This window comes from Kitasatospora sp. NPDC008050 (genome assembly GCF_042957465.1).
In the GTDB taxonomy this organism is placed as follows: Bacteria; Actinomycetota; Actinomycetes; order Streptomycetales; family Streptomycetaceae; genus Kitasatospora.
In genome coordinates, this window is the sequence record NZ_JBIBIJ010000003.1 from 516,250 (window position 1) to 572,678 (window position 56,429).

Consider the following 56,429-nt stretch of genomic DNA (forward strand, 5'->3'; position numbering starts at 1 on the left):
CCGCCGATGGCGCGGATGCCCAGCGCCGAGAGCAGGTAACTGACCGCGTCGGCCAGCACGGTGGTCACCGGGCCGAAGAGCGCGATCGCGGCGCCGCCCAGCGGTGGCCCGATCACGGTCGCGCTCCAGGTGGTGGACTCGAAGCGGCCGTTGGCGACGAGCAGGTCCTGCGGCGGCACGAGCGTCTTCAGGTAGGCGCCGCTGGCCGCCTTGAAGCCGATGTCGGCCGCGGCGGTGGCGACGGAGACGAGGAGCAGCTGGGCGAAGCTGAGCAGGCCGAGCGCGAAGGCGGCGGGGATGCTGAGCAGCGCCGCGCACCGGACCAGGTCCATCGTCACCATGACCGGCCGCTTGCGACGGAACTCCACCCACGGGCCGAGCGGCACCGCGACCACGGCCCCCACGGCCCGTCCCGTGGCGGCCAGCGCCGCCACCTGGGCCGGCCCGCAGTGCAGCACCAGGACCGCGATCAAGGGGAAGGCGCCGAACCCGAACCCGGTGCCGTACGCGCTGACCACGTACGCCGTCCACAACCACCGGAACTGCCGCCCGAGCCCCCGTCGCCCCGCCATACCCACCACACCTCTCCCGTGCCCTGAACAACCAGCTGTTGACCACCGGTATCCAAGCGGGTGGCAGATGGCGAGATCAAACAACCGACACGCCACAAAGGCACAACCATACGTTGTAGCGCTAGCATGACCGGCGTGGATCTCGACGCTGTGCGCACCTTCGTGGCCGCCGCGGACGCGGGGCGCTTCCAGGAGGCCGCCGCCGTATTGTCGGTCACCCAGCAGGCCGTCTCCAAACGCATCGCCACGCTGGAGAAGCTCCTCGGCGTGCGGCTGTTCACCCGCACCGCGCGCGGGGCGAAGCTCACCATCGACGGACAGGCGTTCCTGCCCCACGCCCGCGACCTGCTGCGGGCCGAGGAGCGGGCGCTCGCCTCGGTCCGTCCCGGCCACCGCGCGCTGCGGGTCGACGTGATCGGCCGCCGGCTCGCCCCAGCCACCCTGCTGCGCGACTTCCGTCGCGCGCACCCCGAGGTCGAGCTGGACGTCGTGACCCTCTTCGACGCCGACGCCGCCGTCGAGGCCATCCAGTCCGGCACGATCGACGCGTCCTTCCGCGCCGTCACCAGGCCCGGCCGGCAGCTCCCCGACGACCTCGGCGCCGCCCGCGTCTACGACGAGCCCATCGAGCTCCTCACCGGGCCGACCCACGCGTTGGCCGGCGCCCGCGCGGTCACGCCCGCCGAGCTGGCCGGGCACCGGATCTGGATGCCCGGCATCGTCGCGGGAACCGAGTGGGCCGCCTACTACGCCGACCTCGCCACCGCGTTCGGGCTCACCATCGAGGTCACCGGCCCCGACTTCGGCACCGAGCCCCTGCTGGACACCATCGCCGACTCCCGCTCCCTGGCGACCTTCGTCGGCGAACGGACCCACCTGGTCTGGCCCGCCGACCACGGCCTGCGGCGCATCGCCCTGCGCGATCCCACACCCGTCTACCCGCACTCACTGGTCTGGCACCGCGACAACCCGCACCCGGCCCTCGCCACCCTCCGCGCCCACCTGCGCTCCGGGCCGCGCTCCCCTGGCGGCGCGGACCACAGCGACGGCGTGGCAGCCATGGCGACCTGGACCCCGGCCTGGGCCTAGCCACCAGGACGACGTCACGGGCTGCTGTCGGCGATCGCGATCACCGCGGCGGTGCTGGGCTGGGGGTCCTCGGTGGACCGGATCAGCAGCATCGCCTCGCCGTTCTCCGTCCAGGCGACCGCGCCGGGGTCGGTGAACTGACCCGCTGAGCACAGTCCGACGGTGGCGACCGGCATGGCGGTGCCGCCGCCCCCGCCGAACGCGCCGAGCGTGAGCGTGCGGTCGTCCGCGCCGACGAGCACCTGCCCGGTGCAACCGGTGAGGGTGACGGGCGGGGAGAAGATCGAAGGCGGCGCACTGAGCAGGTGCGCGAACGCGTAGGAGAGCAGAAGGACGACGGCGGACAGGGTGGCGGCCAGGGCCGAGCGGCTGCTTATCTTCGCCATGGCGATGGGACGTTGCCGACCACGACCCGGTTCCAGCGCCCCGGACACCTGGGAACATCACCATGACGAGCCGCTGCTCAGCCGCGCTCAGCCGCGCTTGAAGAACTCCACCTCGGCCAGGGCGATCTGGCGGCCCGGTCCGGTGCCCGCCACGCCGCGGACGACCAAGGTCACGCGCACCACGTCGCTGATCCCGGTCGTGACGGTCTGCGGACCCGGCTTGTCGTTGAGGGTCACCTGCTGCTCATGGGTCTTGCCGTCCGACGTGGTGACCTGGAGGTCGAGGGTGGTGGGACGGGCCTGCTGCTGGTACTGCTGCGGGTCGGCGGAGTCGCCGGTGTGGATGATCAGGTCCACCAGCCGGAAGGGGCTGCGGAAGCCGAAGGTGATCGAGGCGCCGACGTCCGGCGCTCCCCAGTAGGTGTTCGTCAGGCCATCGTCGGCCGCGGCCGCGGGATGGTCCGCGAGCGCGGCGCTCGCCGAGACCGAGGTGGGGGTGATCGCGCCGGCATCACGGACCTTGTCCAGCGTGTCCTGGTAGACGTTGCGGCCCGCCGGATACAGCAGGATCCCCGCGACCACCAGCGCCGCCAGCACCAGCAGCGCGATGATCCGGCGCAGCGCGAGTCCGGAGCCGCCGATCCGCACCCGGCGCCGGAACGGCCACCGGGTGCGCCACCAGGGCAGCGGCCGTGGCGGCGCGGTGACGGTCAGCGGGGACGCGCAGCGCCGGCAGAACCGCCGGTCGGGCCGGTTGGGGGTGCCGCACCGGGGGCAGGGCGGGCCGTCCTGGACGTCCTCGGTCGCGGACGTCCGGACCACCGGGCGGGGCGCGACGGGCCTGGCGGGCTGCACCGCCACCGGGTCGGCCTCGGGCCTCGGGGTCTCGCCGGTGGCGGGCGCGGGGGTGGCGCGCCCGGGAGGCCGGACGGTCCCGGGCCGCAGCGGTGCGGCGGGCGGGGTCGGAGTCGGAGTCGAGGCCGGGGCCGGGGGTGCCGGATCGGGAGCGGGCGGAGCCGGCACCTGGGCAGCGGGAGCAGGGCCGTCAGGCGCAGGGGTGGCGGGCCCGGGGGTGGCGGGCCCGGGGGTGGCGGGCGCGGGGACGTCAGGGGCGGGGACGCCAGGCGCGGTAGCGGCGCCCGCCTGCGACCAGCCCAGGTAGGCACCGCAGTTGCCGCAGAAGTCGTCCCCATCGCCGTTGGCCGTGCCGCAGTCGGGGCAGGTGCGCATCGGTCAGCTCTCCGCTCTCCCTGGTTGATCGGCTGGACCGGACGGACCGGCTGGACCGGCTGGACCTGGCGGACCGGGCAGGATCTGCACCCGGCAGGTCAGGTGGACCGGGCAGCCCGCCCGCACCACGGCCAGCACCTGCTCCTCGGCCACCGCCGCGGCGCGCTCGGGCCAGACCCGGACCAGCAGCTCCCCCGAGGGCGCGGGCGGCAGCGCGGGGTCCGGGGTGGTGGACCAGGCCACGCCGCCGCCGTCCACGATCTGCGCCCCGACACCGAGGATCAGCCGCAGCCGCTCTTCCAGGCCGCGCCGGGTGCCGCGCCGGCGGTGCAGCTCCACCGCGCGCCGGACCACGGTGCGGCGTACCTCCTGCGGCCAGACCGGGTCGGTCTCGATGGCGACCCAGGAGGCCAGCCAGCCGAGGAAGTCGTCCGGGGCCAGGCGTGGTTGGAAGTAGGCGGACAGGTTGTCCAGGGTGGCGAACACCGGGGCGAGGACGGTGTCCAGGCCCGCGGTGAACCGCTGGGCGAAGTCGTCGTCGGCGTAGAGCGCGGGCAGCAGCTCACCGATGGGGTGCGGGCTCGGCAGCCCGGGGACGGCGGCCCGGCTCATGAGGCACCCTCCGCGGGAGCCGGGACGATGGCGACCTGGTGCTGGTGGGAGAAGACCAGGGCGTCGGGTGCGACGTCGACCCGCTCGGCGGGTGCGCCCCGGCGTCCGGTGATCGGGTCCGCCGGGAACAGGCGCAGCTCCTCGACGGCCGCCACGCCGGGCACCTGCTGGAGCACGGCGAACATCTCCCCGTACTGCACCGCCCGGCCGAACGGCCAGCCCGCCCCGTCGGCGCCGCCGACCAGCGGGTTGAGGTAGCGGAAGAGCGCCGCGAGCGCCGCCTCCCGCACCCGGTCGGCGTCCGGGGAGCGGGTGGTGAGCCGGGCGACCACCGTCACGCCCTGGTAGTCGGGGGGCTGCACGACGAGCCGGGTGCCGAGCAGCCGGCGCTCGTCCAGCGCGGCCGCGATGGCGGCCACCATCTGCTCGGCGGGGATCAACTGCTCGAAGCGCAGCCGGTCGCCCTCGTCCGCCACCGCGCCGGGCACCACGAGCACCCGCACCGCGCCCGCCTCCCCGGCGACGGCCGGCACGCAGCGGACCCGGGCCGCGGCGGGCGCGGCCTGCCGGGCGATCAGCTCGAAGTCCTCGGCGGTGACGGCCCGTTCCTGCAGGCGCAGCAGGTGCGGGGCGCGCAGTTTGGCGTTCTCCGGTGTCTCGCCGTCCACACCGCCGTGGGCCGCCTCGCGGTTGTCGACGCCGGCCACGTACGGCACCGAGCTGCGCAGCACCGAGATGGTGCCGCGGGCGACGTTGCCCGCGCTGCCACCGCCCGTGCGGTAGTGCGGGACCCGCAGCTGTGCCCCCTTCGCCGGCACCGCGCCGAAGGAGCGCACACTGCCGTCGGGTTCCCGGACGGCGGGCGGGAAGGTGAACTCGCCGGTGGTCGCGTCGATCACCACGTGCCGGTCGGTCGGTGACGAGTCGCCGAAGTGCTCGACGGCGGTCCACCGCTCCCAGCCCTCGCCGGCCGACACCTCGACCGCCGGCGGTTCGCCGTCGAGCAGGATGGGCACCCGGGCCAGGCGGAAACGCTGGCCCGCGACCCCTTCCGAGGTGCCGAGCGGCGCGTCGGCCACGGTCTGGGCGTGCACGACGGTCGCGATGGCGCCGACGGTGAACACCTCCGCCCGGCGGATCGTGGGGGACTCGGCGTAGAACGGCTGTCCCGGCTCCGGCTCGGTCACCCGGCAGCGCAGCCAGGCCGCCCGCCGCCCGGCCACCACCGAGACGGCCTGTCCGGCGGGCACGAAGACCACCACCTCGCCGGGCCGGTTGAGGCCGCCGGTGGTGTCGGTGCCGGTCTCGCAGGCGATCCACCGGGCGCCGTCCCACACCTCCCAGCGCAGCGGCGGCTGCCGCGGGTCGACGCCGACGCCCTCCACCCGGCTGTCCAGGCGGACCACGAGGATGCACCGCGGCACCACGGCCGGCAGCGCGAACAGCATGGCGTCGCCGACCTCGGGACGCGGCTGGAAGCAGGGCAGGTCCGCGCCCTCGGCGAGCTGGTCGGTGCGGTCGCGCTGCTCCCCCGAGGCGGCGATCGTGACCAGCCGGTCGAGCGCGCTGGGCACCACCGGGAGGTCCTCGGCGGTGGCGAACACCACCGCCTCCTCCGTCTCGGTGCGCAGCGTGGAGACCTCGGTGCCCGCCCGCAGCAGCACGGTCTCCGGCTGTGGGGCGGACAGCCAGAAGTCGACCTCCGCCCGCGCGGCGGCCGGCGGGAAGAGCTGGATGCCGAGCAGGTCGAGGAAGGCCGTGTAGTTCTTCTCCGGCACCCGGTTGAGCCGGTAGAGCAGTTGGTCCACCAGGTAGGCGAAGGTCTCGATCAGGGTGACCCCGGGGTCCGACACGTTGTGGTCGGTCCACTCCGGCGCGCGCTGCTGGACGTAGCGCTTGGCCTCGTCGACCAGTTGCTGGAAGCGGCGGTCGTCCAGGTTCGGGGAGGGCAGTGCCATCAGTGCGCTCCCCCGTCGAATGCGTCCGGACCATCGGCCGGTTCGGGGATGGTGTAGAAGGGGAAGACGAGGTTGCGGCGGTCGTTGGTGGACCGCACGGTGTAGTGGACGTCGATGTAGAGCGTGCCCTCGTCGACGCTGTCGAAGGCGATCCGCACGTCGTCGACCTCGATCCGCGGCTCCCAGCGCTCCAGCGCGGTGCGCACCTCGCGCGCGATCCGGCCGGCGGTGGTGCCGTCGCCCGGCGCGAACACGTACTCGTGGATGCCGCAGCCGAACTCCGGGCGCATCGGGCGTTCGCCGGGCGCGGTGCCGAGGATGAGCCGGATCGCCTCCGCGATCTCCCGGTCGCGGTCGACCATGCCGATGCCGCCGGTGGCGTTCACCCGGAGCGGGAACGCCCAGCCGCGGCCGATGAAGCCGCCACTCACGCGGCGCCTCCGATCAGCACGTTGAAGGCACCGATGGTGATGGTGGCTCCGCAGGCCGTTTTGTCGCCCATCCGGGCCGCGGGCAGCCCGCCGATCAGCACCACTCCCCCGGCGGCCGCGGCGAGGCCCGGCATGATGACGTTGGCGGGCCCGAGTTCCACGTGGGGGACACAGGTGTGCAGGCTGCCGGTGACCGCGGCAGGGCGGCCGCCGATCAGCACGGTCGCCACCGCGATGGCGCCTGGCGGCGGGGTGGCGATCACGCCGCCGTGGTCGGTGGCATCGCCCGTCCGGGCTGCGGGGGGCATGTGCGCGCTCCAATCGTTCGGTACTGGTTTGGTTCGAGGTCAGTTGATCCTGACGAGGGCAGCCTTGAGCACCGCCATCGCACCGCCGTCCACGGTGGCCGCCGTCCGGCCGGTGACGGTCACCTCGGCGCCGTCCACGGTGACCGCCGTCCGGCCGCTGACGCTCACCGAGCCACCGGTCAGCCTCACTTCCCCGGTGCCGGCGTCGAGGGTGATGCCGGAGGAGGAGAGACGCACCGAACTCGCCGCCGCACCGGCCGCATCGAAGACGGTCAGCACGATCTGGCCGTTCTGCTCGTCCAGCCTGACCTCCAACTTCTTGTCGCCGCTGGCCAGTCGAACCCCGGAGGGGCCGCCCGGCACGTCCAGCAACTCCAACCGGTTACCCGAACGGGACACCAGGGAACGGCGGTTGACCTGGCCGCTGCCCGGGCTGATCAGCGGCACGTCGTGCGGCGACGGCGCGTCGACGCCGTTGTAGAGGCCGCCCAGCACGTAGGGGCTGTCGAGGCTGCCCTGTTCGAAGCCGACCAGCACCTCGTCGTTGACCTCGGGGCTGAACACGCCGCCACCCCCCTGACCGCCCCACTGCACCGTGCGCACCCAGTCGGAGACGTAACTGTCGTCCAGCCACGGGAACTTCAGCCGCACCCCGCCGCGCTGCGCGTCCCCGGGCTCCCGGACGTCGGTGACCACGGCGATCGCCAGCCCCGGCATCCGCGGCCCGCGCGAGGCGGCGTTGCCCCCGGTGACCAGCCCTGCCAGCGAACGGTCCGGGGCCGCGCTGACCACCACCGTGGTGCGGTAACCGCGGTACGGCTCAAGGAGATGGCGCACCGCGGTGGCAGTGTAGCGGCCGGAGAACGCGGCACCCACGTTGCCCAGCGCGACGGGTGTGCCCGCCCGCAGCCGCGGGTTGCCCTCGGCGACCACCTCCAGCTCGCCGAATCCGGCGGCCACCGAGGCGGCGATCGACCCGGCCGCGGCGGCCGTCTCCGCCTGCGTGCGGTAGGGGGTGTCGGCGACCGTCAGCCGGGTGGGACCGGGGAAGGCGCCGGTCACCACCGACGGGCTCATCCCCGGCTGCACGGTCTGCGCGGTCACCGACGGCTCGGTGGCCACCAGTTCGCTCCTGGTGGCCACGTTCCAGCCGCGCACCTCGACCGTCTGCGCCCCGCCGGCGGCGGTCAGCACCCCGCGCAGCTCCAGCAGGTTGCGCCCGTACTCCAGCACCAGCGGGCTCAGCGGCGCCGGGGTGCTGGGGGCCGGGGCCGAGGAGGCGGGCTCGGGCTTGACGAACTCCAGCAGCCCGTCGTCGTCGACCCGCACCTGCGCACCACTCTCCTGCGCCAGGTACTGGAGGAACTCCCAGTCCGGGACATTGGCTTGGGAGAGCTGCTGGTGGACGACGGCGAACGCGTCGACCCGGCCGCAGCCGAGCCCCGCGCCCGCGGCCACCTCGCGGACCACGTCCGAGGTGGTCATGTTGCGGAACGCCTTCACCCGGCGCCCGCGCATCAGCCGGTGGGTGATGGCTGATGCCCGCACCACGGTGAACGAGCCCGTGGTGTCGACCTCCAGCTCCACGGCGGTCACCTCGCCGGTGAACAGCCGCACCTGCGCGTGCCCCTGCACGGTGACCACGGAGACCCGCAGCGGGGTGCCGATGGTGATCCCGGTCGCGGTGAGGAAGGTGTGGTTGGCGTCGCGGAAGGTCAGCGCGGCGGTGTCGGGCAGGCCGACGCTCTCCTCGATGTCGCAGCAGACCAGTTGCCGCGCCCAGACCGGCGGCAGCGGGCCCGGCGCCTCGACGACGGGGTCCGCGGCGAAGGAGCGGCCGCCGCGCGCCTCGATGGTGCTCATGGGCGCCCGCCCCGGGTCCGCTCGTCGATCCCAGGCACGATCAGCTCACTGCCCGGGACCAGCACCATGGGGTCGTCGATGCCGTTGGCCTCGGCGATGGTGCGCCAGGCCGCCGCGTCGCCGTACGCGCGCCAGGCGAGCAGCGGCAGGCTGTCGCCCGCGATCACCTGGTGGGTGCTGCGCGCCTCCGGCGAGCCCGAGGTCGGGTTCTGGCCCGCCGGATCGACACTCGCCTCCTCGATGGTGAGCGCGCAGGTGGCCCGCAACGGCTTGCCGTCCACGTCGAAGAGCGTGTAGGTGACCGACAGGTCGGTCAGCACCCCGTTGAACGAGGTCGTCTCCGTGGAGCCCCAGTCCAGCCGGAGCCACGGGCTCGCCGGGGTCTTGCTCGCCAGGCTGCTCGGGGTGGGGACACAGCCGATCATCAGCTGCTTCACCGCCCGCTCCACCGAGTTGTCATGGGTCGCCGTCGCGTCGAGGAACACCTCCAGCGAGAGCGAGCGCGGCCCGCTGCCGACGAACTCGGGCAGCGCCGACTGGCCCGCCATCCGGGACGGGGTGCGCCGCCACTCGGTGGACTTGCGCAGCACCAGGGTGGCCGGGTTGAACTGCAGTGGCAGCAGCGCGAGTTCTCCGCCGGGCTGGGCGCCGACCGTCGACGGGGGCTCCATGATGGTCAGTTGGGCGCGGGTGACACTCGCGGGGACCGCTGAGGACATCCCGGATCTCCTTCCGTGCGTCGGGCAACGGGTCCTGTGGTGCGGTCCGTCATGACGGGCGCAGGCCCGCGTGGGCGATTTCCAGGCTCTCCACCGCTGCTTCGGAGTTCGCCGGGTCGAACGACGGCCCCTGCCACCGCACGGGGACGATGCCGAGCACCTGCCAGGCGACGATACGGCTCAAGTCGGGTCGCAACGCCACGATTTCACCGTCCTTCGGCTCCACCCGCCGGACGATCTCGTCCAGCCAGCGCGCGATCTTGGTGGTGTCCGAGGTGACCGCGCGGGTCAGCGTGATGTTCGACCAGGTGATGCGGCCCGGCAACTGCCAGGAGAAGCCGTTGTTGCCGCCCTCCGCGTACTCCTCGATCTCGACCTCGGCGCCGAGTCCCGAGCAGGTCGTGAAGTCGCCGAGGTCGTTGCCGCCGATCGTGAGCCTGAAGAAGACGCTGGTCGCGAAGATGTTGTCGGTCATTCCTGCCTCCGTCGCCTGGCCGCCGCCGCTGCCTTGCCCTGCCCTGCCCTGTCTGCTGATGGCGCCGTGTTCTCAGCGGTGGCCGTCGTACGGCCGTCCGGCGCGCTCCCTTCCCCTGCGCAACTCGGCGCGCAGCAGCCGGCCGACGGGCTCGATCAGGCGCCGGGCCAGTTCGTCGAGGTCGGCGGCGGCCGCGGGCAGCGGGGCGGCGCCCGGCTGACGGTGCGAGGTGGTGGAGGCGGCGGTGGCGGGGGCCGAGGTGCGGGCCTGGATGGTGGCCGGGGTGCGAGAGGGCACGGCGGTCAACGGCACCCCGGACAGCCCCGCCTGCTCGGCCACCCGCCGGAGCACCGCCGCCGTGGCGGGCGTCGGCCGCGAACGGGCGGGCGGACTGCTCGCCCGGCCGGCACCGGGCACCACAGCGGCCGGCCAGGGCGCGGCGGCCGACACCGGTGCGGCGACCGGACGTGACGTGGGCTCCGGGCCCGCACCGGGCAGGGGCACCGGGGAACTCCGCGCCGGCCGAGCACCGAGCGGCAGCCGCTGAACCGCCACCACAGCCGGCAGGGCCACCGCACCGCTCGACGGCGCGAGGCGGACCACCGGCCCGCGCGGCGGGGCGCCGCGCTGCTCGTGGTGCGCGGGGTGGGCAGGGAGCGCGGGGTGGGCGGGGAGCGCGGGGTGGGCGGGGAGCGCGGGGTGGGCGGGGAGCGCGGGGTGGGCGGGGAGCGCGGGGTGGGCGGGGAGCGCGACAGGGGCGGAAGAGCCTGCGGGCACTGCCTCCGACCGTGTTGGCGCAGCGCCACCGGGGATGGCGGGCCGCGCGGGTGCCGCCAGCCGTGCGATGGGAGTTGTGGCACGCGCCGCGCCCGATCGCGACGGACGGTCGGTGGCGCCGGGCACCGCCGGGGCCGCCGGGGCCGCCGGGGCCGCCGGGCGCGAGGCATCGCGATGGCCGGCAGCCTCGCGCCCGGGCAACGACCGCCGCTGGACGGCGGCAACGGCGCCGGAGATCACCTGGCTCACGACTGACCGCCCCTCACCGGGCCGGGGAGGGGTCACCGGACGCGACACCTCGCGAGCACCAGCTACCTCACGCCCCCGCCGGCCGGCGACAGCCCCCGCCCGGTCCACCGCCGACCCGCGCTCACCGGGCGTGGGAGGGTCCACCGGACGCGACACCTCGCGAGCACCAGCCATCTCACGCCCCCGCCGGCCGGCGGCGCCCGCCGTCCGACCCATCGCCGCCCCGCCCTCGGCCGGGGCGGGAGTCTCCTGGCGCCAGGCGGCCCTGACGACGGGTGGGGTTGGCTGCCCGGCCGACCCGGTACCCGCCGTGCCTGCCGCCGTGCTCGCCGCCGCGGCGGCCGCGAGCGCGAAGCCCATCGGCCGCTCGCCGAGCAGTCCGCGGGTGCGGTGGACCGGCCCGGCCGCTCGCGCTGGGCCGTGTGGCGCGACCACCGGAACCGCCCGCGCGTGCTGACCCTCCGCCACCGCACGCTGAACGGGCCGGCCGTCGATCGGCGAGCGGTTGGTCGACGGGGGCTGGTGGGCCTGGCCCGGAGCCTCGGGATCACCCTGCCGCGGCTCAGCGGCGGGCAGCGGCGGCGCGATGGGACGTCCGGCCCGGGGCAGCGCGGCGTCGACCGGCTGCGGTCCCTCTCCTTCTGCCCGCCGAGCCGTCGGCGTCCTGCCTTCCGGCCGCGCACTCCCGCTCGCGTCCGCACCCCGACGACCGGCAGCCGGGCCAGGACTGGCAGCGGACCGACCGTCATCGGCCTTGCGCTGGACGGCGATTGGGTCCGGCGCGGGGGTGCGCCGCCCAGGAGCCGCTGCGTCATGGGGAGTGCCTCCCCCGGCCCCCGCCGCCGACCGCGGTGGCGCGGGGACGGTGGGGACGGGAGGAGCGCTGTGCCCCCGCTCGGCGCCGAGGCCGAGGTCGAGGCCGGGGCCTGGGCCGGGGCCGGGGCCGGGGCCGGGGCCGCCGTCCGCGCCGCCCCTCCCCGCCGCTCTCGTGCTCCGCCGAACGGGTCCGCGCTCGACGGGCCGAGCCGGACGGCCGCCCGACGGAGCCGCGGTCGGCGGCAGCCCGCTGAGGGGTGCCCCCAGTCCGCCGCGCTGGCGAGCGGGGGCGGCGGCGGAGCCGCCCGCCGAGTCGGCTGAACGCTGCACGTAGGTGCCACCGGTCGGTCGGGCGGGCCCGGGCACGATCGGCAGTGGTGCGGCCGACGGACCCGAAGCACCATCGGCACCGCCGGGGCGCCGGGCAGCGGGCCGGGGCGAGGCGCTCGCGGGCAGCGCGGTCAGCGGCGCGCCGAGGACCGGTCGGGCCGGCGCGGCACCGGTCACGGCGGTGCGCTGGACCACGCCACCGGCGGGCCGGGCGGCCCCGGGTTCGCCGACGGCAGCCGGGTGCGGCTCGGGACCGGTCGGCTGCGCCGCGGACGGCGTGGACGCCGCAGGGCCCTGCGACGGAGGAGCATCGGCCGGCCCGCCCGGCTCCCCGGCTGCGGGCCGGAGTACGGCGACCGTGCGCACGGGCAACGACTCGGGGCGCCGCGCCACGGTCAGCGGCCGACCGACCGGGCGCGGCACGACCGCGCGGGGCCGCTGCCGCGCACCGGACGCTGCCGCGGGCTCGACCGACGGCACGACCCCGCTCCCGGCCCCGGGAACCGCCGGACCGCCCGCCCGGGCGGGGACCCGCCGCCCCGGCCTCTCCCGCCGCACCGCCGCCGCGGGCACGTCCAGTTCGTCCGGCCGCCCCGCCTCCGGCGCAGCCGGCGTCACATAGGGCAGCGTGAACGCCCCACCGGCCTCCCCCACCGGCCCGGGCGGCCGTACCACCGCCCGCAGGATGCCCGCCGGTGCCGACGGGAGCACCGCGTGGCCGAGGCCACTGCCGCAGCGCGACGGGTTCTGCCAGGCGGCGAGCCGGGACCGGAACCGCAGCCCGTCGCTGACCCCGGTCACCGGCTGCGCGAGGGTCGGGGCCACCGGCGCGACCGCCCGCCAGCCCCCGTCCCACGCCCCCTCCCGCTCCCGCTCCCCGACCGACTCCCCACCGACCGGCGGTGCCGCGGCCGGCCCCGCAGCCGGCACGACGGGCGCCTCGGCAGACGCCGCCGCCCCGCCGCCGCGCGCCGTCCCGCTGCCCGCCGCCCGGCGGGTGAACCCGTCCCAGAAGCCCATACCGCTCACCCGCCCTCGTTGACGCGGGTGTTGATCCGCGCGATCTCCCGGACCCAGCGCCGTCGTTCATCGTGGGTCAGATCGAGGATGGCCTCCCGCTGCCAGTGGAAGTGGTAGGCGATGTACGCGACCTCCTCGTACAGCCGGGCGGCCGCGTACGTCACGATTCCCCCAGGCGCCCACCGGCGAGGTCGACCTCGAAGGCGCCGTCGCAGTGCGGGCAGGTCACCGCGGCGCGCGTGTGGCCTTCGCTGTTGATCCGCTGGTAGAAGTCCTGGAGGAACGCCACATCGGTGGCGTACATCCGCTCGACCACGCCCGCGTGCACGTCCGTGATGCTGCCGAGCCTGGTGATCACATGGCTCAGCAGCACCACGCTCAGATAGGCGGGGTTCTCCTTGACCCGCAGGTCGATCTGGGGCATCAGCTCGTCCCGCGCGGTGGCCAGCCGCATGCTGCCGTGCCGGTGCACGGTGCCCTCGTCGTCGACATACCCGCGCGGCAGCTCGAACTCGAACTCCGTGCGCAGCTCGTGCCCCCGCGGCCGCTGCCGCGGTGGCTCACCGCTCTGCCGAGCCCCAGCCGGTGCCTGCACCGGCGCCTGCTCCGGTGCCGCTGTCCCTGCCTGGGCCAGGAGTTCCTCGACCCCGATCCGTCGCCTCACTCGACCGAGATCTCCTCGAACACGATGGTCACCGTCTCGGTCGCGGCGCTGGACTCGCCCGCGGTGAGGGTGGGGCCCTCCCACCGGCTCGCCCAGGCGTTCATCAGCTGGATGCGCCGCAGGGTGGCCCCGGTGGTGTCCTTCACCTCGATGGTGAGGTTCTGCCGCGCGGTGTTGATCGCGCCGTTGTTGAGGGTCTCCTTGATCCAGTTCGAGAACGCCGAACTCTTGTCGAGACCACGGGTGATCGTCACTTCGCCCGGCAGCCGCGCGCCGGGCTGCTTGCGGACGACCAGCTTGCCCTGCTGGGTCACCTGCTTGTACTCGACGACGTCCTGATCGACGGTGAGATTGCTGATCTCCTTGACGGACTCGACGTTGTAGCCGCCGAGTTGGACGCCGAATATGTGTGTGGAGAGCGGATCGCCTTCAGCCATGACTTCCTGTCACCTCCCGGGGTTGCTGACGCTGCTGGTCGTTCCTCGCACCCGATGTCACTCGTTGACGAGGCTGGTGCTGTCGGAGAACTGGGACAGCCGGAACACCACGAACTCGGCGGGCTTCACCGGCGCGACCCCGATCTCGCAGATCACCTGTCCGAGGTCGATGGACTCCGGCGGGTTGTTCTCGCGGTCGCACTTGACGTAGAAGGCCTCCGCGGCGGTCTGGCCGAACAGCGCGCCGCGCCGCCACTCCTCGGTGAGGAACGCGGTGATGTTCCGGCGGATGCTGGACCACAGCCGGTCGTCGTTGGGCTCGAACACCACCCACTGGGTGCCGAGCAGGATGGACTCCTCCAGGTAGTTGAAGAGCCGCCGCACGTTGAGGTAGCGCCAGGCGGGGTCGGAGGCGAGGGTGCGCGCACCCCAGATCCGGATGCCGCGCCCGGGGAAGGCCCGCACGCAGTTGACGCCGATCGGGTTCAGCAGGTCCTGCTCGCCCTTGCTGAGCCGCAGTTCCAGGTCGACCGCGCCGCGGATGACCTCGTTGGCCGGGGCCTTGTGCACGCCGCGTTCGGCGTCGCTGCGCGCCCACACCCCGGCGGCGTGCCCGCTCGGCGGGACCAGCACGTTGCGGCCGCTCGCCGGGTCGAAGACCTTGATCCACGGGTAGTAGAGGGCCGCGTAGCGGGAGTCGTAGCCCGCCTCCTGGTTGCGCCAGGTGCGCACGTGCTGGGCGTTCAGACCCGGCGGGGTGTCCAGGACGGCGATCCGGTCGCCCATCTGCTCGCAGTGCGAGATCACCGCCAGCTGGACGGTGCGCACCCCCTCCGCGTCGAGGTCGCCGCGCTGGTAGGCGCTCATCAGGTCGGGCACCGCGACCATGGTGATCTCGTCGATCGCCTCCAGGCCCGCGAAGCCGGTCCGGGCCGAGGCGTCGCCCACGTACTCGGCGGGGTCCAGGCGGGTGGCGGGGGCGGCCGACGCCGGGGCGGGCGCGGGCGCCTCGGCCAGGGCGAGGGTCTGGCGGTCGGGCCGGCTCGGCGCGGTGCCGGGCTGCTCGGTGACGGTGACGAGCCTCGACTCGCGCAGCTGGGTGACGACATATCCCTTGGTGTTCCTGCGGGTCGACACCTCGTAGGTCTCGGCGACCTCGCTGCCCTTGCGGACCAGCAGCCTGAACCGGTCCTCCGGGATGTTCTCGCCCTCGGCGTCGGCGATCTCGACGCTCACGTCGGCGCCCGTGCCGGGCAGGGCCGCGATCAGGAAGCCCGCGACGGCGGTGGGCGCCGGGGCCTGGTGGGCGGGCTCCGGCGCGCCGCCGGCCGCGGCCCGGCCGGGCTCGCCGATCCGGACGATGTAGGCGGAGCCGCCACCGTTGGCGAAGAAGCCGTAGACCGCGTGGGGCAGGTAGCTGCCCTCGGTGAAGCCGCCGAACTGCTGGACGTACTGGTCCCAGTTGGTCACCAGGGTCGGCTCGTGCCAGGGGCCGGTCTCGGCGAAGCCGACCAGGGCGGCGACGGCCGTGCCGACCCCCTCGATCGGCCGTGCACCGGACTGGACCTCCTCCACGTACACACCCGGGGTGAGGTACGACGGCATGCTCGCTCCTTCGGCCGGTCCGATCATCCGTCACAGAGTCTGCGATGGGACCGCCTGCCATGACATGTCCCGAAGTCCCGGACCAGGGGCAAGAACACTGCCCCGGCGGGCACCGGTGGTGGGCCGTGCGGCCCACCACGGTCAGCGGCCCAGGTGTCGGGTGCTCAGTTGCCGGGCAGCCACGGTCCGAACTCGCTCTCCAGCACCAGGCGGCCGAGTTTGCGGTACTCCTGCGCCACCGCCGACACCAGCTGGGCCATCTCCAGCGGTCGGCCGGTACCGGCGGCCAGGTAGGCGGCGGTCACCGCGCAGGAGCGGATCGAGCCGCCGGCGAGCTCGAAGCGGCGCGCGCAGAACGCCAGGTCGAGGTCGTCCGCGCGGGGGATCCGCGAGCCCAGGCAGCGGTCCCACAGGGCGTGGCGCTGTGCCTCGTCGGGCACCGGGAACTCGGCGATGACGTCCAGGCGCCGGGTGAACGCCTCGTCGAGGTTGGCCCGCAGGTTGGTCGTCAGCACCGCGATCCCGTCGAAGGACTCCATCCGCTGCAGCAGGTAGGCCGACTCCACGTTGGCATGGCGGTCGTGGGCGTCCTTGACCTGCGAGCGCTTGCCGAAGATCGCGTCCGCCTCGTCGAACAGCAGGACCCCGTTGACCTGGGAGGCCTCGGTGAAGATCCGCTCCAGGTTCTTCTCCGTCTCGCCGATGTACTTGTCCACCACGCTGGACAGGTCCACGACGTACAGCTCCATGCCGAGTTCGGCGGCGACCACCTCGGCCGACATCGTCTTGCCGGTGCCGGACTCGCCGGCGAACAGCGCGATCACCCCGCGTCCGCGGCCACCGCCCGGCCGCATCCGCCACTGGCCGAGCACCTGGTCGCGGTGCCTGGCGCGCAGGGAGAGTTCGCGCAGTTGGCGCGAGGTGGCGTCGGGCAGCACCAGGTCCGCCCAGCCGACCGCGGGCTCGATCCGACGGGCGAGCCGGGCGAGTCCGGCCCCGTTCTGCGCGCGCACCGCGGCCCGCAGATCGTCGGCGTGCACCGGGCGCCGCTCGGCCGCCGCCGTCCGGGCCGCCACGGTGGCGGCCCGGGCCAGCTGGTCCTCGTCCAGCCGGTAGGGGGCGAGGGCCTCGGCCAGTTCCGCGCCAGGCGCCCCGCTCACCTCGCCGTCCAGCTCACCGCCCACCTCACCAGCCAGCTCACCGCCCGGTGCTCCGCTGACCGCGCGTGCCCATCGCTCGGCGCGCCGGCGCGGGTCCGGTGGCGGCAGCACGAGGACCACCGGGCTCTCCGCCGCCCAGTGTGGATCCCACGCCAGGCTGCCGTGCACGACCAGCGGCACCCCGGCGAGCCGGGCGCACAGCTCGCGCAACAGCTGTGCCCGCTCGGGGCGTTCGGGCGCCAGCTGGTCCAGCGGGCCGAGCACCACCCCGCCGCCGGTCAGCCGCGCCTCCCGGACCAGCGGGACGAGCGCGCGCACGGCCTCGTCCGCGGGGCGGGCGGCGAGCGCGGTGACGTCGACGACCAGCGGCCGCCGCCCGCTGCCCGCGAGGGCGGCGGCGCTCAGCGGTCCGGCGGTGCCGCCCTGGTCCAGCAGGTAGACCAGTCCGCTGCCGGTCGCCGCGGCGGCGCACAGGCGGCGGGCCGGCTCCGTCAGTGCCTCGGCGGCAGCGTCGGCGGCGGCGTCGGGGTCGGGGTCGGTGTCGGTGTCGGGGTCGGGGTCGACCCGGCCGGGTCGCACCAGCCCGCGCAACGCGCCGTCGACCTCGTCGTCACCGAGCAGCTGGGCCGTCACCCGGTCGGGGACCCGCAGGCCCCGGGAGAGCAGTGGGCGGTCCGGCTCGGTGATCTCCAGGAGTCCGCCGGCGATCAGCGGGGCCTGTGCGGTGAAGCGGAACCGGCCGGGGCCGGCTCCCGGCAGTCCGCACAGTTCGAGCGCCAGCCCGATGGTCGGCCGGCGCAGGGTCAGGTCGTCGTTGAGGTAGCCGTAGAGCCGTTCGAAGCGGATGTCGAGGTCGGGGGCGAGCGCCACCAGCAGGAGTTCGAGGTCGATCGGGAGCAGGCCGAAGGCCTCGGTGAGCCGCCGCGTCCGCGACCCGGGCGGCGGCGCCGGCAACTCGCCCAGGCCACTGCCCGCGTGGCCCGCCAGCGCGGAGGCCGCCAGGATCCGCTCCACCGCCTCCGGGGTGAGGTACTGGCCGCGGTACGGGTCCTCCGGATCCGGATCGCCGGCCCGGCGCTCGCGGACCGCGGCCCGGATCCGCTGTTCCAGGCGGCCCAGCCGCTCCCACAGATGATCGTGGCCGGCCGCGGGCGCGCTCCTGGCCGCTGCCAGGTCGAGGCTCATCGCGCCGGGCCGCCGCGCCGGCGGCGCGCGGGCGGCAGCGGACGGTCCCGGGGCGCCGCGAAGCCGTGCGAGCCGGGGTCCGTGCCGTCGCGGTAGCGCAGCCGGCGGCCGGGGCCCTGCGCCCGGCCCTCCTCCGCCCCCTCACCCGTTCCCTCGCCCACCGCGGTGCTGTCGGTGGCGTGCACCACGAGCCCCTCGGTCACCGGCGGCCCCGCGGGTCCGCGCTCGCCGGACAGCGGGGCGAGCACCCGCAGATCGATCGAGGGCTTCAACTCCCCGCCGAGGGCGGACCACACGTCGGAGACCGACGGCGGGCCCGCGTCGGCCCCGCCGGTGTCGAGCCCGACGGTGAGGCCGAGCTCGGCGAGCGTCCCGGTGAGCAGCCGGGCAGGCAGCGCGTCCACCGCCGTCAGGCAGTGCAGCGCCTCCGCCAGCAGCCGGTGCTCGTCCTGCGGCCGGCCGGCCCACGCCGTCACCAGGTAGGAGAGCTCGAACCAGCGGGGTGCGGCGCGCCAGGCCACCACCATGCCGTCGGCGTCGTGCTCGGCGGCGGCGCCGGTCTGCCGACGGGTCGCCTCCTCGCGGATGCCGTAGAGGAAGACGCTGACCGTCGGGGTGTTGCGGCGAGCGGCCCAGTCCCGGGTGGGCGAGTCGAAGACCACCTCCACCCCGCGCTCCGGCAGGCCGCTCTCGGCCAGCAGCAGCCGCAGCGCCTCGTCGACCTCGTGGATCACCGCCGCTCCACCTCCTCCGGCGGGCCGATGCTGCCGGCCACCACCAGGAAGGGGCAGTTCACCGGGGAGAACCCGGGGCCGCTGGCGGTGATGGTGCGCGGCCCGGTCTGGTCCTTGGGGAGGATGAGCAGCTGGCCCGCGAAGGTCCCGTCGGCGGCGGGGACGGTGGGTGCCGCGGCGGCGGTGATGCCGGGCTGCCAGACGAAGGTGACCGGCACGCCCGGCGGGAAGTCCTGGCCGCGTACGGAGGTCACGAAGCCGGGCTTGCCGATCGGCGGCACCGCGACGATACGCGGCTGCAGGATCCGCAGCGGGGTCCTCGCCACGTGGTCCCCCGGGTCGGCGTCCGTGCCGGTGGTGGTCAGGACCGCGGTGATGGTGGCCTGCAGGGCGGCGTTCGGCGAGAGCACCACCTGCACGACCTCGCTCCCGCCCGGGGACAGGTCGCCCAGCGCGCAGGACCCGTTCGCGCAGCCGGGCGGCAGCGGCTCGGTGGGCACCCCGGCGGGCAGGCCGAGCGACAGGCTCAGCCCGGTGGCGAGCGCCTGGCCGTCGTTGCGCACGGTGTAGCCGACCGTCACATGGCCGCCGACGTAGCCGGGGTTCGGCTGGGCCCCGACCGAGACGCCCGGTCCGGCCTTCGGCGCGGGCCCCGGCTGCTGCTTCGGCGTCGGGGCGGGAGGCGTCGGGGACGGCGGTGCCGGCCGTGAGGCGGGCGGGGAGGTGACCGGCGGGGGCGTGCTGGGCGGGGGCGTGCTGGGCGGGGGCGTGCTGGCCGGCGGGGACGAGGGCGGCGGCGCGGCCACCACCGGCACGACGGTCTGCGCCGCGTTGTCGCCGGGGTTGGGGTCGACCACCGAGCCGGCCACGCTCCAGCCGAACTGCTGCCCGCCCACCAGGGTGCCGACCACCGTGGCGGTCAGCTGGACGCGGGCGCCCGGGGCCAGGGTGCCGAGGTCGCACCGCAGCGCCGTGGCGTCGCACTGCCCGGCCGTGGCCGTCAGCCCGCCGAGCCGGGCGCCGCCGGGCACCGAGACGGTGAACACGGTGCCCGGCGAGGGTGCGGGCCCATGGTTGGTCACGGTGATCGCCACCTTGGTGCTGCCGCCGGGAACGATCGCGGGCGTGGTGGCCGGCGCGCTGAGCGACAGGTCGACCGACTGCTGGATGTTCGGCTCCTTCTGACGTCCCGGCAGGTTCCAGTCGAGGGGGGTGAGTTTGGCGGTCGCGAGGTCGTAGACGGACAGTCCTTCCGGCGAGTTGGGCGCGAGCGCCCGGCGGGAGGTCAGCACCAGCTGTGAGCCGTCGGCCGTCCAGGCGGCGTCGCGGGGCTGGAAGGGGCCGGTGGTGGAGGTGTCCGGCAGCGGGCGGGTGCAGGCGTTCGGGTCCTTGCCGAGGCCCGCGGGCAGGATCACCGTGCAGCCGCTGCCGGTCGGCGAGGTGACCAGGATGCCGTCGCGTTGGTCGACCGCGCCGTTGCCGCTCTTGCGGTTGAAGGCGACCTGGTTGCCGTCCGGCGAGAAGGCGGGGCTGTCGTCGATGACGGCGCAGCCGGCCGGGCAGGCGGCCGCGGACAGGTCGGTCTGCTCGTCGAGTGCGCCGACGGGCACCGTCCACACGTGCTTGTTGGCGCCGTTGCCGTCGATCACCTCGGTCCGGGTGAAGGCGATCGTCCGGCCGTCCGGGGACCAGGTGGGCTGGGCCTCGGAGGTCGCCTGCTGCGCGGCGGGCGGCTCGATGGTGCCGACGATCGCGCCGGTCGCCACCTGGGCGATCACCACCCGGCCCGGCCCGGAGGCGGCGCCGATGCCGCCGGGCGAGGTCCGGGTGAAGGCGATCAGCTTGCCGTCCGGCGAGATCTCCGGGTCGGTGTCCCAGTCGTTCGGCCCGCGCCCGGCGAGGTTCATCGGCTGCGGATCGGACCCGTCGGCCCCCATCAGCCAGATCCGCTCGATCCGGCCTGCCGGCGAGTCCTCGAAGCGGGTCAGCACGATCTGCCGGCCGTCCGGGGTGTAGCCCTGCCGCTCGAACCACGGGTCGTAGCCTGGCCGGGGGTTGAAGAGCGGGTCGGAGCCGGGGTCGGTGTTGGTGTCGGCCGCCGGGTCCTCGCGGAGCACGCTGACGCCCAGGTCGCGTGGGTCGGTTCCGTCGGGGCGCACGTCCTCCACGTCGGCCACGTTCGCGGCCGAGGCGCTGGTCTGCTCCACCACCGGCCCGCCGTCGCTCTGGGTGCCCAGCCAGGTCGGGGTCCGGAGCAGCCGGTCGTCGCTGTAGAGGGACTGGGGCGGGGTGCAGGAGCAGGTCGGCGCCCGGTACACGTGCTGGATCGTGGTCAGGGTGCCGTCGGACTGGTTGGGGCTCAGGAAGAGCACCCCGCTGCCGTCGGGCAGCCAGGCGGCCGATCCGGTCTGCCAGGTGGAGCCGGTGCCGGGGAAGAACGCCTTGTCGGTGCCGGTGGGCGAGGTGAGCCTCAGCTGGGGGCCCACCGTGCCGCCCTGGTCCCAGGTGTAGACGATCTGCTGGCCGTGGGCGTCGTCGTTCACCGGGTTCCAGGCCGGGTCGAGGGCGCTGCCGGTGGTGACGTCGGTGATCCGCCGCGAGGCGCCGCCGGCCAGCGGCATCACGTAGAGCTGGGTGTGCGCCGGGTCGGCGTCGCAGGTGTAGGCGACCCAGGTGCCGTCGGGCGAGACGGTCGGGTGGGTCTCGTTGGAGCTGGTGTCGGTCAGCCTGCGCAGTCCGGTGCCGTCGGTGTTCACCACCCACAGGTCCCGCTGCGAGGCGCCGTTGATGCCGCCGGGCTCCAGCGCGTCGAACACCACGGACTTGCCGTCGGGGGTCAGCGTCGGGTCGGCGGTGTCCATGCCGGTGGTGAGTTCGCGCACCGCGCCGGTGGCGTCGCGCAGGTAGACCTGGGGCAGCGGGCTGTCCCGCAGGCTGGTGAAGACCAGCTGGTCGCCGCGGGCCGAGGGGTCCACGTCGAAGTGGGCGGGTCCGGGGCCGAACAGCGGCGTGGTCGAGGCCGGGCCGGTCACCCGCGCCAGGCTGCGGTGGTCCGTGCCGGCGTAGACGATCCGCGTCTCGGCGGTGGCGCTGCCCGCGGCGGCCGGGCGCGCTGCCCCGCCCGGCCCGTCGGAGTTGGCGGTGCCCAGCGTCAGGACGACCGCGGCCAGGCAGAGCAGGGCCGCGACGGCGGCTCGCGCCGACCGCCGCACGGAGCGGGGACTTGCGGGGGCGCCGATCACGCTCAACCTCACAGACCGAGAAGGGCGGTGCTCCCGGCAGTCTCCCCGGCCCGGGCCGCCGGGGGCAGAGCCCACCGGCCCGAGCCGGGGGTAGCCACCGGTGTCCCCGAAGGGCAACCGGCCGCCGCCCCGGCCTGCCCGGAGCGGAGCCGGGCAGGCCGGAGCCGGCTCTAGATGAGCCCGTGGCGCATCGCGTACCCCACCGCGTGGGCGCGGTTGCGCAGCCCCAGCCGCGTGATGATCTCGTGCAGCACGTTCTTGACCGTGCGTTCGGAGTAGGAGGTCTGCACGGCGATCTCGGCGGTGTCCAGGCCGTCGGCCACCAGCCGGAGCATCTCCGCCTCCCGGGCGGTGAGGGTCGACAGGCTCAGGCCGCGCGGGTCCAGCATCGTGCGCTGCAGGCTGCCGACCCGGTCGAGCAGCGTGCCCAGCAGGTCCCCGGGCATCACGCCCTCGCCGTTGGCGAGGGCGGTGATGAGGTGCACGAGCCGGTCCTGGTCGGCCTCCGAGCGGCGCAGCACGGCGGTGACGCCGCATTCGATGATGGTCTGCAGCCCGCCGGCCTCGAAGTGGCCCACCACCAGCCCGGTGCGGCTCTGCGTGCCGCGGCGCAGCGTGCGCAGCCGTTCGGCCACGGCGTCGTTCAGGACGTCGACCACCATCAGCGAGACCCGCGCCTTCGCGGCCTCGCCCTCGCCGAGCAGCTCCACTTCCGGGCGCTGCCTCAACTGCTGGACCACGCCGGTGTGCAGGATGATGTCCTCCGCGAACACCGCCACCGGCACCCGGCCGGGCTTGACCCGTATCCCCTCGGGTTCGGCCCCGGTGGGTGTCCCGGCCCTTGCGGGCAGCGGAGCGCGGGCGAACCGTGGTGCCACCGCCGCTTCTTGGGTTGTCTCGATCGACGTCATGAACGGATCCGTTCTACTCCTGGCGCGCCAATGGACGTGTGGTACTGATGGCCGGGCCGCCACGTCACGGCGCCGGCCCCGCGCACTGCCGGGACGTGGATCTGTTCTCCCGGGCAAGGCGGCTGCCCGCTCCTTGCCCGCACGTCCCTCTCCGCCGGCGGCTCGGCGGTCCTACCGTCGCGCTATGACCACATCCGCCGAACTCGGCCTTCCCGCACTGACGGTGTCGCCCGGAGGCGTGGTGACCACGACCCTGACGGTCCGCAACGGGACCGACATCGTCGAGGCCTACTCGCTGGAGGTGGTCGGGGACTGTGCCCCGTGGACGACGGTCGAGCCGGCCCGGGTCTCGCTCTATCCGGGGACCTCCGAGACGGTGACGGTGCGGCTGGCCCCGCCCCGCTCCCCCGAGGTGCGCGCGGGTGATTTCCCGCTCGGCATCCGGGTGCTGCCCGCCGAGCGGCCCGAGTTGGTGACGGTTCCCGAGACCACGGTGACCGTCACGCCCTTCCACGAGCTGCAGGCCGAACTCACGCCCCGGCGCCGCCGCGGCTGGCTGCGTGCGCGCTATCGCGCCGCGGTGCGGAACCTGGGCAACGCGCCGAGTGCCGTCACCTTCTCCCCCGCGCAGGCGGGCGAGGACCTGCGCTTCGGGGTCACCCCGGACCGGCTGCGCCTGCAACCCGGGGAGTCGGCCGAGGTCCGGGTGCGGGTCCGTGCGCGCCGGCTGATCTGGTTCGGCAAACCGGCCAGTTGGCCCTTCGAGGTCGCCGTCGGGCGGCCGGAGGGCGCCGAGGAGCCGGGCGCGGCGCAGCCGGGCAGCCCGCAGCCGGCCGCACAGTCGGCCGCACAGCCCACCGCCGCCCGGCCCGGCCCGGCACAGGCCGCGGGGCAACGCCAACAGCTGCCCGGCGAGTTCGTCCAGCTCCCGATCCTGCCCAAGTGGCTGCTCGCCCTCCTCGCGGCGCTGATCGCCCTGCTGCTGGCCTGGTTCGCCCTGGTGCGGCCCGCGGTGCGCAGCTCCGCCAAACAGGCCGCGCAGCAGGTCGTCGACCAGCGGACCGCCACGCCCAGCCCGCCCCCCTCCGTGAGTCCGCCCACACCGGGCCAGAGCGGTGGGGCGAGCGGCGGCCAGGGCCAGCCGGGCGGCGGCCGGCCGAGTACCGCGCAGCAGGGCGGCAGCGGTGGCGGCGGTGACGGCTCCGGCCGGGCGGTGCCGGGCACCGGCCAGCAGAGCTCCGCCACCATCGACGTGCAGACGGCGGGCGGCGCCGCCGCGGTGGGCAGCTACCAGGTGCCGGCCGGCAAGGTCCTCGGCATCACCGACATCGTCGTCGCCAACTTCCAGGGCGACCAAGGGTTGTTGACCATCAAGTTCGGCGACCAGACGATCACGACCATCGCACTGGAGACCTTCCGCAACCAGGACTACCACTGGGTGACTCCCATCGAGGTCACCGAGAACCAGACGGTGACAGCGAGCGTGACCTGCCAGGAGCCGGGCACTCCGGCCTCGGGGAAGCAGGCCTCCCAGTGCCACGAACTGCTCAACGTCAGCGGGGAGCTCAGCGATCTCAAGCACTGATGTCCCCCGGCTGCCTCGCAGAAGTCACCCGGCCCCCTTCGCCGCGGTGAACCGGTTCAGTTCTGCCATCACCACTCCCCTCCCACCCCTTTCCTACACCGTGCCCTTGTCAAGAGAGCTGCCCGCCATGGCCGGTTCGGGAAGTCGTCGGCGGCATCGCGGGACGACAGGAGGACACCGAAGGCCCAGCCAGTGACCTGAGTGGCACTCATATCCTAGGGCGGTCAAGAGATATCAGTGTTTTCCGGACAGCCGGAAGACGGCCTGTTCCCTCATCCGTCCACGATCGAGACACCGACCGGACACGATGTCCCTGCGGGGGCACGCGAAATCCCGCCGGTTTACCCGCCCAGGGCAGCCCGGGTGCCCCTTCCGACCAGTGAAGTATGCCCTGACGCACCGCCGCTGGCGTCGTCCCGGCCGGGACGACGCCAGCGGCGTCACTGTGATCGGTGCGGTCGGTGCGGTCAGCCGACGACGGTCAGGCGACGACGGTCAGGCGGCGCTCGCCGGGGTGGTGGTCGAGCTCCTCCTCCAGCTTCTCGCCCTCGATGTCGGGGTCGGGGACCAGCCGGGCGTACCAGCGCGGGTGGTACCAGATCCGCTCGCCGAGGATCGTCATGACGGCGGGCACCAGGGCGAGCCGGACCACGAAGGCGTCCACCAGGAAGACCGGCAGCGCCGCGGAGAGCTTGGCGGAGATGTCGATGTCAGGAACGGGATGCCGACCACCGCGAGGCCGCACAGCGCGATGATGACGCTCAGTCCGGCGAAGACCACCGAACTGCCCGCCGTCCCGGCGGCCCGCCCGGCGGCCTCCTCGGGGCGGCGCCCGGCCAGCAGGTTGGTGCGGTGCCGGGAGAGGATGAACAGCGCGTAGTCGATGGCGCAGGAGAGCCCCAGCATGCCGGCCACCGAGGTCGCCGACGCGGTCGCGGTGGGCGGCCCGGCCTTCGCGGCCGAGGTGGGGCTGCCGCCGGAGCACCCGCTGACCGACGTCATCAGCGCCGCGGCCGGCGCGGCCATCGCCAAGTACCTGACCGCCGGCCCCGATCCGCAGCTGCACGGCCCGTTCATGGCCTGCCTGCGCGCCATCACGACCGCGGCCTGCTGAGCCGAGGCAGTTGAGGCGGCTGAGGCGGCTGAGGCGGCCAGGGCCTGTCCGGCAGGATCCGCCGGACAGGCCCTGGCCGCCGGTTCGGTCAGCTGCCGAACGGCGCCGGGTAGCGGACGGTGCCGGCCGGCAGCGGCTGGGCGTCGTCCAGCGTCAGGGCCATCAGTGCCTCGTCGGGCACCTCGAAGCCGACGCGGATGCCGTGCGCACTGGCGCGCTCGAAGCCGAAGCGCGGGTAGTACGCCGGGTGCCCGAGGACGACGACGTGGTGCTCGCCCAGCGCCGCGGCCGCCGCGAGCGCGGCCCGCACGGCCGCGGAGCCGGCGCCGGTGCGCTGCCGTGCGGGCAGCACCGAGACGGGGGCCAGACAGAGCGCGGCCCGGTCACCGATGTGACAGCGGGTCAGCAGCGCGTGGCCGGCAAGGGCGCCGTGCTCGTCGGTGCTGACCAGGGAGAGCCCCTCGATCCAGCAGGCGTCGGCCCGCAGCGCGTCGACGAGGTCGGCCTCCGCGGCGGTGTCGAAGGCCGCGAGGGTGACGGCACGGATGGCGGGGATGTCGGCCGGGGTCTCGGCACGGGTGATCCACTGGTGATGGGTACGCATGACGGGATGAACGTCCGTTTCATGGTCGGGTTCGTGCAAGGAAGGGCCTCGCGAGCTCACGCTCTCGGCAAGGCGGGGAAAGGGCGGGTCAGACCCTCGCCCGGGACGTGAGGGCGGTCCGGGCGCTGCGCGACGCAGTGGCCTCATGCGCGGTCATCAACCCCACCTCCCTTCCTGTCCTCGACCTCGATCACCACGAACCCCGCCAAGCTAGCACGACACCGGACTCAGCCGTCCGGACGTACTGCGATCCGGTGGTGAGTCGAGCGGCAGGTGTCAGCCGGACCGGCGCGTGGAAGGGGGGACGGGGTGTGTTCGGCGAGCCGCAGGAGCGGACAGGACAGGGAGCAGGGAGGAGGTGAGCCGCCGTCGCGAAACCCGTCGGTCGCCGCGTCAGGGACCTGAGCCGAGAGATCAAGACGCTGGCACAGGACGTGTGGCGCAGCGGGCAGGAGATCGAGCTGCTGCACCGCTCGATGGCCTTCGCCGCGCTGTTCTTCGTCACGCTCGTTCCGCTGCTGGTGGTGGTCGCCGCGGCGTTTCCGAGCCGGGGCAGCGGTATCGCGGACTGGATCAACGAGGGTCTCGCGCTGTCCGGCCGTTCGGCCAAGGCCGTGGGCGAGCAGTTCGCCTCCAAGAGCGAGGTCCTCAACACCACCACCGCGCTGAGCCTGGCCGCGCTCGCCGTGTTCGGCATCTCGCTGATGGCCGCCGTCCAGCGGACCTACGAGCGGATCTGGAACCTGCGCCCCGGCGCCTGGCACGCCGTATGGCGCCAGGTGATCGGGCTGGCCGGACTGATCGCCGTCATCCTGCTCACCACCTGGCACGGCCTGCTCCCGCACGATGCCACCGCCGCCTCGGTGCTGCGGGTCGGGCTGAGCGTCTGCGGAGGGGTGCTCTACTTCTGGTGGTTGCAGCACCTGCTGCTGGCCTCCCGGGTGGCCTGGTCGGCCCTGTTTCCCGGAGCGATCGCGACGGTGGCCGCCTTCGCCGGGCTCCGGGTCTTCTCCCAGCTGGTCTTCGCGCCGCTCATCGTCTCCAACGCGGTCTCCTACGGCGCGGTCGGGTCCGTGCTGGTCGTGCAGTCCTGGCTGATCGGTGTCGGCTACACCGTGTACGCCGGTGCGATGGTCGGCCGCGTCAGCCGCGACGACCGGTCGCGCGAGGACCGGCCGCACCAGGACGAGGCGCACGAGGATCCGTGAGGTCGGGCCGGAAGAGGTCGGGCCGTAAGTCGAGGTCCTCGACGAGTACCGCGCCGCCGAGCTCACCGGCTGAGGACCGGCCCGACCGGCCCGACCGGCTCCCCCGTCAGGCGCCGACGTAGGCCGCCAGGTGCTCGCCGGTGAGGGTGGTGCGGGCGGCGACCAGGTCGGCGGGGGTGCCCTCGAAGACGACCCGGCCGCCGTCGTGGCCGGCGCCGGGGCCCAGGTCGATGATCCAGTCGGCGTGCGCCATGACCGCCTGGTGGTGCTCGATGACGATCACCGACTTGCCGGAGTCGACGATCCGGTCGAGCAGGCCGAGCAGCTGCTCGACGTCGGCGAGGTGCAGGCCGCTGGTCGGCTCGTCGAGGACGTAGACGCCGCCCTTGTCGGCCATGTGGGTGGCCAGCTTGAGGCGCTGGCGCTCGCCGCCGGAGAGCGTGGTGAGCGGCTGGCCGAGGCTGAGGTAGCCCAGGCCGACGTCGGCGAGCCGGGTGAGGACGGCGTGCGCGGCCGGCGTGCGGGCCGCACCGGTACCGAAGAACTCCTCGGCCTCGGTCACCGACATCGCGAGCACCTCGCTGATGTCGCGCCCGCCGAGGTGGTACTCCAGCACCGAGGCGTCGAACCGCTTGCCCTCGCACTCCTCGCAGGTGCTGGCCACGCCGGCCATCATCGCCAGGTCGGTGTAGACGACGCCGGCGCCGTTGCAGGTGGGGCAGGCGCCTTCGGAGTTGGCGCTGAACAGGGCCGGCTTGACGCTGTTGGCCTTGGCGAAGGCCTTGCGGATCGGGTCGAGCAGCCCGGTGTAGGTCGCCGGGTTGCTGCGCCGCGAGCCGCGGATCGCGCTCTGGTCGATCGAGACCACGTCCAGCTCGCCCGCGCCGGGCAGTGAGCCGTGCACCAGCGAGCTCTTGCCGGAGCCCGCGACGCCGGTGACCACCGCCAGCACGCCGAGCGGGATGTCGACGTCGACGTCGCGCAGGTTGTTCCTCGACGCGCCGCGGATCGGCAGCTTTCCGGTGGGCGTGCGCACCGTCTCCTTGAGGGTGGCCCGGTCGTCGAAGTGGCGCCCGGTGATGGTGCCGCTGGCCCGCAGCCCCGCCACGGTGCCCTCGAAGCAGACGGTGCCGCCGCCCGTGCCGGCGCCGGGGCCGAGGTCGACCACGTGGTCGGCGATCGCGATCACCTCGGGCTTGTGCTCCACCACGAGCACCGTGTTGCCCTTGTCCCGCAGGCGCAGCAGCAGGTTGTTCATCCGCTGGATGTCGTGCGGGTGCAGGCCCGTGGTGGGCTCGTCGAAGACATAGGTGACGTCGGTGAGCGAGGAGCCGAGGTGGCGGATCATCTTGACGCGCTGCGCCTCGCCGCCGGACAGGGTGCCGGCGGGGCGGTCGAGTGCGAGGTAGCCCAGCCCGATCTCCGTGAACGACTCCAGGCTCTGCCCCAGCGCCGTGAGCAGCGGCGCCACCGAGGGCTCCTTGAGGCCGCGCACCCAGGCGGCCAGGTCGCTGATCTGCATGGCGCAGGCGTCGGCGATGCTGATGCCCTTGATCTTCGAGGACCGGGCCCCCTCGCTGAGCCGGGTGCCCTCGCACTCAGGACAGGTGGTGAAGGTGACCGCCCGCTCGACAAAGGCGCGGATGTGCGGCTGCAGCGCCTCCTTGTCCTTGGAGAGCATCGACTTCTGGAGCTTGGGGATCAGCCCCTCGTAGGTGAGGTTGACGCCCTCGACCTTCACCTTGGTCGGCTCCCGGTAGAGGAAGTCGTGCATCTCCTTCTTGGTGAACTTGCGGATCGGCTTGTTCGGATCGAGCAGGCCCGACTCGGCGTAGACCCGCACCGTCCAGAAGCTGTCGGACTTCCAGCCGGGGATGGTGAAGGCGCCCTCGGCGAGCGACTTGGCGTCGTCGTAGAGCTGGCTGAGGTCGATGTCGGTGACCGAGCCGCGGCCCTCGCAGCGCGGGCACATGCCGCCGGTGCGGTTGAAGGTCGCCTTCACGGCCTTCGTGGCGGCGCCCCGTGCCACGGTGATCGCACCGCTGGCGTGCACCGAGGGGACGTTGAAGGCGTACGCGCTGGGCGGGCCGAGATGCGGGCGCCCGAGCCGGCTGAACAGGATGCGCAGCATCGCGTTGGCGTCGGTGGCGGTGCCGACCGTGGAGCGGGGGTCGGCGCCCAGGCGCTGCTGGTCGACGATGATCGCGGTGGTCAGCCCGTCGAGGACGTCGACCTCGGGCCGCGCCAGCGTCGGCATGAAGCCCTGCACGAAGGCACTGTAGGTCTCGTTGATCAGCCGCTGCGACTCCGCGGCGATGGTCTCGAACACCAGCGAGCTCTTGCCCGAGCCGGAGACACCGGTGAACACCGTCAGCCGGCGCTTGGGGAGTTCGAGGCTGACGTCCTTGAGGTTGTTCACCCGCGCGCCGTGCACCCGGATCAGGTCGTGGCTGTCGGCGCTGTGCGGTGCGGGCGACGTCTTCTCACGCTTGGTGTTCATGGTCTCTCACCCTACGGGCGGGGTCCGGGCTTGGCTTCTCCGTTCCTGACCGGTCGCGTGTGGATCTTGGCGAGGCAGGCCGGGAGGGCCGCGTCCGCCTCGTGGCCGCGGGCCCGGTAGGCGCTCGGGCTCTCGCCGACCAGCTCGGTGAAGCGGGAGCTGAACGATCCCAGCGAGGTGCAGCCGACCGCGAAGCAGACCTCGGTCACCGACAGGTCGCCGCGCCGCAACAGCGCCTTGGCGCGCTCGATCCGGCGGGTCATGAGGTAGCTGTAGGGCGTCTCGCCGAAGGCCGTGCGGAAGCTGCGGGAGAAGTGGCCCGGCGACATCAGGGCCACCCGCGCCAGCGCCGCGACGTCCAGCGGCTGCGCGTAGTCGCGGTCCATCAGGTCACGGGCCCGGCGCAGCCGGACCAGGTCCTCCAGTGTCACCCGTCCACCATCGCACAGCGCCGGCCCCGGACGGCGAGCCCGGTGGCTCACCAGCGGCGGCCGGCCTCGGGGACGAACCGGACCGGGGTGCCGGGCGGTGCCTGGGCCACCGCGGCCAGGGCCCCCTCGGGCACCACGCCGATCACGGGGTAGCCGCCAGTGGTCGGATGGTCGGCGAGGAAGACCACGGGACGGCCGTCGGGCGGGACCTGGACGGCGCCCAGCACCATGCCCTCGCTGGGCAGTTCCCGCTGGACGGCGCGCTCCAGCACCGGGCCCGCCAGGCGCAGGCCGATCCGGTTGCTGGCGGGCGAGACGTGGTAGTCGCTCGCCGCCAGGGTGGTCAGGGCCGCGGCGGTGAACCAGTCCTCGCGCGGGCCCAGCCGCAGCGGCAGCACCAGGCGCTCGGGCGGGGCCGCCCACGGCACCACGTCGGCGGCCGGCGGCGGGCCGGTGGGGCCGTCACCGAGCGGCAGCACGTCCTCGACGGCCAGCGGCGCCGGGCCCAGGCCGGAGAGCAGGTCGGTGGCGCGGCTGCCGAGCACGGGCTCGGTGCCGATCCCGCCGGCGAACGCCAGGTAGCTGCGCAGGCCCCGGGTGGCGGCGCCGGCCTCCAGCAGTGCGCCGGCGCCGAGCCGCAGCGGGGCGCCCCAGGCGGCGGGACGCCCGTCGACGCGCACCGCGCAGGGCGCTCCGGTGACGGCCGCGACCACCGGGCGGTGCACCCGCACCGCGCAGCCCAGCAGGGTGGTCTCCAGGGTGGCCGCCTGCTCGGGGTTGCCCACCAGGAGGTTGGCCAGCCGGTGGGCGCTCGGGTCCAGCGCCCCGGAGCGGGGGACGCCGAGGTGGGCGTGGCCGGGCCGGCCGAGGTCCTGAACGGTGGTCAGCAGGCCCGGGCGGACCATGGTCAGGCTCATCTCTGCTCCACGCTGACGAAGCGGACCCGGGTGCCCGGGGCGAACAGGGCGGCGGGCTCGCGGGCCGGGTCCCACAGCACGGCGTCGGTGCGGCCGATCAGCTGCCAGCCGCCCGGCGAGGAGCGCGGGTAGATGCCGGTGTAGGCCCCGGCCAGCGCGATCGCCCCGGCCGGGACGCTGGTGCGCGGCGCCGCCCGGCGCGGTACGTGGTAGCGCTGGTCGAGGCCGGTCAGGTAGCCGAAGCCGGGCGCGAATCCGCTGAAGGCCACCCGGTACTGCGCGGCGCTGTGGATCCGGGCGACCTCGTCCTCGCCGACCTGCCAGAGCGCGGCCACGGCCGGCAGGTCCTCGCCCTCGTAGCGCACCGGGATGGTGATGATCTCGCCGGCGCTGTCCGGCAGCGCCGGCACCCGCCGCCCGGCCAGCTGCCGGGCGAGGGCGCGCGGGTCGTCCAGGCCGTCGAGCAGCACGGTCCGGGCGGCCGGGACGATCTCCCTGACCCGGGGCAGCTGCCCGGCCTCGCGCATCCGCAGCAGCTCGGCGTGGAGGGCGGCGGTCTCCCCGGCGCTGTCGAGTTCGATCAGCAACGCGTCCAGGCCGACCGGCAGCGCCCTCATGCGAACGCCTCGATCCGGACGCCGGCGCCGTGCAGCGCGGCCCGCACCGCGTGGGCGAGTTCGGCCGCGCCGGGGGTGTCGCCGTGCAGGCAGAGCGAGCGGGCCCGCAGCCGGATCCGGCCGCCGGTGTGCGTGGTGACGGGTTCGCCCCGGGCGATGGCCACCGAGCGCCGGGCCACCTCGCCGGGATCGTGCAGCACCGAGCCCACCTCGCGGCGGGAGACCAGGGTGCCCTGCGGGGTGTACGCGCGGTCGGCGAACGCCTCGGTGACGGTGGGCAGTCCGGCCTGCTCCGCGGCCAGGTGCAGCCGGGAGCCGGGCAGGCCGAGGACGGGGAGCGTCAGGCCGGCCAGCCGCAGGCCCTCGACGACGGCCGCGGCCTGCCCCTCGTCGTGGACGGTGCGGTTGTAGAGCGCGCCGTGCGGCTTGACGTAGCGGACCCGGGTCCCGGCCGCCTTGGCGAAGGTGTCCAGGGCGCCGATCTGGTAGGCGACTTCGTCGGCCAGCTCGTCCAGCGGCAGGTCCATCGCGCGGCGGCCGAAGCCGGCCAGGTCCCGGTAGGAGACGTGCGCGCCGATCCGCACCGAGCGCTCGGCGGCCATCGCGCAGACCCGCCGCATGGTGGAGGGGTCGCCGGCGTGGAAGCCGCAGGCGATGTTGGCGCTGGTGACCACCGAGAGCAGCGCCTCGTCGTCGGTGAGCCGCCAGCGGCCGAAGCCCTCGCCCAGGTCGGCGTTGAGGTCGATCACCGCTGCCCCGGGCGCCTGCGACCCAGGTGCCGCTGCCCCGGGCGCCTGCGACCTGGGCACCCCGGGCACTGCCCCGGCGTTCACTGGCCGGCCTGCGTCATGGCGGTCACGATCACCTTCCGGGCCTCGTCCAGATACCGGGTCAGTTCCACTTCCACGTCGTCGGTGGCGCCCGACTCCAGCAACCCGGCCAGCGCCTGGTTCCAGCGCAGGAACGGCTCGTGCAGGCCCCGGGCGTCGGCCACGGCGCCGAAGGCCAGGCGCAGTTCGGCCAGCAGCCGGGCCATGCACTCGTCGATCCGCTCGCTGCCGGCGAGCGCGGCGACGGCCTGGTGGAAGCGCAGGTCAGCGGTGCCGACCGCGACCCAGTCGCCGCGCTGCTCGGCCGCCTCGGCGGTGGCCAGCGCGCCGCGCACGGCGCCGAGCAGCTCGGGTGCGGCGTGCGGCGCGGTCCGGACGCCGACCACTTCCAGGGCCAGGCGCAGGGTGAAGATGTCGGTGACGTCCGCGGGCCGCAGCACCCGGACGAAGACTCCGCGGTTCAACTCGTGGACCAGCAGGCGCTGGTCGACGAGCAGCCGGAAGGCCTCGCGCAGCGTGTTGCGGGAGACCGCGAGGGCCTCGCCGAGTGCCTCCTCGGAGAGCCTGGTGCCGGGGGCGAGGCGGCCTTCGGTGATGTGCTCGCAGAGCAGTTCGGCCACGCGCTGTGCCGCGCTGGTGCGCCCCAGGCGCCCGCGATCGGCCGCGATGGCGCTGAACTCCCCGGTCGTCGCCCGTTCCTCCGAGACCACGGCGGCCCTCCTTTCTGATCATGTATCCCGATCCAACACCGCCGTGGAGCGGGCCGCTGCGCGGCTCGGCCGGGCGTACCTCGGCCGGGCGCGGCGGCGCCCCGAGGCCCCGGCGGCCCGTAGCCGATCCGTTAGCGGAGAACGGTACACCGACTCTTGTGGGATTGTTCAACAATCCCCTAACCTCGGCTCAACTCTCCCCCAGGGCCTCCCCCACAAGGCCGGGAACCTCCTTCGGAAGGCGGCCAAGAGCGTGATCGTTCTCTTCGGCATCCTCGTCGTGGTGGCAGGATTCGCCACCAGGCGCAACCCCCTGTTGATCGTCGGCGTGGCGGGCGTCGTCACCGGCCTGCTGGGCAAGCTCTCGCCCATGAAGGTGCTGGAAGCCTTCGGCACCGGCTTCGCCTCCAGCCGCTCGGTGACCATCTTCGTCATCGTCCTGCCGGTCATCGGACTCCTGGAACACCGCGGCCTGCAGGAACAGGCCCGCACCCTGATCGGCAAGCTCGGCGCGCTCAGCACCGGGCGACTGCTGGCGATCTACCTGGTCCTGCGTCAGCTCTCCGCGGCCCTCGGCCTCACCGGGCTGGGCGGCCCGGCCCAGGCGGTCCGCCCGATGCTCGCCCCGATGGCGGAGGCGGCCGCCGAGCGCCGCCACGGCACGCTCACCCAGCGGGCCCGCGAGCGGATCCGCTCCTACGCCGCCAGCGCCGACACGGTCGGACTCTTCTTCGGCGAGGACTGCTTCCTCGCGGTCGGCTCGATCCTGCTGATCACCGGCTTCGCCAACGCGACCTACCACACGCACCTGGAACCGACCCAGCTCGCCCTGTGGGCCATCCCCACCGCGCTGTGCGCGACCGTCATCCACGGCATCCAGCTGCTGCGCGTGGACCGTGCCCTCGACCGGGAGAACGCCACCGTGCCGAACGTGAAGACCACGAAGACCACACCCCCGCAGCCCACCGCCGCCACCGACCGCGGCCAGGCCGGGGAGGCGAAGTGATCCAGGCGGAATGGCTGTACTGGCTGATCGGCGCCATGTTCCTGGCGATGGCCGGGCAGATGGCACTCGACCGCAGCAACCCCAAGCGGTTCGGCTCCGCCGCCTTCTGGGGGCTGCTGGGCCTGAGCTTCATCTACGGGACCTGGGTGGTGCGCAGGACCGCGCCCGCCGCACCGCTGGGCGCCGCGGTCCTGGTGATGATCGCACTGGCGGGCTTCGGCCTCACCGGGCGCGGCGCCTCCCGCATCCCGGAGCCCGAACAGCGCGCCGCCGGTGCGGCCAGGCTCGGCAACCGCCTGTTCGTCCCCGCCCTGACCGTCCCGCTGGTGGCCGTGCTCTGCTCGACCGTGGTCAAGGACTGGCACCTCGGCAACCGGCCGCTGCTCCAGGCGGGCAGCGAGACCATCGTGGGGCTGGGGATCGGCGCGGTGGTCGCACTGCTGGTCGCCCTGCTGGTGACGCGCGAGCGCAAGCCCGTGGCGGCCCTGCACGCCGGGCGCGGCCTGCTCGAATCGATGGGCTGGGCGCTGCTGCTGCCCCAGCTGCTAGCCGTCCTCGGCTCGATCTTCCAGGTGGCCGGGGTCGGCACCCAGGTCGGCAGGCTCACCACCGACATCCTGCCGCACGGCAGCAAGTTCCCGGCCGTGGTGCTCTACTGCGTCGGTATGGCCCTGTTCACCATCGTCATGGGCAACGCCTTCGCCGCCTTCCCCGTCATGACCGCCGCGATCGGCTGGCCGGTCCTGGTCACCCAACTGCACGGGAATCCGGCGGTGGTGCTGGCGGTCGGGATGCTGGCCGGCTTCTGCGGCACCCTGGTGACGCCGATGGCCGCCAACTTCAACCTGGTGCCCGCGGCGCTGCTGGAACTGAAGGACCAGTACGGGCCGATCAAGGCTCAGATCCCCACCGCGGGGGCGCTGTTGGTCTGCAACATCGCCATTCTCTCGTTCTTCGCCTTCTGACCCTCGCCTTCGTGATCCGCCGAGAGGTGTTGACCGCCCGATGACCCGTGTCCTGCTCACCGGCTTTGAACCGTTCGACGGCGCCACCCGTAATCCCTCATGGGAGGCCGTGCGCCTGGTCGCGGCCGACGCTCCCGACGGACTGGAGGTGACACCACTGCGACTGAGCTGTGTCTTCGGCCAGGCGGTCGACGAACTGCGGGCCGCCGTCCGGGCGACCGACCCCGAGCTGGTGGTCTGCGTCGGTCAGGCCCACGGGCGGCCCGACATCAGCGTGGAGCGCATCGCCGTCAACATCGACGACGCGCGCATCCCCGACAACGCCGGGCGCCGCCCTGTCGACGAGCCGGTGGTGGCCGGTGGCCCCGCCGCCTACTTCGCCACTCTGCCGGTGAAGGCCTGTGTGGCCGCCGTGCGGGAGGCGGGCGTGCCCGCCTCGCTGTCGCACAGCGCCGGAACGTTCGTCTGCAATCATGTCTTCTACGCCCTGATGCACCTGATCGCGGTCGAACGGCCCACGACGCGCGGTGGCTTCGTCCACCTGCCATCGCTGCCCGAGCAGGTGCTGGAGCAGCCGGTCCCCTCGCTGCCGACCGCCTCGGCCGCCCATGGCCTGCGTGCCCTGCTGGCCTGCGCCGCCGGTCGGAGCATTGACGTGCACACCTTCGAAGGAACCATTCACTGACGGGCGTTGGAAAGTTTTGCCGCCAAAGATTTGAACAGATCACAGAGTTATCACTAAGGTCGGCAAGCAGACCGTCGCGATGGTGATCACCCGGCCCGGGTGGCAGCGGCGGTGACCGCCGAGTTCTAGCGCAGCGCGGACAGTTGACTGTCCGACGGGGAACCCTCGCGAGGGAGCTGCCGAGCGGTGCCGGGGAACCATGTGTCCCCCGCGAGGGAGAGGCAGCCCATGGCGTCCCACCGTCGTCCCAAGCCCGTCGGCCGCACGCGTGCGTCGATCCTGACCGCCACCGCCGCCACGGCCATGGCGCTCTCCGCGCAGGGAGCCGCGCACGCCGACCCGGCGCCGCCCTCACTGGACCAGGTCAAGTCCCAGGTCGACGACCTCAACCACCAGACGGAGCTGGCCACCCAGAACTACGACGGCGCGCAGGCCAAGCAGCAGACCCTGCAGAAGCAGGTCGGCGACCTGCAGGACCAGCTGGCCCGCCAGCAGGGCAAGGTCTCCGACCTGCAGTCCGGACTGGCCTCGGTGGCCGCCGACGAGTACGCCAGCAACGGAATATCGCCCACGGTGCAGATGATGCTCTCCACCAAGCCGGACAACTTCCTGGACCAGGCCAAGTCGCTCAACCAGCTGAGCGACACCGAGTCCGCGGCCCTGAAGGACCTCAAGGCGCAGCAGCGCACGCTCGACCAGAGCAAGACCGAGGCGCAGGCCAAGCTCGCCGAGCTGGACGCCACCACGCAGCAGCTGAAGGCCGCCAAGGACGACGTCCAGGCCAAGCTGAAGAAGGCCCAGGACCTGCTCAACTCGCTCACCGAGCAGCAGCGCCAGGCGCTGGCCGCGGCGGAGGCGAAGGCCTCGGCCGACGCCAAGGCGGCGGCCGACAAGGCCGCGGCGGATGCCAAGGCAGCCGCCGACGCCAAGACCCAGGCCGATACCCAGACCGCCTCGCGCGGCGGGTCCCGCACCGACCCGGGCACGGCGTCCGGTTCCGGTTCCGGTTCCGGCGACACCTCGGCCGGCGCCGGCACGACCACACCGCCCGCCGGCAACTCGGCCGCGCAGGCCGCGATCGCCGCCGCCAAGAGCCGGCTCGGGATGCCCTACGTGCCCGGCGGCGCCGGCCCCTCGGTCTTCGACTGCTCGGGCCTGATGCAGTGGTCCTACGCCCAGGCCGGCATCGCGCTGCCGCGCACCTCGCAGGAGCAGGCCACCTACGGGACCAACGTCGGCACCAACATCGCCAACGCCCAGCCCGGCGACCTGATCATCTACTTCGCCGACCGGGGCCACGTGGGGATGTATGTCGGCGGCGGCCAGATCATCCACGCGCCCAAGCCCGGCGCGGTGGTCCACTACGAGTCCGCCACGGTGATGACGATCGTGGCGATCATCCGCCCCTGAGTTGCCCCGCCGGGGGATCGGGCGGAGCGCACACTCTCCCCAATCCCCCGGCGGGCGGCCTGATGCCGTGTCAGGATGTCAGCGAATCCCGGGCGCCGGTCCGGGGTCGGCCCGGGCATCGGGGCGGTGGGGGTCTGGTGGAGAAGCGGGTGCTGGTCCGGGTCGAGGGCGGCGGTTCCGCCGACGAGCTGCGCTCGCTACGGCAGTGGCTGGTCGAGGAGGAGGCACTGCGCGGCCGGGTGGTGCTGGACGAGGCTCCGCCCCCGCCGGGCGCGCTGGGGGCCCTCGCGGAGACGCTCACCGTGGCGCTCGGGCCCGGCGGCGTGGCGACGGCCGTGGCGAGCGTGCTGATCTCCTGGATCCGCCGGCAGCGGGGCAACGTGTCGGTGAAGGTGACCCGGCCCGACGGCACCGCCACCGAGTTCAGCGCCAGCCACGTCAGCGGCCTGGACGCGGCGCAGGTGCGGCAGTTGACGGCCGAGCTGGCGCGTTCGCTCGACCGGGGCGGCTCCCCCGAATCCGGGGACGGGGCCGGGCCCGGGGACGGGCAGGGGCAGGGCGCGCGGTGACCTCGGGTGCCCCGGGCGGGCTTCCCCCGGTCACCGCGCTCAGCTCGCCGGGCTCGCGAGCCCTGCTGGTCGGCACCGGCCGGCACACGCCCGGCTCCCGGCTGCCGGACGTGCCGGCGGTGGCGGCCGGCGTGCGCGAGGTGGGCCGGGTCCTGGTGGAGAACTGCGGTCTGCGGCCGGAGAATCTGCACACCCCACTGATCGACCCGCGCGACCCCATCGAGTTCGGCAACGCCCTGGTGGAGGCGGCCCGGCAGGCCGAGGACGTGCTGCTGGTCTACTACGTGGGCCACGGACTGGTCAGCCCCGGCAACGAGCTCTACCTGGCGACCGCCGCCACCGACGACGTGGCCGAGGGGCTGGCGTTCAAGGCGCTGCCGTACCAGGCCCTGCGGGAGGCCTTCAGCAACTGCCGGGCCCGGTCGATCATCGTCGTGCTGGACTGCTGCTTCGCCGGACGGGCCCGCGGCTCGTTCGGCACCGCGGCCGGCGACGGCTTCGCACTCGCCTCGCTCGGCGGCACCTACCTGCTCGCCTCGGCCTCCCGGGACGAACAGGCGCTGGCCATCGCGGGCGAGCCGTACACGGCGTTCACCGGCGCGTTCCTGCGCTTCCTGCGCGAGGGCGAGCCGGGCGGGCCGCCGGAGCTGACGCTGGAGGCCGGCTACCGCCATCTGCGCCGGGTCCTGCCGCTGCTGGGCCTGCCCGCGCCGGAGCGCCAGCTCAGCGGCCGCGCCGGCGACCTGGTGCTGGCCGCCAATCCCCAGGCGGCGCCGCGACCCGCCACGCCGTCGGCCGACACCGCGTCAACCACGGCCCAGCCGGGCGAGGCCCGGCCGGACGATCCGGTCTGCCCCTATCCCGGGCTGGACCCGTTCACGGCCGACGACGCGCGGTTCTTCTTCGGCCGCGGCGAGCTGACCGGCGAGCTGCTCGGCAAGCTGGCGGGCTGGTCGACGGACGGCGGCCCGGTCGCGCTGGTGGGGCTGTCCGGCGCGGGGAAGTCCTCGCTGCTGCGGGCCGGCCTGCTGCCCGCCGTCAAGCGCGGCGAACTGCGCATCCCCGGGGCCGGAACCTGGCCGCAGCTCGTCCTCACCCCCGGCGAGCACCCGCTGGACGCCCTGGCCGGGCAGCTGGCCGGGCCGACGGGCCTGCACCGGGCCACGGTCCTGGCCGAGCTGCGCACCGACCCGGCGCGTTCGGCCGCGCTGATCCGCCGGGCCCTGCACCGGCTGGGCGGCGGGCGACAGGTGCGGGACGGGCGACTGCTGCTGGTGGTGGACCAGTTCGAGGAGCTGTTCACCGCCTGCCAGGACGAGGCGGAGCGGCACGCCTTCATCACGGCGCTGTGCGCGGCGGCGGCGAACCCGGCCCCGGACCCGGACCCGGACCCGGATCCGCGACCTGCCGGTGCGGAGGCCGACGAGGAGGCCGGTGGGGAGGGCGGTGGAGGTGCCGCCGGGGTGCGCGCCGGGGATGCCGACGAAGCGGGCACCGCACCGCCGGCGCTGGTCGTGCTGGGCATCCGGGCGGACTTCTACGCCTCCTGCCTGGCCTACCCCGAACTCGTCGCCACGCTGACGGACCGTCAGGTCCCGGTCGAACCGATGACGCCCGAGCAACTGCGCGAGGCGATCGAGAGGCCCGCCGAACTCGCCGGTCTCACCCTGGAGGCGGGCCTCGCCGACACCCTGCTGCGCGATCTGCGCGCCGGCGGCGGCTTCTCCGGTGGCGACTTCTCCGGCGGCACCCTGCCGCTGCTCGCCTACGCCCTCTGGCTCACCTGGGGCCGCCGCACGGGCCGCACCCTGACGCTGGCCGGCTACAGCGCCACCGGCGGCATCTGGGAGGCCATCACCCGGCAGGCGGACCTCACCTACGACGCCCTCGACCCGCAGGCCCAGCGGGCCGCCGAGCTGATGCTGCTGCGGATGGTCCGGATCAGCGAGAACACCGAGGACACCCGGCGCCTGCTCGATCTGGCCGCCCTGCGGGCCGAACGGCCGCCGGGCGAGGCCGCCGCGATCGCCACCGCGCGCGACGCGCTGGCCCGGGCGCGGCTGATCACCCTGGACGGCGACACCGCGCAGATCGCCCACGAGGCGCTGCTGCGCGCCTGGCGGCGGCTGCGCGGCTGGATCGACACCGGCCGCGCCGACCTGCTGGTCCAGCAGAAGCTGCTGGAGGCCGCCGAGGAGTGGCAGCGCGAGGGCCGGGACGCCGGGGCGCTCTACCGCGGCGCCACGCTCGAACTCGCGCGTGGGCTGGGTGGCGGCCAGGGCGGCCGGGAGACCGGTGGGCAGGGCGGCCGGGAGACCGGTGGGCAGGGCGAGGGCAGCGGCCGGCTCGGGCGCCTGGCCGAGGAGTTCCTGACCGCGAGCCTGCGCGCGGACCTGCGGCGGCGTCGCGCCCGGACCCTTAGCGCGACGGCCATGGCACTGCTGATGGTGGTCTCGCTGCTCGCCGCCGGCCTCGCCGTCCAGGGCCGCCAGCAGGCCCTGCAGCGCCAGCGCGAGGCCTCCGCGCTGGCCCTGCTCAGCCAGGCCGACGCCGCCCGGGGCAACGCGCCGCAACTCGCCCTGCGGCTCGGCATCGCGGCCGATTCCCTGCACCACACCCCGCAGAGCACCGCCAACCTGCTCAGCACCCTGCTGACGCCCTACAGCAGCACGCTGACCGGCCCCCGCGACACCGTGGCGGGGGTGGCGTTCGCGCCCGGCGGCCGGATCCTGGCCGCCGCGAGCGAGGACGGCACCGTGACCCTGTGGGACACCAGTGACCCCCACAGCCCCCGCACCCTCGGCGCCCCGCTCGCCGGGAACGCCGCCGGGGTCTACGCGGTCGCCTTCAGCCCCGACGGGCACACGCTGGCGGCCGGTGGCGCGGACGACCACGTCCTGCTGTGGGACGTCAGCACCCCGGACCACCCCCGGCGGCTCGGCGATCCGCTGACCGGACCGACCGGCGTGCAGTGCCTTGCCTTCGCGCCGGACGGACACACCCTGGCCGCCGGCGGCAGCGACGGCACGGTCCAGCTGTGGGACACGACCCGGCCCGACCAGCCCCACCCGCTCGGCGGTCCGCTGACCGGCCACACCGGCGTGATCGGGTCGATCGCCTTCCGGCCCGACAGCCACGTGCTGGCCATGGGTGGTGCGGACGCCACCGTCCTGCTGTGGGACGTCAGCGACCCCGGCAGCCCACGCCCGCTGGGCGGGCCGCTCAAGGGCCACACCCAGCTGGTCAGCGCCCTCGGCTTCACCCCCGACGGGCACGACCTCGCCACCGGCGGCGCCGACGGCCAGGTTCTGCTGTGGGACGCCGGCGATCCGGCCAACCCCCACCTGCTGGGCCAACTCCCGCTCAGGAACTCCCCCGTGCGGTCCCTGATCGTCGTCGCCAACCGGATCGACGTCGCCGAGAGCGACCACGCCACCAGCTCGTGGGACACCACCGATCCCGCCAACCCCCGGCAGATCGGAGGCGGCACCCTGGGCCGGTCCACCTGGTCGTACGCGGTGGCCTTCAGCTCCCAACCGGACCTCCAGGGCCACCAGGCCCAGTTGCTGGCCACCGCTGGCGCGGACAACACCGTGATCCTCTGGGACGCCAGGGGCTCCGGCTCCGAGGCCCTCCTGCTCGCCCGGCTCGGCGGCCACACCGGCACGGTGACGTCGATCGCGGTCAGCCCGGACGGCCGTACCCTGGCCACCGCCGGCAGCGAGGGCTCGACCGTGCTGTGGGACATCGGCGACCGGCAGCACCCGAGCGAGATCTCCCCCGCCCTCACCGGCCAGAGCGACTCGGTGGACACCGTGGCCTTCAGCCCCGACGGGCACCTGCTGGCCACCGGCAGCCTGGACGCCACCGTGATCCTCTGGGACACCACCGATCCACACCACCCCCGGCAGCTGCGGAAGTTCACCGCCAACACCGGCGGGGTCCAGGGGCTCGCGTTCAGGCCGGTGGGACACACCCTCGCCACCGTCGGCGGCGACGGCACGGCCAGGCTCTGGAACACCACCGATCCGTCCGACCCCGTTCTGCTCGGCCGACCGCTCACCGGCCACCGCAACACCGTCGCCGCCGTGGCCTTCACCGCCGACGGGCGCACGATGGCCACCGGCAGCTGGGACGGGACCGCCATCCTGTGGGACACCAGCGACCCGGCCCACCCCCGGCAGGTACGTCAACTGGGCGGCCACACCAACTGGGTCGTCGCGCTGGCGTTCAGCCCCGACGGACACACCCTGGCCACCGGCAGCCTGGACACCACCGTGATGCTCTGGGACACCAGCGAACCGGCCCAGGCGCACCAGCTCGGCCAGCCCCTCACCGACCACAACAGCTGGGTACTGGCCCTGGCGTTCAGCCCCGACGGCCACACCCTGGTGTCCGGGAGCGCCGACCGGACGGCGATCATCTGGGACGTCACCAACCCGGTCCAGCCCCATGACCTGGGCAGCTCCAGCAGCCGTACCGGCTCGATCACCTCCGTCGCGCTCACTCCGGACGGCAGGACCCTGCTGACCGGCTCCGAGGACAGGACCGTCAACCTGAACGACCTCAGCGCGATCGACGCGCTGCGCGACCACGCCCGCACACTGGCCTGCACCCGGGCCGGCGGCGGCCTCTCGGCCCGGGACTGGCTCAACTACGTTCCGGGCCTGGGCTATCAGCAGACCTGCCCGTCCTGAGCGGCAGGGCCGGACAGGGCCAGACGAGCCCTACGCCCTGAACCGGCCCCGCCGCCGGGCGTCGACCCGGTCAGGCCTGCGGCGCTTCGTGTCGGGAGAGCAGCCACTGCCCGGTCAGTCCGGCCACCAGCAGGCCGCCGACCAGGGTGACCAGGGACAGCGCCGGGCCGCAGGCCCAGTGCACCGCCGAGGCCCGGACGCCCAGTTCCACGGCCACGGCCACGGCGATGCCGGGCAGCGCGATCAGCGCGGGGCGCAGCCGGGTCAGATCGTCCTCGGCCAGCGCGCCGAGGACGCCCACCCCCAGCGCGATCCCCCAGACACCGAGCGCCTGCGCGTCCGGACGGTCGACGTGCCAGGGCACCAGGGCCGCCCAGAAGCCCGGGACGGCCAGCAGCCCCGCCCCGATGCCGAACCAGCCCGACCCGAGCACGGCCATGAACGGCTTCGACCAGCCCGGCAGCGGGACGGACCGCGCGGCCGGCGGGCGGGCCGACGGGTGGGCCGACGGGTGGGCCGACGGGTGGGCCGGCTCCAGGAACTGCCGGGCCAGACAGCCGAGCGCGAGCAACCCGAGCACGCCGAGCACGGCGACCCAGCCGAGGCTGAACATCACCAGGAAGAGCGAACCGCCGCGGACCACCTGCAGTTGGCGGGCATTGAGCAGCGACACCGTGAGCAGGCCGAGCAGCACGACGGCGGTCGGCAGGACCAGCGTCCGCACCTCCTCCCAGACCCGGGCCCGGCCGACGGCGAGCAGGCCGGGCGCGACACCCAGCATGGCCGCGCCGATCAGCCCGGGGCTCAGCGGCTCGGGCGACGCCCAGGCGCCGAAGACGTGGCCCGACAGGCTCACGGCCGCCATCAGCGCGCCGGTCAGACCGCTGACCACCGCCACCACGGTGGCCAGCACCGTCACGGCCGCGGTCAGTCCGCGTCCTTCGAGGTCGGTGGCCGGCGCCACCTCGACAGTGCTCAACTCTGCTCCCTCAGCTGGTGGTTGAGTGCCACGGACAGGTCGGCGGGCCGGCCGGCGCCCGGCGCCCGACGCCGGAGCAGCTCGCGGCCGTACATCACCCGCAGGCCGACCACCGCGGTCGCCGTGAACGCCAGCACCCCGCAGCCGATGCCGACCCCCGCGGACAGGGCCGTGCGGGCGTCGAGCCCCAGCTGCCGTTCGAACAGCTGCGCCGTGCCGACCGAGAACACCGGTGCCGCCGCGAGCGCGACCAGGTGCAGGCGCCACTCCTCGCGTGCCCAGCCCGCCCCGGCCCGTCCCGCGCGCCACTGGCGGACCATCAGGACCGCATAGGTCAGGGCGTAGGGAATCAGGTACGCGAACAGCAGCCGGCGCCCTTCCGTCCCCCAGCCCCAGTACGACCTGATGATCCAGCCCAGGGCCGCCGCACCGGCCGACTGCGCCACGGCGAGCACCGGCAGCGGCACCCAGCTCCCCCGGACCCCGGGCACGCTCTCCCGCCGGTCGATCGCCCGGGAGGCCAGCAGTGCGCCGAAGACGACCACGGAGCCGAGGTGCATGATCGCCACCTGGTTGATCTGCGCCATCGACAGTCCGGGCAGCAGCCAGGGCAGCGCGCCCCACTCCAGGCGCAGCAGCGGAGCGGTCATCAGGTACCCGTAGCAGAGCAGCATCCACCGCTGGTGCAGGTCCGGGTAGCGCCCGAGGGCGGCGAGGATGCCGAAGGTCGCGCTCAGCACCGTGCCGACCAGGATGGTGGCGAGCATGATCCAGAAGGCCGACCCGCCGAACGCGTCGGCCGGACGGGTGCGCGCCAGGTAGACGGCGGCGCCCGCCATCGAGACGTAGACGGTCAGCGTGAACACCACCCCGCTGATCCGGTGCAGCCGCCGGCGCCGGCGTACCGCCGAGAGCAGTTGCACCGGCCCGAGCACCATCAGCAGGCCGCCGAGCACCGAGTGGACGATCAGCGGCACCAGGCTGCGCCCGTACGGCCCGATCCGGGTGGCGAAGGCGTCCGCCACATAGCGCGGTGACACCACGCGGGCCAGGACCCACTGCCCGAACGCCGGTGCGCCCGGGTGTGCGTACGGCCACAGTTCGGTCATCGCGATCGGTGCGTAACCCAGGCAGACGACCACCACGGCGATCGTGGCCACGCGCCCCCAGGCGACGTTCCTGAGACGGTTCACGGCGGCTCCCTCGGGGTGTACCCGCTCCCGGCTACCTTCTCGATAGTCCTTTCTGGACTATCGAGAAGGTAGCGGCGGTCCAGGGACGGGGTCAACGCCCGTGCACTGTCGTCGTTGTCAGGCGACCAGGGCGTGGCCCGCCCGGCCTCAGGCCTCGTGGTGCTCCACCCACTGCCAGAAGTCGACCATCATCCGCTCGTAGCGGATACCGAACTCCAGCGCCTCGCGCTGACCCCGGGTCAGCAGCGCGCCGACGCTCTCGGCGAGGTCCTCGTACTGCGCCAAGGTGTCGTGGTGCTGGGTCAGTTGCTCCGGAGCGAGCACCTCGCCCCGGGCGCCGAACCAGAGCTTCAGGATGCTGCGCTCGCGCGCCTCGACCGGGACGAAGGCCGTGTCCGCGAGCCACCCCGCCAGCGCCGCGCGGCCCGCCTCGGTCAGCTTCATCAGCCGCCGGTTGCGCCCGCCCTCCTGCCGGACCTCGGAGAGCAGACCCGCCTGCGCGAGCCGGTCGCACTGCGCGTACACCTGCGCGTGCGGCACCGACCAGAACGGCGCCACCGTGCGGGCCGCTTCGACCTTCACGTCGTACGGGCTGGCTTCGCCGAGCTTGTCGATGATGCCGAGGACGAGGAACGAGGGTGTGGTCAGCCGGGTGTCAGCCATGCCGCGACCGTATCGCGAGCGGGCGGGCGCGGTCGCCCGGCCGTCGGCGGTGGGCGGTATCGGCAGTGGGCGGCGGTGGGCGGTCGGCGGTACGTGGGAGGCGGTAGGGTGCGGCGGCATGGGCACGGACACACCGTTCATCGACGACGACAGCGACCATGACGTCTGCTGGATCTGCCCGGCACTGCGGTACCCGGGCGGGCGGTTCGACGTCTACGACCGGCCCGCACGCGAGGCGCCGTTCGACCCGCGGACCGGGTTCCGGTACACCGCCCAGGGCGTCCCGGTGTGCGTGCACCCCTACAAGGTCGGGCTGCCCGCCGGACGGTACGCCAGCCAGGGCGAGATGCTCCCGGCGCCGTGCCCGGCCGGGGCCGGGGCCGGGGCCGCCCGGTCCTCGGCCTGGGGACGCCCGCTCGAACCGCGGCCCGATCCCGCCCCGCCGGTACGGGCGTTCCCGGGGCCGGCGCCGGAGGTCGAGGTGGCGGAGGTCGAGGTGGCGGACGCCGTCATCCTGGCCGGGAGCCGGCCCCAGGTGCCCGCCGAACTGCTGGCCTGGATGCGGGGCCTGGTCGCCGATGCCGCACCGCAGGAGCTCGCCACCACCCTGGAACTCGCGGAGGAGGCGGCCCGCCTGCGGTTCCCCGCCGACTCGGTCGTCGAAGCGCTGCGGCGGGTGCTGGGCGGCGACGGCCGCTGAGGCTGCCGGCGGCGCTCCGAACTGGTCACAGGCCCTGGGCGCCAGGACACACGTGGTCAGACCGGCTGAACCCGGGTGTGCCGGAGGCAGAATTCGTTGCCTTCCGGGTCGGCCAGGACGTGCCGGCTCTCCTCGCCGCCCGGACCGACGTCGACGGGCCTGGCGCCGAGAGCGAGGAGCCGCTCCAGTTCGGCGTCCTGGTCGCGGTCGGTGGCGTTGACGTCGATGTGCAGCCGGAGCTTTTCGGGTCGCGGGTCGCTGGTGGGGCTGAGGACGAGGGTGAGCTGCGGGCCGCCGAAGCCGGTGTCGGGCGGCCCGATCTCGATGCTCCCGTCGTCCTCCCGGCCGAGTTCGACGTAGCCGAGGACCTGGCTCCAGAACGCGGCGAGCCGCTCGGCGTCGACAACGTCAATGACCAACTCAGTGATGCGGCATGCCATGGCCGTCAGTGTAGGTGGACGGCCCGGGAGTCGTCGCCCGCGTTTCGGACGGGCGGTCAGGGGGGTGCCGGTGTCAGGCCTGCCGGCCGGGCGTGGGCAGCGGGGTGTCCCAGTCCAGCAGGCGCAGCAGCTCCTCGTCCACGCGCGGGGCGGGACGGGCGGAGTCGCGGGGCGCGCGGGTGGCGGGGCCGGCCGGCGGCGGCGTGTTGGTGCGGCTCGCGGTGAGCTGGGCGCTGGTGGCGATGTTCTGCTCCGCGCGGGGCCTGCGGAGCTGTTCGTAGTGGGCGAGCGCCTCGGGGCGCGGGCCCGCCTCGCGCAGCGCCTTGGCGAGGACCACGGCGTCCTCCAGCGCCATCGACGCGCCCTGGCCGGTGGCCGGGGAGGCCGCGTGGGCGGCATCGCCGATCAGGATGGTGCGGCCGCGCTGCCAGCGGCCGCCCGGCCGCAGGTGCTGGGCGTTGGTCACCATCAGCCGCTCGGCCGTGGCCGCCACGATGTCCGCGGCGGGCGTGCGGTCGGGGCGCAGCAGCGGCAGCAGGTGCTCGCGCCACTGGGCGGGCGTGGTGCGGGTCAACTCCTCGGTGGTGGCCGGTGGGCCGGGAACCCGGGCGAACCAGAAGGTCTCCCCGGCCGGCGAGCAGGCGTAGCCGAAGGCGGTGCCGCTGCCGCGGAGCATGGTGATCCGGTGCGAGGCCTCGCCGGGCGGGGGTGCGGCGGCGTCGGTGGGGTGGTCGGTGGTGTAGTCGGTGGTGTAGCCGTAGAAGACGCGCTGGCCCGCGTACTGGGGGCGGGGCTGGTCCGGGTCGAGGCAGGAACGCACGGTCGAGTTCAACCCGTCGGCTCCGACGACCAGTTCGGCGCCGGCCGAGCTGCCGTCGGCGAAGGTCGCGGTGACCTTGTCGGCGCCCTCCCGGAGGCCGGTCAGCCGCGCTCCGTGCCGGATCGGGATGCCGCGGCGGGCGACCTCGCGCTGGAGCGCCGCGCCGAACTCGGCGCGGCGCAGGCAGCGGTAGCGGGTGAGGGGGTGGTCGGCCTCGCCCAGCGGCATCGCGGCGAGTTCCCGGCCCGTCGCGTCCAGCACGCTCATCTCGGTGAGCGGGAAGCCGAGTTCGGCGATCGGCGCGGCCGCGTCGAGCTGGGCGAGCGCCCGCATGCCGTTGCTCGCCAGGGTCAGGAAGGCACCGATGTCGGCCCCGGTGTCCGGGTGCGCCTCGTACACGGTGACGTCGAAGCCCGCCTTGTGCAGGCCCAGGGCGACCGCCGCTCCGGCGACGCCCCCACCGATGACCATGATCTCCGTCAACGTCCGGCCCTCCAGCCCTGTCACCGCCGCACCGGCGATCGCCGACGACGTCCCGCCTCGACCTTAGAGGGTCCGCCAGCAGGGGGCTGCGGGTGCCGGGGCGGGCCGACGGGTGTGGCGGTGACAGGCGAGCGGGTGGGGGCGGGTCAGCCGAGGGCGGGTGCCAGCAGCGCGGCGGTCCTGGCGAGCAGCGGTTCGTCCGCCGGGGCCTTCGGGTCGTGCTTGGTGGACAGGACCGCGAGCACCACCGCCTCCCCCGCCGGGGTCCAGGCGATGCCGACGTCGTTGGTGGTGCCGTAGTCGCCGGTGCCGGTCTTGTCCCCGAGGGTCCAGTCCTTGGGCAGTCCGGCGCGGAAGCGTGCGCCGCTGGTGGTGTTGCCCAGCAGCCAGCTGGTCAGCTGCTCGCGGTGCGGCGGCGTGAGCACGTCGCCGAGGACGAGCTCGGCGTAGGTCCGGCCGATCGCGTGCGGGGTCGTGGTGTCGGTGACCCGGCCGGGCTCGGCGGAGTTGAGTTCGGGCTCCCACCGGTCGAGCCGGGTCGTGCCGTCCCCGATCGAGCGGCAGAAGGCGGTGACCGCCTGCGGGCCACCGAGTTCGCGCATGAGGAGGTTGGCCGCGGTGTTGTCGCTGTAGTCGATCGCGGCCGCGCACAGCTCCGCGACGGTCATGCCGTTCGCCAGGTGCTCGGGGGTGCCGGTGACCGGCGCGTAGCCCGAGCGCGTGATGTCCTGCTGGGTGTAGTGGATGCGCTTGGCGAGGTAGCCGCCGTCGCGGTCGAGGTCCCGCAGGATGGCGGACACGGTGACCGTCTTGATCGCCGAGCAGGTCGCGAAGAGCTCGCCCGCGCGGTAGCGCACGCGACGGCCCGTCACCGTGTTGCAGGCGAACACCCCGAGCCGGGCGTCGTGTTCACGCTCCAGGTCGGCCAGCGCCTGGTGGATGTCGGAACCGCCCGGCGTTGCCGCGGCTGCCGATCCGCCGCCGGCCACGGTGGCGGCGAGCGCCGCCCCGGCACCGAGGGTCAGCATGGCGCGGCGGCTGGGACGGGCGGCGAAGCCTGCGTTGTTCATGGGTCTCCTTCTGCTGGGTCGACGGACTTCGAGGAGCAGGACGCAACCGACCGTACCCACGGTTCGCCCTCGAAAGGATCAGTCGGCGGCAGGTGGGCGTGGTCGGCCGGACCCCGCCCACCGGAGTGCGGCGGCACAGGACTACGGTGCAGGTCAGGCACGAGGGGGATGGCATGGCAGGCAAGAAGCGGCGGAAGAAACCACAGCCCGGGCGGGCGGTCGCGGTCGCCGCGCCGCCGAGTCGGCGCGAGGCACGGCTGCTGGCCAAGGCGGGACCGGACGGCGTGCCGGCCGGGACCAGCCTTCGGCACGACCGGATCGGCTACGCGCTCCTGGGCGCGGCCACGGCGGCGGGCATCGGCGTTCCCGCCGTGCTGGAACGCTGCGGCACCGTCCACGAGGGTGAGCAGCTCATCGGCACGATCACCGGTCTGGTCGCCGCGTGCGTGCTCGAACGCTGGCACAGCACCGGCCGCTGCGTCGGTCACGGCCCCGACCTGCGCTATGTCACCGCCCGCACGCTGACGGGCGTGCGGACGGTCGACCTCACCGCGCTGGTGCGGGTGCGCCGTTCCCGGATGCCCGGCAGGCGGGGGTGGGACGAGCTGTGGCTCACCGATGCCCGGGGGGTCTCGCTGCGGGTGGACGAGAAGCAGGTCCTCGAACGCGTCGCCGCCCTGCTGCGGCCGCAGGACGACGCGACAGCGCAGGCCGGCGAGACAGTGCGGGACGGCGAGACAGTGCAGGCCAGCGGGACGGTGCGGGACGGCGGGACGGCTACCGCGCGGGTTTCCCACCACGCGGCCGTACTGCTGGGCCTGGCGACCCGCTCCAGGAGCCGGCGCGTGGGCCGTGCCTGCGTCGATGTCCTGGTGGGACTCTACGCGCCGGGGACGGCAGCCGGACTCGGGCTGCTCACCACCTGGCTGCTGGCGACGGCCTGACGGCGGCCGGCCGCCGGCAGCGGGCAGCGGGCAGCGGGCTGACCGCGGCAGGTCAAGGCCCAGGGCATCAATCCAGCTTGGTGCCCTGGGCATTGACCAGCCGCCAGCGCGCCTCGTGTGGCGCCGGGTCGGCGACGAAGACATGGGTGTACCGGCTGGCAGCGGTGAACTCGACTTCGCCGACCCGGCCCGTCATCCGGGTGCGGCCGGTCACCAATGCCGTCGGGCCGAAGAGGCGCACGACCGGCTGGTCCTCCGCCCGTTCGACGGTCCGCTCGATCGTCTCGAACACCACGGTCCGCGCTCCGACATGGGAGACCAGCTCGGCCTTCGGAATCACTGAACCGGCCATGACATCGACGAGGACGAAGCGGTCGTCGAGCAATCCGTCCAACACCACGGCATCGGCGGCGAGCAGTGCTTCGAAGAATCGGGCGTCCGCCCCGAGCACCTCCCGCTCATCCGCAGGCATCTGGTTTCGCACATCCGACACGGTCAACTCGCCCATCAGGGTTGCTCCTCACGACTCTCGTAACTGATCCGGCCACCGCACGTTAGACCGTGACGCCGACGTCAAGGCCAGTCGGCAAAGCCGCCCGAGCCGGTGGTGCCGCGCAGACTTCATACGCATTCACGTTTACCGGGGATGGAAAGAAGGCAAATGCACCGTACGGCTCATGGAGAACCATCACGAGCACTGCCGACATCCGGAATAAGCGAGGAATTCGTGGCTACCACGTTCGACACTCACAGCAGCGTCGCGTCGACCATCACGCTGCTGCAGTCCGAGCTCCCCCGTCTGGAGGAGCAACAGGGCACGCTGGAAAGTCAGTTGGCGGAGGTGACGGACCGCCTCGGCGCGGTGCGCAGCGCCCTCAGCAGCCTGCAGTCGCTCGCCCCCGCGCCCGCCCCCGCCGCGCAGCAGGCGGCCACCGTGCCGGCGCAGAAGACGCCCGCCACGGAGACGATCGCGGTCGAGGTGCCCGCCACGACCCAGACGCCGGAGCCGGCAGCGGCCGAGGCCACGGGCGAGGCGCCGGCGAAGGCCGCGCCGAAGACCACACGTCGGGCGGCCACCACGAAGACGGGTCGCACGCGCAGGACTTCCCCGGCGAAGGCGTCGGCCCCGGCCAAGACTTCGACCCCGGCGAAGGCGGCCGTGAAGGAGGCCACAGAGGAGGCTCCGAAGGAAGCCGCCCCGGAGGCGGCGGCGGAGGTCGCTCCCGAGGCGGCCGCGGCGCCGGCGGCGGTCGAGGCCCCGAGCCGGGCGCGGCGTGCGGCGAAGCCGCGCAAGGGTGCGGCCCCCGCGCCGGCCGAGGCGGCGAAGAAGCGCGCTCCCGGACTCACCGACGGCATCCTGGAGTTCCTGGCCCAGGCCGGGGAGCCCGTGCGGGCCGGTGACGTCGCCCAGGGGCTGGGCCGCGAGTCCACCCCCGGCAGCGTCAACGCGATCCGCACCGCGCTGGAGCGCCTGGTGAAGGGCTCCCGCGCGCAGCGCACGGGCCGTGGGCTGTACCAGGCCCTGCCCCGCTGACCACCGGGCCGCAGGCTGTGCCTACCCGCCGGCTCCAGGGCTTGTCCGACAAGCTCTCCGGCGGGTAGGCCCCTGCGCGTTCAGTCAGTCAGTGCCTGTCCGGCGGCGGGCCCGAGGGGGCCGCCGTCCAGCAGTTCGGTGACCGAGCCCAGCAGGGCCACCAGGTCGCCCACCCGCCCGGCCAGTTGCTCCGGGCGGTAGAGCTCGGCGTTGCCGTCGAAGCAGATCTCCAGGCCCTGGCCGCCGAGCCGGTCGTAGATGTTGACCGACAGGTCGTCCACCGGCCCGGGGCGCAGGGAGTGCCCGGTGGACGGGTGGCCCGCGTAGTCCCCGCGGTAGTTGAAGGACATGATGTTGAGGTCGGGCCCGAACTGCCGCCGCCCCTTGGGCAGTCCCGGCACCTCCCGGACCAGGTGCTCCTGCGGGTAGCGCTGGTGCTCCAGGGCCTCGGCCAGGCGCTGCGAGGTCTGCGCCACCACGGCGGCGACGTCGGACTCCGGACCGAGCACGAGCGGCAGCGGCACCACATTGGTGAGCATCGTCGGCACCTGGCGCAGCAGCGGTTCGGTCCGGGCGGTCACCGGCAGGCCGACCACCAGGTCGCGGATGCCGGTGGCGCGGTACAGCTGCACCGCGACCACCGCGATCACGACCTCGGGCCAGGTCACCTCCAACCGGCGGGCCACCGCACGCAGTTCGGCGAGGGCCTCGGGGGCGAGGCGGCCGCTCTCGCGGATGGCGGCACGGGCGCGCGGCGGGCGCCAGTCGGTGAAGCTCGCCACCTCGCGCCGGCCCGCGAGCCGGTCCAGCCAGAACCGGCGGTCCTGTTCGTACGCCGGGGAGTTCTGGTAGGCGGTGTCCGCCGCGATGACCTGCTCCAGGGTGCCCGGCGGTCGGCGCCGGCGCGGGCGGCCGGTGGCCAAGGCGCTGTAGACGTCGGCGACATGAGAGGCGATCAGCGAGAAGCCGAAGCCGTCCACGACGATGTGATGGGCGGCCCGGTACCACCAGTAGCGCTCGTCGGCGAGCTTGAAGAGCGCCCAGCCGAAGAGCGGGCCCTTGGCGAGGTGGTACTCCCTGGCCAGGTCCTGCCGGATCCAGCGTTCGGCGGCGGCGGGCGGGTCGGCCTCGCCGCTGACGTCCAGGTAGTGCATCGGCACGTCGACGGTGTCGTCGATGTACTGGCACAGGCCCTCGTCACCGAGGTCGAAGCGGGCCCGCAGGGTCGGGGTGGCGGCCACCACCTCGCGCAGCGCCGCCTCGAAGAGGGCCGGGTCCACCGGGCCCTGGATGTCGCAGTACTCCGCGATGTTGAAGGACCGGTCGTCCGGGTCGAGCTGCTGGGCCACCCAGACCGCGGTCTGGGCCGAGGAGAGCGCCAGTCGGCCGGTCATCCGAGGGCCTCGGCGGATCCGCCGGTCCGGAGCTCGGCGATGAACGCACAGACGCTGTCCAGGCTGTGGAACTTCTCCCCGATGGCACTGCCGCCGGGTACTACCACGTCGAAGCGCTTCTCGATAAAGCTGCCCAGCCGGGCCACCGAGAGCGAGTCGAGAATTCCCCATTCGAGCAGCGGGGTGTCGGCTTCCACCTCCCCCTGGCCTTTCAGGACGGCCTCCTCGATAAACCCCTTGACAGCGTCGAACGTCTCGATATCCTTCATTTATATCCTCGGTACCCCATCAAGTATTCCCCACCATCCGACGATATTTCATGCTACGGTTCCGCCTTCGGCCTGTCAAGATCGATCTGCTCTTTTCGGGCAACGGGGGACAAGAGACAGGGAGACCCTGACCCGTGATCCTGCACCAGCTCGTCCGGGATTCTGCCCGACGCACACCGGACGCCGTCGCGGTGGTCGGTCCGGACGGTGAGGCGACGTATGCGCAATTGGATGTATGGGCCGATGAGCTCGCACTCGAACTGACCGGCCTCGGGGTCCGCGCCGGCGACCGCGTCGGTATCTGGCTCGACAAGTCGGTGGGGGCCGTCGCGGCCATGCAGGCGGTGCTGCGCCTGGGCGCTGCCTACGTTCCACTCGACCCGCAGGCTCCCCCGCGCCGGATAGCCAAGCTGGTGGCCGACTTCACGCCCGCCGCCCTGCTGACACTTCCCGAACGGCGTTCTGCGCTGAGCGAGTTCGGCACCGACACCCCGACGCTGAGCGCCTGGCCGGACGGCACCGACTGGCAGCGGCTGCCGGCCGGGCGGACGCTTGCCGCCGATCGCCGGGCGCCCGAGGTCACCGTCGGTGAGGAGGATCTGGCCTTCATCCTCTACACCTCCGGTTCCACCGGTGAGCCCAAGGGCGTGTGCCACAGCCACAGCAGTGCCTGGGCCTTCATCTCATGGGCCGCCGAAATGCAGCAGGCGCAGCCCGGCGACCGGTACTCGAATCACGCACCATTTCATTTCGACCTCTCGGTGAACGACATTTACGTGCCGTTCACCGTCGGCGCTTCCGTGCATATCGTGCCGCAGCAGACCTCGTATTCCCCGAAGGGTCTGGTCGAGTTCCTTCTGGAGCACGAGATCACCGTCTGGTATTCGGTTCCGGCGGCGCTGATGCTGATGATGCGGCACGGTGACCTGCTGGCGTCCGAGGTACCGTCGCTGCGCATCCTGATTTTCGCCGGCGAGGTGTTCCCGATCGGTCCGCTGCGGGAACTCCACGCACATCTTCCGCACGTTCGCTTCGTGAATCTCTACGGGCCCGCCGAAACCATTATCAGCACCGGCTACACGGTCGATGCGATCGCGGCCGACCGCATCCTGCCGGTGCCGATCGGCACCGCCGCCTGTGGCAACACCGTCACCGTGATCCGCCCGGACTCCTCGCCGGCCCAGCCCGGCGAGGAGGGCGAACTGGTCGTGACCGGACCGAGTGTGATGCTCGGGTACTGGGGGCGCCCGCCGGTGGTCGACCGCAGCTACCCCACCGGCGACATCGTCCTCGTCCTTCAGGACGGGAACCTGCAGTTCGTCGGCCGCCGCGACGCGATGGTGAAGGTGCGCGGCAACCGCATCGAGCTCAGCGAGATCGAGGCGGTGCTGCAGAGCCACGACGGGGTCGCCGACGCCGCCGCGGTGGTGGTCGGCACGGGGATCGACGCCCACATCGTGGCGTATGTCGTTCCCGCTCCGGGCCATGATCCCTCCCTCATCGATCTCAAGCGGCACAGCGCCCAGCAGTTGCCCAAGCACTCGATCATCGACACCGTCCACCGGCTGGCCTCGCTGCCGCGCAACACCAACGGGAAGGTCGACCGGCGGCTGCTGACGGCCAGGGCCACCGAGCACGAGCAGGCGGCGGCCCTGGTCGACGCCCCCTGAGCCGAGCGCCGCTCCGGGGTGTGGCGGCCCTGCGGGAAGCAGGGCCACCACAGCCCGGAGCGGCGGCGCCGTGTCATCGCGCGGCCGGAGCCGGCGGCGCCGTGTCATCGCGCGGCGGCCGGCAGCACGGAGTCCTGCGCGGCCGGGGTCCGATCGGCACCGGCCGCCCCGTGCCCGTCGAACCCCGTCTCGCCGAACCCCGCCTCGCCGTACACGTCCCGGACCCAGGAGTCCTGGTAGATCGTGTCCAGGTAACGCTCACCGAGGTCGGGCGAGATCGCCACGGCGGTCAGCGGCGCACCACCACGGCCGGCGCCGCCACGGTCCGCACCGCCGCGCTCCGCGGCAGCCCGGTGCGCGGCCAGCCAGCGCTGCGCCCCGGCGATCACCGTGCCGGTGGAGCCGCCGAAGAGGAAGCCCGCCGCGGCCAGCCGGCGGCAGACCCGCACCGTCTCGGCCTCCGGCACCATCACCACGTCGTCGACGTAGGAGCGGTCCAACAGCGGCGGGCGCACGCCCGCGCCGAGCCCCGGGATCATCCGCGGCTGCGGCGGGCCGCCGAAGGTCACCGAACCCACGGTGTCCACCGCCACCACGGTCACCGGGCGCTGGCGCTCGCGGAAGTAGCGCGCACAGCCCATCAGCGTGCCCGTGGTGCCGGCGCCGACGAACAGCACGTCGAGTTCGGGGAACTGCCGGGCGATCGCCGGCGCGGTGGTCCGGTGGTGGGCCATCCAGTTGTGCGGGTTGCCGTGCTGGTTCAGCCAGACGTAGCGGGGGTCGGCGGCGCACAGCTCCCGCACGTACCGCAGCCGGGCGGCGAGGTAGCCGCCCTCGCCGTCGGGCTGGTTGACGGAGCGCACCTCGGCGCCCATCGACTCCATCAGCCGCCGGGTGTTGAGGTTGCACCGGCTGTCGGTGACGCACAGGAACCGGTAGCCCCTCTCGGCGGCGATCATGCTCAGCGCCACCCCCAGGTTGCCGGACGAGGACTCCACCAGGATGGACCGCTCGGTGAGCAGACCGGACTCCTCGGCCTGCGCCACCATCGCGGCGGCCGCCTTCAACTTGATGGATCCCGCGAAGTTGAAGCCCTCGCACTTGAGGTGGAGTCCGGTGCCGAGGACCGGTCCGAGGTCCACGTACAGGTCTTCGACGTTGAAGTCCTGTGGAGCGGTGATTATCGGCACGGTACCCACCCCGGCTTACGCATGCTGACCACTCGCCTTGTCGTCCCCGTAGCGGCTGACCTCGTGGAAGAAGTCGTCGATGACGGCGAGTTCGCCGCGCTCGCGCACCGTCTCGTAGACGTGCTTGCTCACCGCGAGGTCGAGCACACCGAGCCCGAACGGCGAGAAGACCACCGGGCGGTCGGTCGGCAGGCTCAGCCGTCCGGTCAGCACGTCGTAGAGCGTCCCGTCGATGAAGTCCCGGTGCTGAACGGCCTGTTCGGCCAGGTGCGGGGAGGTGTCCGCCTTCAGGCAGTGCTCGATGTCGTCGACCACGTTGGCCGACTTGAGGATGATCTCCGGTGCCAGGTCGCGCAGCGAGACGTGCAGCACGACCGGGTTGTGCGAGAACCAGTCGACCTCGCTGACGTGCGGGGCGCCGGCGACCGTCGCGAAGACCACCAGGTCGCTGGTGCGGAT

At 73.9% G+C, this 56,429-nt stretch carries 52 protein-coding genes and 1 pseudogene (2 of these 53 only partly in view); 14 read left to right on the top strand and 39 right to left on the bottom strand.

Annotation, left to right across the window (positions count from 1 at the left end):
- On the bottom strand, positions 1–572 hold the 5' end (the start) of the coding sequence (locus tag ACFZB9_RS09025) for an MFS transporter (RefSeq protein ID WP_391445069.1). It extends 673 nt beyond the left edge of the window; 572 of the gene's 1,245 nt are visible here — the first part of the coding sequence; it begins with the start codon at positions 570–572; its stop codon lies off the left edge, out of view.
- A 135-nt stretch (positions 573–707) separates the two neighbouring features.
- On the opposite strand from ACFZB9_RS09025, the gene ACFZB9_RS09030 reads away from it, so the two are divergent.
- Positions 708–1,661 carry a LysR family transcriptional regulator gene (locus ACFZB9_RS09030; protein WP_391445071.1) on the top strand — a complete coding sequence of 318 codons (954 nt, stop codon included), beginning with the start codon at positions 708–710 and terminating at the stop codon, positions 1,659–1,661.
- A 14-nt stretch (positions 1,662–1,675) separates the two neighbouring features.
- Here ACFZB9_RS09030 and ACFZB9_RS09035 read toward each other — a convergent pair whose 3' ends face one another.
- The 18 genes from ACFZB9_RS09035 to ACFZB9_RS09120 all read right to left on the bottom strand — a co-directional run bounded on the left by ACFZB9_RS09035 (position 1,676) and on the right by ACFZB9_RS09120 (position 22,773).
- Complete coding sequence (locus ACFZB9_RS09035) at positions 1,676–2,047, bottom strand: hypothetical protein (protein ID WP_391445073.1); 372 nt, start codon at positions 2,045–2,047, stop codon at positions 1,676–1,678.
- An 87-nt stretch (positions 2,048–2,134) separates the two neighbouring features.
- A complete protein-coding gene (locus ACFZB9_RS09040; protein WP_391445075.1) occupies positions 2,135–3,277 on the bottom strand; it encodes an NADase-type glycan-binding domain-containing protein in 1,143 nt (380 codons plus the stop codon).
- 3 nt (positions 3,278–3,280) lie between these two features.
- On the bottom strand, positions 3,281–3,889 hold the full coding sequence (locus tag ACFZB9_RS09045) for a phage tail protein (RefSeq protein WP_391445077.1): 609 nt from the start codon (positions 3,887–3,889) through the stop codon (positions 3,281–3,283).
- Positions 3,886–5,847 (bottom strand): putative baseplate assembly protein, encoded by a 1,962-nt coding sequence (locus ACFZB9_RS09050; RefSeq protein WP_391445079.1) that lies wholly within the window; start codon positions 5,845–5,847, stop codon positions 3,886–3,888. Before ACFZB9_RS09050 ends, ACFZB9_RS09045 begins: the two co-directional genes overlap by 4 nt.
- Complete coding sequence (locus ACFZB9_RS09055) at positions 5,847–6,278, bottom strand: GPW/gp25 family protein (RefSeq protein WP_391445081.1); 432 nt, start codon at positions 6,276–6,278, stop codon at positions 5,847–5,849. The genes ACFZB9_RS09050 and ACFZB9_RS09055 overlap by 1 nt, the downstream gene beginning before the upstream one ends.
- Positions 6,275–6,586: a PAAR domain-containing protein gene (locus ACFZB9_RS09060; RefSeq protein WP_391445082.1), complete on the bottom strand. Its 312-nt coding sequence runs from the start codon at positions 6,584–6,586 to the stop codon at positions 6,275–6,277. Before ACFZB9_RS09060 ends, ACFZB9_RS09055 begins: the two co-directional genes overlap by 4 nt.
- Before the next feature lie 39 nt (positions 6,587–6,625).
- The gene (locus ACFZB9_RS09065; RefSeq protein ID WP_391445084.1) at positions 6,626–8,449 is read right to left on the bottom strand and encodes a VgrG-related protein; all 1,824 of its coding nucleotides are present in this window, start codon (positions 8,447–8,449) and stop codon (positions 6,626–6,628) included.
- Positions 8,446–9,168, bottom strand: a complete 723-nt coding sequence (locus ACFZB9_RS09070; RefSeq protein ID WP_391445086.1) for a LysM peptidoglycan-binding domain-containing protein — start codon at positions 9,166–9,168, stop codon at positions 8,446–8,448. The genes ACFZB9_RS09065 and ACFZB9_RS09070 overlap by 4 nt, the downstream gene beginning before the upstream one ends.
- A 49-nt stretch (positions 9,169–9,217) precedes the next feature.
- The gene (locus ACFZB9_RS09075; protein ID WP_391445087.1) at positions 9,218–9,643 is read right to left on the bottom strand and encodes a phage tail protein; all 426 of its coding nucleotides are present in this window, start codon (positions 9,641–9,643) and stop codon (positions 9,218–9,220) included.
- Between the two features lie 72 nt (positions 9,644–9,715).
- On the bottom strand, positions 9,716–10,420 hold the full coding sequence (locus ACFZB9_RS09080) for a hypothetical protein (protein ID WP_391445089.1): 705 nt from the start codon (positions 10,418–10,420) through the stop codon (positions 9,716–9,718).
- Between the two features lie 2,420 nt (positions 10,421–12,840).
- Positions 12,841–12,999: a DUF6760 family protein gene (locus ACFZB9_RS09085; protein WP_391445091.1), complete on the bottom strand. Its 159-nt coding sequence runs from the start codon at positions 12,997–12,999 to the stop codon at positions 12,841–12,843.
- Positions 12,996–13,499, bottom strand: a complete 504-nt coding sequence (locus ACFZB9_RS09090) for a hypothetical protein (RefSeq protein WP_391445093.1) — start codon at positions 13,497–13,499, stop codon at positions 12,996–12,998. The genes ACFZB9_RS09085 and ACFZB9_RS09090 overlap by 4 nt, the downstream gene beginning before the upstream one ends.
- Positions 13,496–13,936 (bottom strand): phage tail protein, encoded by a 441-nt coding sequence (locus tag ACFZB9_RS09095; protein WP_391445094.1) that lies wholly within the window; start codon positions 13,934–13,936, stop codon positions 13,496–13,498. Before ACFZB9_RS09095 ends, ACFZB9_RS09090 begins: the two co-directional genes overlap by 4 nt.
- Before the next feature lie 57 nt (positions 13,937–13,993).
- The gene (locus tag ACFZB9_RS09100) at positions 13,994–15,541 is read right to left on the bottom strand and encodes a phage tail sheath family protein (RefSeq protein ID WP_391445096.1); all 1,548 of its coding nucleotides are present in this window, start codon (positions 15,539–15,541) and stop codon (positions 13,994–13,996) included.
- 164 nt (positions 15,542–15,705) lie between these two features.
- On the bottom strand, positions 15,706–17,886 hold the full coding sequence (locus ACFZB9_RS09105; RefSeq protein ID WP_391445098.1) for an ATP-binding protein: 2,181 nt from the start codon (positions 17,884–17,886) through the stop codon (positions 15,706–15,708).
- Positions 17,883–18,620, bottom strand: a complete 738-nt coding sequence (locus ACFZB9_RS09110) for a DUF4255 domain-containing protein (protein WP_391445100.1) — start codon at positions 18,618–18,620, stop codon at positions 17,883–17,885. Before ACFZB9_RS09110 ends, ACFZB9_RS09105 begins: the two co-directional genes overlap by 4 nt.
- Positions 18,617–21,832, bottom strand: coding sequence for a hypothetical protein (locus ACFZB9_RS09115; protein ID WP_391445102.1), 3,216 nt, complete (start codon positions 21,830–21,832; stop codon positions 18,617–18,619). The genes ACFZB9_RS09110 and ACFZB9_RS09115 overlap by 4 nt, the downstream gene beginning before the upstream one ends.
- 200 nt (positions 21,833–22,032) lie before the next feature.
- Positions 22,033–22,773 carry a LuxR C-terminal-related transcriptional regulator gene (locus ACFZB9_RS09120; RefSeq protein ID WP_391445103.1) on the bottom strand — a complete coding sequence of 247 codons (741 nt, stop codon included), beginning with the start codon at positions 22,771–22,773 and terminating at the stop codon, positions 22,033–22,035.
- A 184-nt stretch (positions 22,774–22,957) separates the two neighbouring features.
- On the opposite strand from ACFZB9_RS09120, the gene ACFZB9_RS09125 reads away from it, so the two are divergent.
- Complete coding sequence (locus tag ACFZB9_RS09125; RefSeq protein ID WP_391445105.1) at positions 22,958–24,358, top strand: hydrolytic protein; 1,401 nt, start codon at positions 22,958–22,960, stop codon at positions 24,356–24,358.
- 481 nt (positions 24,359–24,839) lie between these two features.
- Here the strand turns inward: ACFZB9_RS09125 and ACFZB9_RS09130 are convergent, their stop codons facing one another.
- Positions 24,840–25,103: a hypothetical protein gene (locus tag ACFZB9_RS09130; protein ID WP_391445199.1), complete on the bottom strand. Its 264-nt coding sequence runs from the start codon at positions 25,101–25,103 to the stop codon at positions 24,840–24,842.
- An 11-nt stretch (positions 25,104–25,114) separates the two neighbouring features.
- A pseudogene (locus ACFZB9_RS09135) lies at positions 25,115–25,360 on the bottom strand (MMPL family transporter); the annotation flags it as partial.
- On the opposite strand from ACFZB9_RS09135, the gene ACFZB9_RS09140 reads away from it, so the two are divergent.
- Positions 25,263–25,472 carry a hypothetical protein gene (locus ACFZB9_RS09140; protein ID WP_391445201.1) on the top strand — a complete coding sequence of 70 codons (210 nt, stop codon included), beginning with the start codon at positions 25,263–25,265 and terminating at the stop codon, positions 25,470–25,472. The pseudogene ACFZB9_RS09135 and the gene ACFZB9_RS09140 sit on opposite strands and share 98 nt — an antisense overlap.
- Positions 25,473–25,560: 88 nt before the next feature.
- On the opposite strand, the gene ACFZB9_RS09145 is transcribed toward ACFZB9_RS09140, so the two are convergent.
- The gene (locus ACFZB9_RS09145; protein WP_391445107.1) at positions 25,561–26,076 is read right to left on the bottom strand and encodes a GNAT family N-acetyltransferase; all 516 of its coding nucleotides are present in this window, start codon (positions 26,074–26,076) and stop codon (positions 25,561–25,563) included.
- A 434-nt stretch (positions 26,077–26,510) separates the two neighbouring features.
- Here ACFZB9_RS09145 and ACFZB9_RS09150 point away from each other — a divergent pair, with 434 nt between their 5' ends.
- Positions 26,511–27,284, top strand: a complete 774-nt coding sequence (locus tag ACFZB9_RS09150; protein WP_391445109.1) for a YhjD/YihY/BrkB family envelope integrity protein — start codon at positions 26,511–26,513, stop codon at positions 27,282–27,284.
- 106 nt (positions 27,285–27,390) lie between these two features.
- Here the strand turns inward: ACFZB9_RS09150 and ACFZB9_RS09155 are convergent, their stop codons facing one another.
- From ACFZB9_RS09155 to ACFZB9_RS09180, 6 genes are all read right to left on the bottom strand, one after another.
- Complete coding sequence (locus ACFZB9_RS09155; RefSeq protein WP_391445111.1) at positions 27,391–29,784, bottom strand: ATP-binding cassette domain-containing protein; 2,394 nt, start codon at positions 29,782–29,784, stop codon at positions 27,391–27,393.
- 11 nt (positions 29,785–29,795) lie between these two features.
- Positions 29,796–30,215, bottom strand: coding sequence for a helix-turn-helix domain-containing protein (locus ACFZB9_RS09160; RefSeq protein WP_391445113.1), 420 nt, complete (start codon positions 30,213–30,215; stop codon positions 29,796–29,798).
- 47 nt (positions 30,216–30,262) lie between these two features.
- Positions 30,263–31,132, bottom strand: coding sequence for a biotin-dependent carboxyltransferase family protein (locus tag ACFZB9_RS09165; protein WP_391445115.1), 870 nt, complete (start codon positions 31,130–31,132; stop codon positions 30,263–30,265).
- Positions 31,129–31,749, bottom strand: a complete 621-nt coding sequence (locus tag ACFZB9_RS09170) for an allophanate hydrolase subunit 1 (RefSeq protein ID WP_391445117.1) — start codon at positions 31,747–31,749, stop codon at positions 31,129–31,131. Before ACFZB9_RS09170 ends, ACFZB9_RS09165 begins: the two co-directional genes overlap by 4 nt.
- On the bottom strand, positions 31,746–32,498 hold the full coding sequence (locus ACFZB9_RS09175) for a LamB/YcsF family protein (RefSeq protein ID WP_391445119.1): 753 nt from the start codon (positions 32,496–32,498) through the stop codon (positions 31,746–31,748). The genes ACFZB9_RS09170 and ACFZB9_RS09175 overlap by 4 nt, the downstream gene beginning before the upstream one ends.
- Before the next feature lie 80 nt (positions 32,499–32,578).
- Positions 32,579–33,289, bottom strand: a complete 711-nt coding sequence (locus ACFZB9_RS09180; RefSeq protein WP_391445121.1) for a GntR family transcriptional regulator — start codon at positions 33,287–33,289, stop codon at positions 32,579–32,581.
- Positions 33,290–33,542: 253 nt separating this feature from the next.
- Between ACFZB9_RS09180 and ACFZB9_RS09185 the strand changes: the two genes are divergently transcribed.
- From ACFZB9_RS09185 to ACFZB9_RS09210, 6 genes are all read left to right on the top strand, one after another.
- Entirely contained in the window at positions 33,543–34,295 is a 753-nt protein-coding gene (locus tag ACFZB9_RS09185; RefSeq protein ID WP_391445123.1) for a DUF969 domain-containing protein, read from the top strand.
- The gene (locus ACFZB9_RS09190; protein ID WP_391445124.1) at positions 34,292–35,260 is read left to right on the top strand and encodes a DUF979 domain-containing protein; all 969 of its coding nucleotides are present in this window, start codon (positions 34,292–34,294) and stop codon (positions 35,258–35,260) included. The genes ACFZB9_RS09185 and ACFZB9_RS09190 overlap by 4 nt, the downstream gene beginning before the upstream one ends.
- A gap of 40 nt (positions 35,261–35,300) precedes the next feature.
- On the top strand, positions 35,301–35,945 hold the full coding sequence (pcp, locus tag ACFZB9_RS09195; protein WP_391445126.1) for a pyroglutamyl-peptidase I: 645 nt from the start codon (positions 35,301–35,303) through the stop codon (positions 35,943–35,945).
- 228 nt (positions 35,946–36,173) lie between these two features.
- Positions 36,174–37,355, top strand: a complete 1,182-nt coding sequence (locus ACFZB9_RS09200; RefSeq protein ID WP_391445128.1) for an NlpC/P60 family protein — start codon at positions 36,174–36,176, stop codon at positions 37,353–37,355.
- Positions 37,356–37,492: 137 nt separating this feature from the next.
- A complete protein-coding gene (locus ACFZB9_RS09205) occupies positions 37,493–37,924 on the top strand; it encodes a hypothetical protein (protein ID WP_391445129.1) in 432 nt (143 codons plus the stop codon).
- Entirely contained in the window at positions 37,921–42,621 is a 4,701-nt protein-coding gene (locus ACFZB9_RS09210) for a caspase family protein (protein ID WP_391445131.1), read from the top strand. The genes ACFZB9_RS09205 and ACFZB9_RS09210 overlap by 4 nt, the downstream gene beginning before the upstream one ends.
- A gap of 70 nt (positions 42,622–42,691) precedes the next feature.
- Here ACFZB9_RS09210 and ACFZB9_RS09215 read toward each other — a convergent pair whose 3' ends face one another.
- From ACFZB9_RS09215 to ACFZB9_RS09225, 3 genes are all read right to left on the bottom strand, one after another.
- Positions 42,692–43,600, bottom strand: coding sequence for a hypothetical protein (locus ACFZB9_RS09215; RefSeq protein WP_391445132.1), 909 nt, complete (start codon positions 43,598–43,600; stop codon positions 42,692–42,694).
- Positions 43,597–44,793: a DUF2306 domain-containing protein gene (locus ACFZB9_RS09220; RefSeq protein ID WP_391445134.1), complete on the bottom strand. Its 1,197-nt coding sequence runs from the start codon at positions 44,791–44,793 to the stop codon at positions 43,597–43,599. Before ACFZB9_RS09220 ends, ACFZB9_RS09215 begins: the two co-directional genes overlap by 4 nt.
- 147 nt (positions 44,794–44,940) lie before the next feature.
- On the bottom strand, positions 44,941–45,456 hold the full coding sequence (locus ACFZB9_RS09225) for a helix-turn-helix transcriptional regulator (protein WP_391445136.1): 516 nt from the start codon (positions 45,454–45,456) through the stop codon (positions 44,941–44,943).
- 118 nt (positions 45,457–45,574) lie between these two features.
- On the opposite strand from ACFZB9_RS09225, the gene ACFZB9_RS09230 reads away from it, so the two are divergent.
- Positions 45,575–46,156, top strand: coding sequence for a hypothetical protein (locus ACFZB9_RS09230; protein ID WP_391445138.1), 582 nt, complete (start codon positions 45,575–45,577; stop codon positions 46,154–46,156).
- Positions 46,157–46,212: 56 nt separating this feature from the next.
- Here the strand turns inward: ACFZB9_RS09230 and ACFZB9_RS09235 are convergent, their stop codons facing one another.
- From ACFZB9_RS09235 to bla, 3 genes are all read right to left on the bottom strand, one after another.
- Positions 46,213–46,596 carry a VOC family protein gene (locus ACFZB9_RS09235; protein ID WP_391445140.1) on the bottom strand — a complete coding sequence of 128 codons (384 nt, stop codon included), beginning with the start codon at positions 46,594–46,596 and terminating at the stop codon, positions 46,213–46,215.
- A gap of 73 nt (positions 46,597–46,669) precedes the next feature.
- A complete protein-coding gene (locus ACFZB9_RS09240) occupies positions 46,670–47,899 on the bottom strand; it encodes an FAD-dependent oxidoreductase (protein WP_391445142.1) in 1,230 nt (409 codons plus the stop codon).
- Between the two features lie 146 nt (positions 47,900–48,045).
- The gene (gene bla / locus ACFZB9_RS09245) at positions 48,046–48,969 is read right to left on the bottom strand and encodes a class A beta-lactamase (RefSeq protein ID WP_391445144.1); all 924 of its coding nucleotides are present in this window, start codon (positions 48,967–48,969) and stop codon (positions 48,046–48,048) included.
- Between the two features lie 173 nt (positions 48,970–49,142).
- Here bla and ACFZB9_RS09250 point away from each other — a divergent pair, with 173 nt between their 5' ends.
- Entirely contained in the window at positions 49,143–49,913 is a 771-nt protein-coding gene (locus ACFZB9_RS09250; RefSeq protein WP_391445146.1) for a hypothetical protein, read from the top strand.
- A 67-nt stretch (positions 49,914–49,980) separates the two neighbouring features.
- Here ACFZB9_RS09250 and ACFZB9_RS09255 read toward each other — a convergent pair whose 3' ends face one another.
- Positions 49,981–50,421 carry a nuclear transport factor 2 family protein gene (locus ACFZB9_RS09255; RefSeq protein WP_391445148.1) on the bottom strand — a complete coding sequence of 147 codons (441 nt, stop codon included), beginning with the start codon at positions 50,419–50,421 and terminating at the stop codon, positions 49,981–49,983.
- Between the two features lie 219 nt (positions 50,422–50,640).
- Here ACFZB9_RS09255 and ACFZB9_RS09260 point away from each other — a divergent pair, with 219 nt between their 5' ends.
- Positions 50,641–51,447, top strand: a complete 807-nt coding sequence (locus tag ACFZB9_RS09260; RefSeq protein ID WP_391445150.1) for a hypothetical protein — start codon at positions 50,641–50,643, stop codon at positions 51,445–51,447.
- Between the two features lie 80 nt (positions 51,448–51,527).
- Here the strand turns inward: ACFZB9_RS09260 and ACFZB9_RS09265 are convergent, their stop codons facing one another.
- Positions 51,528–52,841 carry a condensation domain-containing protein gene (locus ACFZB9_RS09265; protein WP_391445152.1) on the bottom strand — a complete coding sequence of 438 codons (1,314 nt, stop codon included), beginning with the start codon at positions 52,839–52,841 and terminating at the stop codon, positions 51,528–51,530.
- Positions 52,838–53,110: an acyl carrier protein gene (locus ACFZB9_RS09270; protein WP_391445154.1), complete on the bottom strand. Its 273-nt coding sequence runs from the start codon at positions 53,108–53,110 to the stop codon at positions 52,838–52,840. Before ACFZB9_RS09270 ends, ACFZB9_RS09265 begins: the two co-directional genes overlap by 4 nt.
- A gap of 134 nt (positions 53,111–53,244) precedes the next feature.
- On the opposite strand from ACFZB9_RS09270, the gene ACFZB9_RS09275 reads away from it, so the two are divergent.
- Entirely contained in the window at positions 53,245–54,780 is a 1,536-nt protein-coding gene (locus tag ACFZB9_RS09275; protein ID WP_391445156.1) for an amino acid adenylation domain-containing protein, read from the top strand.
- Between the two features lie 104 nt (positions 54,781–54,884).
- On the opposite strand, the gene sbnA is transcribed toward ACFZB9_RS09275, so the two are convergent.
- Both sbnA and sbnB read right to left on the bottom strand, forming a co-directional pair.
- A complete protein-coding gene (sbnA, locus tag ACFZB9_RS09280) occupies positions 54,885–55,970 on the bottom strand; it encodes a 2,3-diaminopropionate biosynthesis protein SbnA (protein WP_391445158.1) in 1,086 nt (361 codons plus the stop codon).
- A 15-nt stretch (positions 55,971–55,985) separates the two neighbouring features.
- A protein-coding gene (gene sbnB / locus ACFZB9_RS09285; RefSeq protein ID WP_391445160.1) for a 2,3-diaminopropionate biosynthesis protein SbnB crosses the window boundary here: on the bottom strand, positions 55,986–56,429 show its 3' portion. 612 nt of this gene lie beyond the right edge of the window; only the last 444 of its 1,056 coding nucleotides appear in the window; its start codon lies off the right edge, out of view; the stop codon is at positions 55,986–55,988.

Excerpts from the sequence above, each read along its gene's own strand:
- ACFZB9_RS09165 (WP_391445115.1), bottom strand. The coding sequence starts at position 31,132 with ATGAGCCTGACCATGGTCCGCCCGGGCCTGCTGACCACCGTTCAGGAC.
- ACFZB9_RS09265 (WP_391445152.1), bottom strand. The coding sequence starts at position 52,841 with ATGACCGGCCGACTGGCGCTCTCCTCGGCCCAGACCGCGGTCTGGGTG.
- ACFZB9_RS09250 (WP_391445146.1), top strand. The coding sequence starts at position 49,143 with ATGGCAGGCAAGAAGCGGCGGAAGAAACCACAGCCCGGGCGGGCGGTC.
- ACFZB9_RS09125 (WP_391445105.1), top strand. The coding sequence starts at position 22,958 with ATGACCACATCCGCCGAACTCGGCCTTCCCGCACTGACGGTGTCGCCC.
- ACFZB9_RS09035 (WP_391445073.1), bottom strand. The coding sequence starts at position 2,047 with ATGGCGAAGATAAGCAGCCGCTCGGCCCTGGCCGCCACCCTGTCCGCC.
- ACFZB9_RS09140 (WP_391445201.1), top strand. The coding sequence starts at position 25,263 with ATGCCGGCCACCGAGGTCGCCGACGCGGTCGCGGTGGGCGGCCCGGCC.
- ACFZB9_RS09060 (WP_391445082.1), bottom strand. The coding sequence starts at position 6,586 with ATGCCCCCCGCAGCCCGGACGGGCGATGCCACCGACCACGGCGGCGTG.
- ACFZB9_RS09070 (WP_391445086.1), bottom strand. The coding sequence starts at position 9,168 with ATGTCCTCAGCGGTCCCCGCGAGTGTCACCCGCGCCCAACTGACCATC.
- ACFZB9_RS09235 (WP_391445140.1), bottom strand. The coding sequence starts at position 46,596 with ATGGCATGCCGCATCACTGAGTTGGTCATTGACGTTGTCGACGCCGAG.
- ACFZB9_RS09155 (WP_391445111.1), bottom strand. The coding sequence starts at position 29,784 with ATGAACACCAAGCGTGAGAAGACGTCGCCCGCACCGCACAGCGCCGAC.
- ACFZB9_RS09200 (WP_391445128.1), top strand. The coding sequence starts at position 36,174 with ATGGCGTCCCACCGTCGTCCCAAGCCCGTCGGCCGCACGCGTGCGTCG.
- ACFZB9_RS09050 (WP_391445079.1), bottom strand. The coding sequence starts at position 5,847 with ATGGCACTGCCCTCCCCGAACCTGGACGACCGCCGCTTCCAGCAACTG.
- ACFZB9_RS09105 (WP_391445098.1), bottom strand. The coding sequence starts at position 17,886 with ATGAGCCTCGACCTGGCAGCGGCCAGGAGCGCGCCCGCGGCCGGCCAC.
- ACFZB9_RS09225 (WP_391445136.1), bottom strand. The coding sequence starts at position 45,456 with ATGGCTGACACCCGGCTGACCACACCCTCGTTCCTCGTCCTCGGCATC.
- ACFZB9_RS09075 (WP_391445087.1), bottom strand. The coding sequence starts at position 9,643 with ATGACCGACAACATCTTCGCGACCAGCGTCTTCTTCAGGCTCACGATC.
- ACFZB9_RS09045 (WP_391445077.1), bottom strand. The coding sequence starts at position 3,889 with ATGAGCCGGGCCGCCGTCCCCGGGCTGCCGAGCCCGCACCCCATCGGT.
- ACFZB9_RS09170 (WP_391445117.1), bottom strand. The coding sequence starts at position 31,749 with ATGAGGGCGCTGCCGGTCGGCCTGGACGCGTTGCTGATCGAACTCGAC.
- ACFZB9_RS09095 (WP_391445094.1), bottom strand. The coding sequence starts at position 13,936 with ATGGCTGAAGGCGATCCGCTCTCCACACACATATTCGGCGTCCAACTC.
- bla (WP_391445144.1), bottom strand. The coding sequence starts at position 48,969 with ATGAACAACGCAGGCTTCGCCGCCCGTCCCAGCCGCCGCGCCATGCTG.
- ACFZB9_RS09100 (WP_391445096.1), bottom strand. The coding sequence starts at position 15,541 with ATGCCGTCGTACCTCACCCCGGGTGTGTACGTGGAGGAGGTCCAGTCC.
- ACFZB9_RS09065 (WP_391445084.1), bottom strand. The coding sequence starts at position 8,449 with ATGAGCACCATCGAGGCGCGCGGCGGCCGCTCCTTCGCCGCGGACCCC.
- ACFZB9_RS09145 (WP_391445107.1), bottom strand. The coding sequence starts at position 26,076 with ATGCGTACCCATCACCAGTGGATCACCCGTGCCGAGACCCCGGCCGAC.
- ACFZB9_RS09270 (WP_391445154.1), bottom strand. The coding sequence starts at position 53,110 with ATGAAGGATATCGAGACGTTCGACGCTGTCAAGGGGTTTATCGAGGAG.
- ACFZB9_RS09120 (WP_391445103.1), bottom strand. The coding sequence starts at position 22,773 with ATGACGTCGATCGAGACAACCCAAGAAGCGGCGGTGGCACCACGGTTC.
- ACFZB9_RS09230 (WP_391445138.1), top strand. The coding sequence starts at position 45,575 with ATGGGCACGGACACACCGTTCATCGACGACGACAGCGACCATGACGTC.
- ACFZB9_RS09255 (WP_391445148.1), bottom strand. The coding sequence starts at position 50,421 with ATGGGCGAGTTGACCGTGTCGGATGTGCGAAACCAGATGCCTGCGGAT.
- pcp (WP_391445126.1), top strand. The coding sequence starts at position 35,301 with ATGACCCGTGTCCTGCTCACCGGCTTTGAACCGTTCGACGGCGCCACC.
- ACFZB9_RS09040 (WP_391445075.1), bottom strand. The coding sequence starts at position 3,277 with ATGCGCACCTGCCCCGACTGCGGCACGGCCAACGGCGATGGGGACGAC.